Source organism: Staphylococcus felis, from assembly GCF_003012915.1.
GTDB lineage: Bacteria > Bacillota > Bacilli > Staphylococcales > Staphylococcaceae > Staphylococcus > Staphylococcus felis.
Map to the genome: position 1 here is coordinate 1 of NZ_CP027770.1, position 57,671 is coordinate 57,671.

Below are 57,671 nucleotides of genomic sequence, written 5' to 3' on the forward strand. Positions count from 1 at the left end.
CTCTATCAGTACGTTAGTACTGTGTTTTATCGGAATTAACGTTGACATATTGTCATTCAGTTTTCAATGTTCATAAATTAAAATGGAGCGGGTGATGGGAATCGAACCCACAACATCAGCTTGGAAGGCTGAGGTTTTGCCATTAAACTACACCCGCGTAGATGTATCATTAATATGATATATTAAGATTGTGTTGATGCGGCCGAGAGGACTTGAACCTCCACGGGATTTCTCCCACTAGGCCCTCAACCTAGCGCGTCTGCCATTCCGCCACGACCGCTCGGATGTTTTACAACGTTATTTATTATATACTGTGTATTAAGCCTTGTCAACATAAAATTAATCTTTTTTTAATGTTTGTAATCAATCATTAATCTATTATTTTTGCGACGTATTTAAGATTACTATAATCATCTAAATATGTCAACACTTTTATATATGTTATTAATTGCTTTGAGCTGACTTTTATCATTTTAAAATGTGTCTATTAAAATGTCAATAGTTATTACTATAAATGATATTACTAAGTAGTGTTCTTAAACACGATAATCAATATTCCCAAAGACTGCCATACTAAAACAACGGCTCTCCTGAGAACACTTATTGACTCAGAAAAGCCGTCCCTATGAAATATCATTTTCACATCAAGCTCAAATCACTTTTATTTAGAAGAAAATCTAAATGTAAACACACCTTTCAGTTGCTTCTTGACGATTAAACTCTAGTCATATCAAAACATTATTGTGCTTAAATTCTATTGTCTAATTCAATTAAAGTGATTTTAAATTTGTTTTAATTGCCCTTTACATTTACCACATCTCATTGTATTTAGATTAACTTTGCGAATTCGAAAATAATCTTGTTTACAGTTTTGACATTTGTAATGATATTGTACACGCTCTTCATATGGCTGGATGGGTTTACAAAATCTGGGCGCACCTACTTTTTGACTCAATCTTTTAAAATCTTGGTCTCGATGTTGATAGCCTTTCCCATTTAAGTGTAAAAAATAATGACATAACTCATGTTTAATGATATCCACTACTGCATCAAACCCGAAATATTCATATTGCTTCGGATTTATTTCAATATGATGTGTTTGAAGAAGATATCTCCCACCTGTTGAACGCAATCGATGGTTAAAATATATCTTATGTTTAAATACGTCATTGAAGTCCGTTATAGCGATTTGCTCAGCCAATGCTTGTAACTTTTGATTATTCATTTGGCGGAATCATTGTTAAAGCGACTTTCTCTTTTTGTTCATCGATATCATAAATCCACACTTCAACAATATCTCCTACACTGACAATGTCTAAAGGATGCTTCACAAATTGTTTGGATAACTTTGAAATATGTACAAGCCCATCTTGTTTGACACCAATGTCTACAAATGCTCCAAAATCAACTACATTACGAACTGTGCCATTTAGTTTCATTCCTTTTGTTAAATCTTCAATCGACAATACATCTGATTTTAATTCTGGTGTTTGATATTCGTCTCTCGGATCTCGATTGGGGGACATGAGTGCTTTGATGATATCTTCTAATGTAGGTACCCCTATTTCTAGAAGTGTTGCATATTTTTCTTTTGTCACGGCGCCAAGTTTATCATTAGATGCTTGTGTGCCAAGTGTGTCGATTTGAATTTCAAGCATTTGCAGTAACTTGTACGCTGCTTCGTAACTTTCTGGGTGTATTGCAGTGTTATCTAATGGCTCAACTCCATCTATAATACGCATAAAGCCTATACTTTGTTCAAAGGTCTTCGCACCAAGTCTTTTCACTTTTTTGATTTCCGAATGATGTTTAAACATACCTAATTCTTCCCTATGTTTGACAATGTTATCTGCAATTTGTTTAGTCAAACCTGATACATGTTGTAAGAGTGTGCTTGAAGCTGTATTCACATTTACCCCTACTTGGTTAACAGCGGTTTCAACTACAAAATCTAAAGCATGACTTAATGATTTTTGGTTAACATCATGTTGATACTGACCAACCCCTATCGATTTAGGGTCAATTTTCACTAATTCGCTCAATGGATCTTGTACTCGTCTCCCAATCGAAACAGCGCTTCTCTCTTCAACTTGAAAGTCAGGGAATTCGTCGCGCGCGATTTCAGAAGCAGAATAAACCGATGCTCCCGCTTCATTTACAATGATATATTGTGCTTCTAACTGATGTTTTTTAATCATATTTGCTACAAACTGTTCTGTTTCTCTACTCGCTGTTCCATTTCCAATAGCTATTAATTGAATATCATAACGTTTAACGATTTCCACAAATATTCGTTCGGCATCTGCTTTTTTCGATTGTGGCGGATGCGGGTAAATCACTGATTTAGTGATAAATGATCCCATTTCATTCATTACTGCTAATTTACATCCTGTACGATAAGCTGGATCCACTCCTAAAACTTTCTTATCTTTCAAAGGAGATTGCAAGAGTAAACTCTTTAAATTTTCGCTAAAAATTGCGATGGCTTGTGTTTCTGCTTTGTCTGTTAAGTCATTGCGTATTTCTCGTTCAATAGATGGGAAAATTAATCGTTTCATAGCGTCTTCAATCGCACTTTTCACAATTTGTGATAATTCATGAGTACCTTTCAGTTCTTTTTTAATCATTGGGGCTATTAAATAATCTCTATCTGCATCTAGCTTGACTGAAATCACCTTTTCTTTTTCACCGCGATTCATAGCTAATATGCGATGATTCGCAATTCTTTTTATCGGTTCTTGATAGTCATAGTACATCTGATATACTTGCTTTTCATCTTCTGCTTTTTTTCTTTTTTGTGTTATTATCAAACCACTTTTAGCTGTATCGATTAAGACTTTTTTTCTATAATTTGGGTTATCTGCAATAATTTCAGCAATAATATCTTGCGCCCCTTGAATAGCCTCTTCAACTGTTGAAATTTCATCATTTATGTATTGTTCAGCTTTTTGCTGTAAAGGTTCTGAAGGTTCTTGGTGATATATCCACGTTGCTAATGGTTCAAGCCCCTTTCTCTTTGCTTCTGTCGCGCGTGTTTTTTTCTTTTGTTTAAATGGTCGATATAAATCTTCTACACGTTGCAACTTAGTTTGTTTAAGGATATCTTTTTTTAAGTCTTCTGTGAGCAATCCTTGTTGTGCTATATTTTGAATGACTTCATCTTTTCTTTTTTGGAGGTTTTCCATATAGTGATATTCATCATAAATTGTTTTTATCTCGACTTCATCAAGCCCACCTGTCATTTCTTTACGATATCTCGCAATAAATGGTACTGTATTTTTTTCTTCTAATAGTTTTAACACTACTTCTATTTGTTTTTGACTATAACTATATTTTTGTTGTATCGCTTGAACAAGTGATAATTCCACAGTCGTCACCGCTTTCTAATTGTAATCCTTATTTATTTTAACACTGTTTATTTTTTTCGCCTATTGAAGTCTATATCACCTTGCTAATCTATGCATTCAAAAAAGATGCCCCTTTCAAAAGTTCACTTTGAAAAGAGCATCATTTATTATTGTCGAGCAGCATCTTGTAATTTCTGAATGGCTGTTCGTTGTAATCGAGACACATGCATTTGGCTTAAACCAATTCGTTCTCCAGTTTCTTTTTGACTCAAACCTTCAATAAACGTACATTGAATAATTTCACGTTCCCTATCAGATAGAATCGGTAAAATACGCTCTAAAATCATACGCTTTTCTGTCAAATCATAATTGTCATCTTGGGTCCCCATAATATCGAGTAACGTAACAGTCGAACCGTCTTTGTCAGCTTCAATCGAATGATCTACACTTAATGCATTATAACTTTGCCCCATCTCCATCGCTTCTAATACATCTTCATCAGAAACTTCTAATCTGTCAGCAATTTCTCGAATAGAAGGCGATCTTTCAAGTTCATTTGTTAATTCGTCACTTACTTTTTTGATTCGTGGTCCAATTTCTTTGATACGTCTTGGAACATGAACACTCCATGTTTTATCTCGTAAATACCGTTTTATTTCACCAATTACTGTAGGTACTAAAAAAGCTTCAAATTTTCGATCAAATGATAAATCAAAGCGATTAATTGCACCTATTAACCCTACCATACCAACTTGCACCAAATCTTCGTGGTGTGATTGTCCTTTTGAATACTTATAGGCTAGTGATTCGATTAGCTTCTCATAATGCTTAACTAATTGTTCTTGAGCATGTTCATCTTGATGGTTTTGATGTTGTTGAATCCATTCATTAATTTGTTCAGGTGAAACGGTTTTAACTGATTTCTGCTCTTTCGTCATTGTTTCGCACCTGCTCTTTTCTGATATACTTAATCATACTAATCGTAACGCCAGTATCCTTATCCACAGTGACTTCATCCATAAGTGATTCAATTAGGAATAATCCTAATCCGCCTTCTCTTAGAAAATCAACATTTTCATCATCTTGATAAGGACCTAATTGTGCTTTTGTTTCTTGGTAATCAAAACTTTCACCCTGATCAGATACAGTGATTTTAATATAATCTGCAAATATTTCAAATACAATATTAATGAAACCTTTTATTTCTTTATTCTTATATGCATGTTTCACTGCGTTTGTTACTGCTTCGCTAACTGCAATTTTAGCATCTTCTATATCATCATATGTTGCATTTGATTGTGTGAATACACCCGACAGCGTCAATCGGATTAAGCTAACGTATTCAGCCGATGCAGGAACTCGCATTTCAATAAAATCGTTTGGTTGTGCCATCATTACTCAACCTCCGTTCCTTCATTAACATGCATCAAATCACTTAATCCCGTAATTTCAAACAAACGTTTAATACGATCATTAGCACCAAGGATGTAAAGCTCTTTTTGATGTTGGTTCAGCGCTTTTAATGTTCCTACAAATAACCCTAATCCAGTTGAATCCATATATTTTAAGTTCTTTAAGTCAACATATATATCGCGTTGACCATCTTGTCTCATTGGAACGAGTACGCTTTCAAGTTCAGGAACAGTTGCAACGTCTAACTCTCCTTCAACCTTGACTTCATAGCGCGACTCTAATTCTTTAGTATCTATATTAAGGTTCATGATTAGTTCCACTCCTACATTTATTCTCTACTGCAAACATTTACCCTTTTTACGCATAGTTAATCTGATTTTATAAATTAATGTACTCTTTTTATGACTAAAATTGTTAAATCATCACGCTTACATTTTTTTTGAAGTCTCAAAAGCTCTTCGTATAATAATTGAACAATATCTTGTGGATGCAGATGTTTGTATGCTGTAATAAAATTAAATAAGTACTCTTTATTAATAAATTCCCCATTTTGATCTCGTATCTCTGTAACGCCATCTGTGAAAATGATAATCATGTCATTAATATGAATTTGAAACTCTTGCTGTTGATAACGCATATGCGGACTTACACCGAGTACACGCCCTCTTACTTTGATTTCTTCAAATTCATTTGTTTCAGCTCTAAATATGTAACCTGGTTCATGTCCCGCTGAACTACAGTACAAAATATGATTGAGTTCTTCATATAGTCCATAAAACATTGTCACAAACATGTTTTGATTAACGTTTTTTTCTACAACTCGATTTAACCGCTTGAGTCCGTCATTTGGGAGTTGAGAATGACCATAAGAATCCATTCCAAACTTAATCATACTCATTGCTAATGCAGCAGGTATCCCTTTTCCGATAACATCCGCAACTGCAAAACTCATGGTTCCGTCTTTATGATCGATTAAGTTAAAATAGTCACCACTTACTTGATGAGCTGCAACTGAAATAACGCCAATTTGAATACTATCAAATTGAGGAATATCTGCTTTTAACATCGTCTGTTGCAACTGAGATGCAACATCCATTTCCTTTTCGTGCACTTCCATACGATCAACAAGCTTTTGATAATCTGCATATTTATAACCAAATTGCTTAATGACTGCTTCAAGCCATTCCATACTAAGCTGTATTTGTTCTGAAGTTAAAGGATACTGTTGTAAATACTTTTTATGTATACGTACGATTGTTTCAGGTGGTAATGTTTCAGAACTATCTATTTTGGGAAAGGTATCTATAAGTTGAGAGATACTGTTTGTATTTTGACTGTCTAATAGCTGATTCAAATTTTTAAAATACAATGGTTCTATTTCTTTAGACATTTAGTGAACCTCCTTTTTTTGATTACAAGGAAAAGAGTAGAACTTCAAAAAATTAAAACATGCTACCACTATTTTGAAACCATTCACTTTACTTTCAAAATGTAGGTTTTGTCCAATTTCTTTTTAATTCCACCAAAAAAAGAATGGCTAAGTTTCTAAAGAGCATGTGACAAGTACTTTTAGAAACTAGCCACTATTATCACAAATCTAGCAAAACTATTAACCATTCTTTAGGCTTTTTGTGCCTTAGTCTTTTTTAGACTGATTCATATGCAATCCTAAGCTGATACCAAGAGCATTATTGACTTCCTTCATCTTCTCATCTGATAAATATGTCAATTTCTCCTTCAGCCTCTTTTTATCTACTGTTCTAATTTGTTCTAACAGGATAACAGAATCTTTGTCTAACTTATATTTCTGTTTTTCAATTTCAACATGAGTGGGTATTTTAGCTTTATTAATCCTACCTGTTATAGCAGCAACTATAACTGTTGGACTGTATTTGTTTCCAGTATCATTTTGAATAATAACGACGGGTCTTACTCCCCCTTGTTCGGACCCTTGTACTGGAGAGAGATCTGCTAAATAAACGTCTCCTCGCTTCATCTAGTCATCCTTGCTATTCGTTAAGTGAGATTCGTTACAGTCACAAGCTTCACATTCTACTGAGTAGGCTTCGGTTGCTAGGGAGAGATTTAGGTCAGCCATTTGTACGTAACCTTCTTTTAAAGACTGTTCTAGATTATTTTTAAATCTTGTTTGATTGAATGTTGACATAAATAGGACCTCCAAATCAATACAACAGTATATTTCTCTAATTATCAATTATAATAACAAAATTCCCACCATTTAACCATACTATTTTAATAATTCATTAGATATTTCAATATTTTGCTTATAATGATAAACCCTCGGGATACGGCGCCCAAAATTGCACAGCACCTCATAACTAATTGTTTGCTGCTTCGACGCAATGGTTTCAAGAGACTGTGGATGATGTGATTGGGATTCTAAAATAATCACTTTGTCTCCTAATTTCGTTTCTTTAGGCACTCGAATCGCAGTTTGATCCATGCTTACACGCCCCACAACTTCACATTGTGTACCAGCAACATTCACTTTAGAGCCTTGCATATTTCTTAAATAACCATCAGCATAACCTATTGGAATTAAGGCAACATACATTTCCTCATCAGCAACGTAAGTTTCACTATAGCCAATGACTTCACCCTTGTTTACTTTCTTGACTTGTGTCACTTCACTAACTAATTGCGCAGAAGGCTTTAAGATGGCTTTAGTATTGTTTTCAACAAAAGCGGATGGATAATAACCATATAAAGCAATACCAGGTCTGAATGCATTACATAAGTCTGATTTAAAACGTAGCGTGCCCGCTGAATTTTGAATATGTACATAAGCAGGACGTTCTGCACTCTCGATTAATGATTCAAATCGTGCATACTGCTTTTTTGAGGTTTCATTATCTTCGTCCGCTGATGAAAAATGAGAAAATGCACCTTCAAAGACTAGATTAGGATGTTCATGAATCATATTGATCATATCCTGATATGTTTGTTCATCCTTAATCCCTAATCTATTCATACCTGTGTCTAATTTGATATGTAGCCAAACTGTTTTTTCGGAACTATCATCTATATGTTGAATTGTTTCCTCTAGCCACTCTTTTGAAGGTGCTGCGATTGCTACACGATGCTGTATTGCTTTGTTAATTGCATGAGGGGGAATGCTTGATAATATAAGGATTTTTTCTCTTATCCCATGCATTCTCAATTCAATCGCTTCATCTAAAGTTGCTACACAAAAAAACGACGCTCCTAATGTTTTCAGGTGATTGGCAATCATAATACTTCCCAATCCATATGAATTGGCTTTCACTACAGGCATCATCGTCTTGTTGGGATGCATTTCTTCTAATACTTTGTAATTGTTTGTGATTGCTTCTAAATCAACATTCAGTACTGTTGACCGAAAATATTTATCTGCCATCTCTACCACTCTCCTTGATCGGTCATTTTATCTTTAAAATACTATTTTATCACTTTTTATCTATCAAGCTGAGACATCGTGATTTTTACGTCATGAAAATGATAGATTGACTCCTAACTTCAGTAAATTAATCGTCTTGCTCTAAAATCACTTGACTGACAGCATAATGATCAGTATGTGAAATAGATACATGTACACGATATCCATCAAATACGATATACGGCTTGCCTTGGCTATCATTATCACAATGTATATCTTGAAAAGCGATACTTTTCCCTATTCCTGTCCCTAACGCTTTACTCAAAGCTTCTTTAACAGCAAAACGACCCGCTAAAAATTCAAGCCGTCGTCTCTGATTGGAAAAATTGATATATCGCGCGTACTCAGCCGGGGATAAAATACGTTTAGGTAGACGGGGTTGACGTTCTAATGATTGAGCCAAACGCGGGATTTCAACTAAATCAACACCTATTCCAATAATCATTGTAACTCCTCTTTTTGAACATCTTGATCTTCATATTCATATTTTTGTTGTGAATGTAATAAATCCACATTTTCCTCTGATAGATTACCATGTTTTTTGATCAATTTAATGATATGATTCGCATCATTTTTATTTAATAACGTCAATTGATGATTTCCCCCAGCAGTTGATAACGTCACTGTCACTAAATCATATTTTCGCATGAAAAAACCTTCCTCTAAATCTATATTCTGAATACGAAAAACAGGAATTTTCGTTTGCGTGATCCATAAAAAACCTTTTCGAATGACGACATTCTGCTGAGAATATTCATATCCAAATATACGATACTGGTACTTCGGCTTTAGCCAAACGCCAATCAATATATAAAGTACTAATACTATCGCTAATCCTAAAGCGATGTACCACAACCATTGACGTATATTTTCTGTGACGAAAATGCTTGCTATCAAAAGACCTACAACCATTAATCCCACAATACTTGCAACTATCATAGCGACAATTCTAATAACCTTTGGACCGTTAGGACTCATTTTCTTCATCTTGATAGTCACCTCCAATGTACCATTCGTGGTAATGCTTTACGTTATTTAAATTGACAAATTTAAGCCCTATTTTATCATGAGTTGCACCACTCGCAATCACAAAATCAAAATGAGCAAGTGCTGCACGTTTCATCAATGGATGGCTCATTTGTTTAAATCCAAGCACTTTATCTCGATTGATATAGCTCGTTTCAAAACTAAACAACTTCACTTTACGTACTATCACTTCCTCTTCTAACACGTTCATGCCACTTTTAAGGACTGCTAAAAGGCTATGAATCATGAATACAATAATGATAAACGTAATTGGTATCCAGACCCATTTGGCTAAATAATAATACACAACTCCACCTATTATTATCAGTGCTATACTTTGAATCCAAAAACGGCGATGAAAACCTCTCCATGGTAATCCTTTTTCAACACCAGTAAATAACATTGTTGGTACAAGCTCTCTTAAAATAGTAATCGCTTCATTTCTTTTTATGAATGGTAAAACCATTACATGACCTGAAACTGACTCATCTTCAACGTCTGTTTCCATATCGCTTGTAATGATAAACTTAAAAGAAGTATAACCAAATAATCGTTGAATAAATGATTGCTCTTCAACAACTGCCTGTATTTTTGAAATAGGTACTGTCACATGTCGTACACTTAATAATCCATATCGAATATTTAATAGCTCACCTTTTCGTCTTAGCGTATATCCGAAATAACGTATAAAATTAATCAGTACACCAACGATATAACTGATAATCAAAATAGTTATTACAACAAAGATTGTCGTATTAATTGCAGTTTGAAATAGGCTACCTAATCGATGACCAATAATATCCCATGGAATCACTTCATTGATTGAACCAAACAAAGGCCCAATTGTTAATAGTGCTACAAATATAGCCCCGCTTGTCATAGCCATCAATAATAAATTTCGCGTTGAAAGCTCATAAATAGTTTCATTTTGAGGCTCACTATATGTCATGCTACCAGGCTCTTCTGTTTGTTCAGATTCTTCTTTTTGATTGATCTCATTAGCGTTAAGTAATTCGCTTTTTAAACGTTCTAACTCTAAGCGAATGCGCTCACTTTGCTCTTTTGTAACAGTCTCTAAATCAATACCATCACTCGGCGTTTTGATGATCAATCTAACACCACCCACAATTTGATGAACGAGATTTTGCGTGGTATCTATTGATTGAATACGTCGAATGTTGAGTTCCTTGCGTTCATAATTAAATAATCCACTTGTAACGATAAAGTGATTGTCTTCAATCCAATATCTTGTTTTAAATACTTCAATGACTCTCTTAACAAAACCTATTAAAAAGAAAAACGTTACAATAGCCGGGGCAATATAATTTGATAATTTTGTGAAATCAAAGTCTTTCATTTGGAAAAATACAAATATAATGACTAAAAAGATATTTTGCTTGATAACATCAATAATGCCTGTGATATAAGAAATAGGATGTAATTTTTGAGGACTATACATCATCATCACCACCCTCAATACAATTCAAACAGTGTGTTTCAATGTGTTGCGCTTCTGTTAAAGAGATATGTGGAAGTTTAATTGAATGCCCAGCTGTAACCAAAGACACCACACATAGATTATGGCGACGAAGCAAAGGTCCTGTTGATCGCGTTAAAAATTGAATACGTTCAAATTTCATGACTTCAAACTTTCGAAACCATATATTTCGCTTAATTTCGATTCGATTGTTTACTATACGATACTGATTAAATGCATAATATATTTGTGGGTAAATAAAATGATATAAAATGCTAACTACTGTCATTAATGTGATAAGGTAAATCCATTCAAATCGCCAATTAAAGTAATACCATAAAAATGTCAATCCTCCTAAAATAAAAAGATCGATTAAAAAATGGATTAAGTGATATTGAAATAAATATCCACGTGTACATTTTGGACTTTTTTGAAACGTATGTGCCATTGAATTTCAGAACTCCTTTATAAAGTTAAGGTTAATTATATCATAAATAAGCACTATACAAACACTCCTCTAAGGTCGAATCGCCTTATTTCTATCGCTACTGTTTATTCGTATTCGATATCCTTAAATACAGTCATTTCGAAAACCAAAACAATATAAAAAGGCTAAGATATATCCCTAAATGGACTATCCTAACCTTTTGACTATGATGCAGCAATTTGAATGAAAATCTCAAAATCATTCAAATTTCTGTTACGTATCATTATTATTATTTTTGGTGGTCAGCAAACGTACGCCCTTTTTTGACTTTAACATCACGTTTACCTTTATTATTTCCTTTTTTGTTGAAACCTGACTTGTGATTTCTTGACGATTTCGAATGACGCTTATTGCCACTTCCTTTTCGTGCACCTTTTTGAGAACGCGTTTTACGTGCAAGAGGCTTTTCGAAAGTTAATTGTACTTCTACATCATCATTAGACTCAACAAGCTCTTGTAGTAATGCAGTGACAAGATCTTCTTGGTTGTATCGTTCTAAAAGTTGTTTAGCGATATTTTCAATACGCGGCTCTTTATCAACTGCTATCCAGTTTTCAACTTTATTTTTAATTTCTTCTTCACGCGCTTTAAGGACCTCTTTACGATAAGGAGGGCGTAATGAGCGCATTTGTCTGCGATTTGTTTCTTCAATTTGTCGAATATAATCCATTTCAATTGGATTCACAAATGTCACAGCGATACCATGTTTTCCTGCACGGCCTGTACGACCGATACGGTGTGTATAACTCTCCGTATCTTGTGGAATATCAAAGTTATAAACATGGCTAACACCCGAAATGTCTAAACCACGAGCAGCAACATCTGTCGCAACTAATATATCTAATTGATCATTTTTAAACTTTTTAAGTACCTCTAAGCGTTTAGCTTGAGTAATATCACCGTGTAAACCTTCTGCTTTGTAACCTTTAGACAATAAAGCACTTGTCAGCTCATCAACGCGTCGTTTCGTACGTCCAAATACAATCGCAAGTTCAGGTTGATGTACATCTAAGAAGTTAGTAAAAGTTTCAAATTTCTCTAATTCTTTAACAATCGTGTAAAATTCATCAATTTGAGGATCAGAGATTTCATTATTCATTGTTTTAATAATTTTAGGGGATTTCATGAATTTTTGAACAAGCTCTTGAATTGCTTTTGGCATTGTAGCAGAAAATAACATCGTATGACGACCTTCAGCAGGTATCTTACTCATGATAAATCTCATATCATCAATGAAGCCCATATTCATCATTTCATCAGCTTCATCAAGAATTAAAGTCTCAATATCTTGAGTTTTTAATGTACGACGATTAATGTGATCGATTACACGTCCTGGCGTACCGACAACAATTTGAGGACCTTTTTTAAGTGATTTAATTTGGCGGTCTATCGGCATTCCACCAAACACAGTAACAATTTGAACTTTTTGGCCTCGGCTAAATTCACGTAATTGTTCTGCTACTTGCATTGCAAGTTCACGTGTCGGAGCTAAAATAAGTGCGCGTACACCTTGTTTGTCTTTTACCTTTTCAACTAATGGTATACCAAATGCGCCTGTTTTCCCCGTTCCTGTTTGCGCTTGGCCGAGTATATCTACATTGTTGAGTGCGTATGGAATACTGTCCTTTTGTATGGGTGTCGGTTCAGTAAATCCCATAGCTTCTAGAGTTTCAGCTGTTTTTTTAGAAACTCCTAAATCAATAAATTTTTGCAAAGTCATTCTCCTTTATTATACGTAATTCTATTTTGTTTATGTCAAATAAGTTTAATCTAACTTCTACATATTACCACCTAAGCTATAATATCGCAATAAACGAAGTATATATTCATGTTTTTCATATATATACAGCTAGATTTTATTAAGAGAAGATTAACTACAAAAACGCTTAGACTTCATATGTTTTTCAAGAAAGAATGCATTATCACTAAAATACAGAAAAATAGAGGAAGCACTTTATTTAGTCCCTCCCCTACCTTTCTATAATTTAAATATACGCTAGCATTGAATTAGTGCTTCTACAACTTCTTCAAGTCGCATACCTCTTGACCCTTTGACTAATACGATATCTCTCTGTTGTAGTATTGATGAAATGTAACGTATCATTTTATCTTTACTGTCAAAATGAATAGCTTCATCCACAAACTTTTTCCCTTTTTCATGTATATCCATGGAGGCTTCACCAAATGTATATAGCAAATCTATCCCTTTATCATTGATATATTTACCTACAGAAGCATGCATCATTTTTGATTGTTCGCCGAGCTCAAGCACATCACCTAAGATTAAAATCTTACGTCCATTCATTGTTGATAAAGTGTCAATCGCTGCCTTCATACTCGTTGGACTTGCATTATATGCATCGTTAATAACGGTTGCACCACTTTTAGACACAAACTTTTCCATTCGCATCCCTGTAAGTTGTAACTGTTGGAGCTGATTGTGAATGACTGAATTTGGAACATTTAACATTTGCGCAATTGTGATAGCGATGGCTGCATTACGCATATTATGTTCACCTAAAACAGGTATTGTAAAACGCGCTTTTCGGTTAATTTCAAAAGTAATCCCTGCTTCACTATGTTCAAGAATGCGGCATGCCACATCATTACCTTTACTTAATCCGATACTTATTGTACGAGATGCATCCATTGTTGCTATATGTGGCTTCAGTAATGGTTCATCACCATCATATAGTAATCGTCCCTGTGCTTTTAAACCTTTAACAATTTCAAATTTGGCTTGAGCAATTCCTTCGCGAGAACCTAAGTCTTGCATATGTGATTCACCAATATTAGTAATCACAGCGTAATCAGGTTGTGCAATTTTAGATAATAATTCAATCTCATGAAAACCTGACATTCCCATTTCAAGTATAGCGATTTCTGTATCTTTATCTAACTCTAATATTGTTAAAGGCATTCCTATTTCGTTATTATAGTTGCCTCTTGTTTTTTTGACCTTATAATGAGCCGATAATGTATTTTCAATCATATCTTTTGTTGTTGTTTTACCATTCGAGCCTGTGACAGCAATAACTGTTGGTGCAACATATTGTAAATATTTTTGGGCCAATTGTTGTAATGCAATCAGTGTATCTTTAACAAAAATCACTGGTCCATTTGATGGAGGTGGCACGTTACTCTTTTCTTCAAACAACACTGCACCAGCTCCATCCGATAACGCTTGCTCACAAAAACGATGACCATCAACACGCTCACCCTTAAAAGGAATGAATAATTGACCTTTTTCGATATGTCTTGAATCAATCGTTGCGCCTGAAATATGATAATCTAAAAATTTTTGATCAATTCGGCAGTCCTCAATCCATTGTGAGAGTTGTTTTAGTGTGATCTGAATCATAATCCTACCCTCTTGTTTTAATCAATTTTATATTTGTTTTTCTGTTTGTCGGCATGACGTTCTTTTGCAAGTTCAATCAGCTTTGTAATCAATTCAGCATATGAAACACCCATGTTTTCCCACAATTTTGGATACATGCTAAACTCTGTAAATCCAGGCATCGCGTTTGTTTCGTTAATATAAATTTGTTGATCTTCTGTCACAAAGAAGTCTGCACGTAATAAACCTGAACAATCCGTCGCTTTGAAAGCCTCAATGGCCATATCTCTCAAAGTCATTTGAACATTTTGATCTAAATCAGCAGGGATTGCTAGCTTGACTTTTCCATCTTTATATTTAGATTTGTAATCATAAAATGCAACATCTTTAACGACTTCACCTGGCCATGTTGTTTCCGGATAGTCATTACCTAACACAGCAACCTCGATTTCACGTGCATTAACGCCTTGTTCAATTACAAGTTTTCGGTCAAATTGAAATGCTTCTTCTATCCCTTTAATCAATGACGCTTCATCTTCACATTTACTAATTCCAACACTTGATCCAAGATTGGCTGGTTTTACAAAAACAGGAAATTCCAACTTGTCATTTACAAGTTTTAAAATATTATGCTGATACTTTTCATATTCACTTCTTAAGAAACTAACATATGGCAATTGTGGTAAACCACGGTGTGCAAATAATTGTTTCATAACAAGTTTATCCATAGAACTTGAAGCAGCAAGTACACCGTTACCGACATACGGTAAATCAAGAACTTCAAATAATCCTTGAATTGTGCCATCTTCACCATTAGGCCCATGTAACAATGGGAAAACAGCATCATATTTCGTGCCTAAACTAGATGATGTTAACATTGATGAGATTTCCCCTTCGTCTACATCAGCCAATGTTAAGTCACTAATTTCTGTAATGATTTCGCTAATATTTTCTTTTTTCTTCCATGCACCATCATTAGTAATATAGATGATATCTACACAATACTTATTTTTATCGATTGCATTTAACACATTCTGAGCAGTTAAGATAGAAACATCATGTTCGGCGCTTTTACCACCATAAATGATACATAATCCTTCTTTTGACATAAGTCCGCCTCCAAATTTTTTTCTAAACTACATTTTACCATGTTAGCCATTTATAATGCATTTATTTTTATGATGTTGTTAGCAATTTCGTTACAACTTATGTAAAATCAGTATATAATGAAACAGAGCAAAAAATTTTTATAATAAAGGAGATTGACATGGCTTCTTCACGTCAACAAACTCAAAAGTCCTTTTTTCGCCGTTTAGATTGGCGACTTCTAACATTAATTGCTACATTATGCTTAATGAGTATTTTAACCATTCATTCAGCGATGAGCGGTGGTCAATATAGCGCTGACTTTAGTATCAGACAAGGGTTATACTATGTTTTTGGTGCTATAATCGCATTTATGATTATGGTTTTTTCACCTAAAAAAATCCGCAAATATACACATATTGTATATATTATTTTCAATGTATTACTTTTAGGTTTATTAGTATTGCCCGAATCATCTATTACACCTATTATCAATGGTGCTAAAAGTTGGTATCGATTAGGACCTATTAGTATTCAGCCTTCAGAATTTATGAAAATCATTATTATATTAGCATTAGCCAATGTGGTAGCACGGCACAATCGATTCACTTTTAATAAATCTTTTGAGACAGATTTAAAACTTATTTTTAAAATGATTATTGTTACTTTACTTCCAATGGCTTTTATCTTATTACAAAATGATTTAGGAACAACGCTTGTCTTTTTAGCGATTATTGCTGGCGTTTTGATCGTAAGTGGCATCACTTGGAAAATTTTGGTTCCGTTATTTGGCAGTGCCATTGTAGTAGGAACAAGTATTATTCTATCAATTCTTTTCAAACCAGAAATTTTAGAAAATATTGCTGGCATTAAGACTTATCAATTAGGTCGTGTCAATTCTTGGCTTGACCCATACACATACAGTTCCGGAGATGGTTTCCATTTGACTGAATCACTGAAAGCAATTGGATCTGGACAACTCGTAGGAAAAGGATTTAATAATGGTGAAGTTTACATACCTGAAAACCACACTGACTTTATTTTTTCTGTAGTCGGTGAAGAATTTGGATTTTTAGGGGCTGTCGTTTTATTGATTGTATTTTTGTTATTACTCTTACATTTAATGCGTTTGGCATTAATAGAAGAAGACTTATTTAACAAGACATTTATTGTAGGTTATATCAGTTTATTACTTTTTCATATCGTTCAAAATATCGGTATGACTATTCAGTTATTACCAATCACCGGTATTCCTCTTCCATTTATTAGTTATGGTGGAAGCTCTATTTGGAGCTTAATGACTGGAATAGGTGTTATCCTAAGTATTTATTATCATAAAACACAACGTTATCAAACCCCATCCGATCACTTGAAATAAGTATCAAAAAAGGTTAAGACTACACACTTGTATCAAAAACACATATAAACATGTTCTAAATGCAAGGCTTGTCTTAACCTTTTTATATTATATCGCTATTTTCAATCATTTCATTCATCATTCTTTGTAGGCTCTACTTTAACTTTTCTGTTGCGGGTTTGGCATTAGGAAGTGACCGCATAATATCCAATCGAGATTTTGTTTTTTTAACTTTAACACCGATTGATGATAACATTTGGACCACATTCTGGAGCTTATCATTTTGCTTTGCCATATGATCACCTCGTATTTGTCAATCTACTTCCTTTATCTTACCCCAATTATTCACACTTTACTATACCAAATCGTAAATTTTTAATATTTTATTTTTGTATAGAATTCAAACGTAATGCATTTAATACGACTGAAACCGAACTAAATGCCATTGCAGTCCCCGCAAGCCATGGTGCTAAAAAGCCACTGGCTGCAATAGGAATGCCAATTAAATTGTAGATAAATGCAAAAAATAGGTTTTGCTTGATATTACGAATCGTAAGCCTGCTTAACTTTAATGCTTCTGGTATATATTTTAATTGATTTTTTACTAGAGCAATATCTGATGATTCTAATGCAATATCAGAACCTGATCCCATTGCAACACCTATATTACTTTGCATTAGTGCTGGCGCATCATTTACACCATCACCAATCATCATGACTGTTTTCCCCTGTGATTGTAACGCTTTTATCGTATGTGCCTTCTCTTCTGGTTTCACACCAGCTATCACACGTTGTATTCCTAATTGATTAGCTATAGCCTGAGCTGTATTTTCGCTATCACCACTTAATAAAATTAATTCATAATTTTGTTTTAAAGATTCAACCGTTGATTTTGCATCTTCTTTTGGTTCATCTCGCAAGCCAAATATCGTCATCAATTGACCGTCTACTACAACACCTACGACAGTAGCACCTTGTTCTTCAATATTTTGAACTATCGAGTGAATATCTTCTGATAGTTGGGCTATTGGTTCTAAAAATGATATAGAACCAATGTGAATATGAGCTCCATCTATTCGACCTGAAATACCATTACCAGTATGTGTTTGATACTGTTCAATTGACAGTGTTTTAACGCCTTCATAGTAATCGATTAATGCATGCGACAACGGATGCTCAGATTGCTGTTCAAGGCTTTTTACGTAACGCGGTACATTCGAATCATCACTAAGAATGTGTTCAATCATGACTTTAGGTCGTCCATTTGTTAAAGTTCCAGTTTTATCAAATACTATAGTATCCGTTTGTTTCGTTTGTTCTAAAGCTTCTGCTGATTTGAATAGTATCCCCGTCTTAGCAGCACGTCCCGATCCAACCATTATCGATGTAGGGGTCGCCAATCCTAAGGCACATGGACATGCTATAACAATAACAGCTATAAAGATTTCTAAAGATTGACTAAGTTGCTGTGGTGTTATGAACATATACCAAATTAAAAATGCCAAAATAGCTATACCAACAACTGCAGGGACAAATACATTAGATATTTGATCTGCCAAACGTTGAATGTGAGGCTTTTCATTTTGGGCATCTTCAACTACTTTAATAATTTGATTTAAAACCAAATCTTCTCCAACATGTGTAACACGCATTTTGATAAAGTTAGTTTGATTCAAGGTACTACCAATTACTCGATCTCCTACACTTTTTTCTACAGGTATACTTTCTCCTGTGATAAGTGACTCATCAATTGTCGTATCCCCTTCAATAATTTCACCATCTAAAGGAATGTGTTGCCCACTTCGAATCAGGACCGTATCGCCTACTCGGACTTGATCAATTGCAATTTGTTCAATTTTTCCATTGCGTTCAACTTCTGCATCTTTGACTTGTAATGCGGCTAGTTTTTCTATCGCATCACTCGCATGACCTTTAGCACGTTTTTCAAAATATTTTCCTAATAAAATTAACGTAATAAGTACTGCACTCGTCTCGAAATATAACGGAATTGAATGATGTGACATATGACCATGTATTATCATTAAATAAATACTATAAAAATATGCTGTCGAAGTCCCCATAGCTACTAAAACATCCATATTGGCACTTTTATGGATTAATGACTTATATGCCCCGATATAAAATTGCGCTCCTAAAACAAATTGAATTGGCGTCGCTAATAGTAACTGAAACCAGGGATTCATAAGCAATTTTGGAACAGGTACAAAACTTAGAAAGTCAAAATGTGCAAACATTGTATATAACAATGGCAACGCTAAAACAAATGCAATTATAAATTTATACTTTTGTCTTTTTAATTCATTTGATTGTCGTTGTCTAGTTTCTTGTTGGCTTTCTAAAGGATGCGCTTCAAAACCTATTTTAGAAATTCGTTCAAAGATAGCATCTCTTGTAATGCGGTCAGGATCATAAGTAACAGTACCTTTTTCCATTACCAAATTGACACTGACTTCTTCAATGCCAGATTCACGATTTAACACACGCTCAATACGAGCAGAACATGCAGCACAAGTCATACCAGATATTTTAAATGTTTCTTTTGTCATGATTATCGCTCCTATACCTATAAGGGGTATATTTTGTTTTAAAAAGAAAACGGGATTCAGATAAAAATGATAGCACCCTTTCATTGATAATCTTTACTCCCGCGTTCTATACAATTGCTAAAAATGAGTTTATTAAGATTTTACGTCATAACCTGCATCATAAATACGTTGCTTAACATCTTGTAACGCGCTATCATCACGCAGTTCAACATTTACTTTATCATCATTTGGGAACGCTTCAACTGAAAGCACATCTTTATTTTCACTCACCGCTTCTTCAACTGCAACTTTACAATGATTACAACTCATGCCTTCTACTAAAATTGTATGTTTTTCCATATTAATATCCTCCTTTGAATGAATTGATAACAGGAAAACCTGCATCATAGATTTCTTTTTCTAACGTGTTAAGATTTGCTGGTGTTTCATATTCTAGGTTGACACATTGCTGATTGATATCAATTTGAACATCCAATACCCCAATCATAGAAGATAAACGTTTTTCTAAAGCTTCTTTATCATTTTCTGTATGAATGTTCGAGACTTGCACATAACTTTGATACATAGTGAAACTCCTTTAGTCTTTCATTAATTTCTGGAACGTCACAAGTAATTCTTCCATAGCTTCTTGTTCAGAACCATTTTCAATTTTATGCATAATACAACCTTTCATGTGATAATCTAATAATTTTGTCGCTACGCTATTTAAAGCAGATCGTGTTGCTCTAATTTGCGTTAAAACATCATCACAATAGACATCTTCATCTATCATACGATTGATGGCACGTACTTGTCCTTCAATGCGATTCAAACGCGACTTTAAATTACGCTTTATCGAATCAGAATGATGTGCTTGTTCAGTCATATTAAAACTCCTTAATACTCATTTAGTTATTTTTTATAATATACCCTATATAGGTATATGTCAATAAGCAAGCCTCCCCTATCTATAGAAAAAATGATACAATATCTAAAGAAATATTGAGGGAGGCTCATTCATGTTAGATATGCTACTTTCGTATCAACTTGATGCGAATACTATTATGAATTACATCTTTATCGCTGCATTCTTATTAAACCTTGTATTCGTTTTTACAATTATTTTTATGGAACGACGAAGTGCTGGTTCAATTTGGGCATGGATTTTAGTCCTTGGTCTGATGCCACTTATAGGGTTTATTGTATATTTATTATTTGGACGTCAAATTCAGCGAAAATCCATATTCAAACTAGACGATAAAGATCGAATTGGCTTAGAACGTATCGTTAATCAACAGCTCAGTTTACTCAAAAAGGGTGAATTCGGACGTGATAATCCACATATTCAAAACTATAGTAACCTTATTCAAATGTTGTTATACAATAATGCGGCCTTCTATACTAATAACAATGATATCGATCTCTTAACAGACGGCCACACTAAATTCGAACAACTTAAGAAAGATATTAGAGAAGCTCAAAGTTACATACATATTCAATATTATATTTTTAGAAATGACCAACTTGGCGAAAGTATATTAGAGCTCCTAGAACAAAAACTTGACGAAGGTTTAGAAGTTAAAATGCTGTATGATGACATGGGATCACGTTCATTGACTTTACGAGATTTTAAACTATTTAAAGAAAAAGGCGGTAAAGTTGAAGCATTTTTCCCTTCAAAATTACCATTAATCAACCTAAGAATGAATAATCGCAATCATCGAAAAATCGTTGTCATTGATGGTGTGATCGGATATGTAGGCGGTTTCAATGTCGGTAAAGAATATTTAGGACTATCAAAAAAGTTCGGATATTGGAGAGATACGCACTTACGTATAACAGGGGAAGCGGTTAATGCACTTCAGTTAAGATTTATTTTGGATTGGAATTCTCAAGCACATCGAGATAATATCGAATATCATGATAAGTATTTTCCAGATAACACTTCTGGTAAATCTGGAAATATAGGTGTTCAAATCGCATCGAGTGGACCTGATGAATCTTGGGAGCAAATTAAATACGGTTATTTAAAAATGATATCAATGGCCAAAAAAGATATTTTTATTCAAACGCCATACTTTGTGCCTGATGAAGCTTTTATGGATGCCCTTAAAATTGCAGCTTTAGGCGGAATCAATGTCAATATTATGATTCCATGCAAACCAGATCACCCTTTTGTTTATTGGGCAACTTATAAAAACGTTGCAAGCTTGTTAGAAGCAGGCGCAAAAGTATACCTTTATGATAATGGTTTTTTACATGCTAAAACATTAACTATTGATGATGAAATCACAAGTGTAGGAACAACCAATATGGATCATAGAAGTTTTACACTTAATTTTGAAGTAAATGCGTTTGTATATAATGAACATTTAGCCAAAAAGGTACGTCAAAGCTTTGAAAATGACCTAAAAGTTTGTACAGAACTCACGATTGAAAAATATCAAGCTAGAGGCTTATGGATCAAGTTTAAGGAGTCAATAAGTCAACTCCTCTCACCTATTTTATAAGAAAGGACCGTCAATATGTCTCAAAAAAATCAACTCCGCGCCGCCCGAGAATTAATGCAAAATGTTCACCAACATGATAAAACAGGTCATGATAGTGCTCACATTGATCGTGTCTTACAACTCGCCTTAACCATTGCAGAGGACTATCCAGAGGCTAATCTTTTTGTCATTCAAATGGCAACTTTATTGCATGATACAGTAGATGATAAATTAAAAGAATATGCAATTTCTCTTAAACAACTACAATCTTTTTTAAAAGAAATTGCCGTAAGTGACGATGAGCAAGACGCGATTATTTATGTCATTACACATATCAGTTTTCGAAAAAGAAAAGATGTAAACGCTTTGAAAACAATCGAATCCAAAATTGTACAAGACGCGGATCGTTTAGATGCACTAGGTGCAATCGGACTAGCCCGCACATTTCAATTTAGCGGTTATTTTAAAGAAGCGATGTGGACAGGACACCATTCTTATGAAGAACTGATGGCATTTAGCGATTTCTCAACCTTACCTGCCTCTGCTATAAAACATTGCTTTGAAAAATTACTTCAGCTCAAAGATTTGATGAATACTGAAAAAGGAAAAGAAATAGCACAACAGCGTCATACATTCGTGGAGTCATTTTTAAAACAATTCTTTAATGAATGGCAATCTCAATAAATCTAAAAAATATATTTCAAATTCCTTTTACACTTACAACCTCATCAGGCTTTGAGTGGATATCACGTCCATTGTATGTTACGTGCATACCTTTTACGCATTATATATTTTATATCTACAAATAAAGCATGGCTTTCAACTCAATGAAAGCCATGCTTTTTAATTTACTATTTTTTCTTTTTCTTTGAAACGACTTGTGTGTTTTTACCCGTTTTAGGATTTTTCTCTGCTTCTAATTTAGCAAGCAATGGTGCAACTTCTTCTTGGGCTTTTTTGCTATAGACTTTATTTGCAATATAAGTTTGGATAACAAGAAAAGCAGCAGAAACTGACCAATATAAACCAAGTGCTGCGGCAGAACTATAAGAAATCCAAATAATCATAATTGGCGATATAATCATCATCATATAACCCATTTGACGCTGTTCTTGAGGCATATTTGATAATGATACAAAAGCTTGGAAGAAATATAGCACACCGGCAATAATTGTAATCCATATATCAGGTTTATCAAGTTGAAACCATAAGAAATCTGAGTACTTTGTAATGCCGCCACCTGATGGATACTTCAATACAAAATATAACCCCATAATAATAGGCATTTGTAATATGAGCGGTAAACAACCAAGCATTGTCGCTGCTGGATTTAAGTTGTACTTTTTGTACACTTTCATCATTTCTTGATTTGCAGCCATTTTATCTTCTGGAGTACGCGCACGTTTAACTTTTTCTTGCGCTTCAGTAATTTCAGGTTTAGCAATTTTCATTTTTTCGCGCATCATATGCATGTTTTTATAGTTGGATAACATAAATGGTAACAATACAATACGAACTACTAAAACGATAATAATAATCGCTAAACCATAGTTATTATCTAAGTGATTTCCTAACCAGTGTATCAAATTGTCCATTGGTTGAACAAATGTATTATAAAAGAATCCATTTCTGTTTTCGGATTTACTATAATCACAACCGGCTAGTAAGAGCACGACACCGACAAGCATCGTAAGTAGCGCTTTGTTCTTCATTTTCCCACCTCAAAATATTATTCACATAAGTGACATTTTATCATACAAATGTATGATGGGGAAACATTATCAAGATTATTTATACATTTATTTAAAATTTTTTAGATAACGTGACACAGACTCTTCAATATTTTGACTATGTGTGATAGAAGAAATGGTAGCGATACCGTCTGCACCATTTTTGATAAGTGGGGCTACATTTTCCTCTGTAATGCCACCTATTGCTACTATAGGAATTGTCTCATCATATTCCCTCATACGTCTGATAAGGTCAATCCCTCCTGGTTGTTTGGCATCAGCCTTTGAACTGGTTGCATAGATAGGACCTACACCGATATAATCAACATGCGTCAAATCTGATTGATCGTATTCTTGAAAATCTCTAACACTTAATCCGATAATTTTATCATTAAGTTTATGATAAAAACTATCTATTTTTTCGTCATCTTGACCAACATGAATACCATCTGCATCTATTTCAATTGCAAGTTCAACATCATCATTGACAATAAAAGGTACATGATAAGAATGACATAAATTTTTTAATTTAACTGCTTCTTCTTTTTTGGCTTGTCCACTTAAAGAGGAAGGACCTTTTTCTCTGAATTGAAACATCGTAATACCGGCTTCTAAAGCTTCTTTCAAAATAGACTCTAAAGAACCTTTTTTTACATCTTGCGTCCCTGCAATAAAATAAACATTGAGTAATGCACGATTAAACTGCATTTTTACTTCACTTCTCTCTTTTTAATCTCAATCTGATATGATTCAGCCGTTACTTGATTTAACTCATCTAATAAATGTGTCAAAAATGTACCTGGCAAATCCGCACCTTCTGATAATTCTGCATGTTCTGCTGCTATGTTATAAAAGGAAACAGCTTCTTCAAGTTGTATAATGGACGGGTCGGTTTCCCCTAATAAAAAGCTTGCAACAACTGCACCTAACAAACAACCTGCTCCTGTTATTTTAGTGAGTAAAGGCGTCCCATTTGATAGTTCAAGAATGGTTCCATTCTGAGCAATAATATCCTTCTCACCTGTCATCACAATTGCTGTATTTAAAAGCTCGTGCGCTTTTTTAGCAATATCAATTACATTGAGATTGGTTTGGCTATCAGTTCCTTTCATTGTTGCTTGATCATCTATTAGCGCAAGAATTTCAGAAGCATTCCCTTTAATAACTGTTACATCTACCTCTTTTAAAAATCGTTTGCAATATGCTTTTCTAAATTGTGAAGCTCCAACTGCAACAGGGTCAAAAACGACAGGTACACTAGCTTTATTTGCAGACTTTGCTATTTTTAACATAGCTTCTCCACTCTCAACAGTCAAAGTTCCTATATTAATTAATAATGCACTCGTAACTTCAAAGAAATCATCTGCTTCTTCCGGTGCTTCACTCATTGCAGGACTTGCACCTAAACTAAGTAAACCATTTGCCGTAAAATTTTTTACGACATCATTGGTATAACAAACAACTAATGGTTGTGTTTCTCTTACTTTAGCTAAATAATTCATCTTAATCCCATCCATTCAATTGTTGGTATGCAAAGTGATTAACTGGACCTCTGCCACGTCCAAACTCAGGTGTATGTTGTATAGCTAGCGATATAAACGATTTTGCTTTAGCGACTGCATCATAAATAGATTTACCTTTTGCAAGTTCAGCAGTCACCACAGCAGAAAATGTGCATCCTGTTCCATGCGTATGTTGTGTATGATAGCGCTCATTTTTAAATTCATAGTGACCCTCAGTTGTAAATAAATAATCAATAGCATCACCTTCAAGATGCCCCCCTTTAATCACTACACCTTTTGCGCCAATTTCATTAATGAAAAATCGTCCTGCTTGATGAATACGCTCAACACTGTCTAATTTAAACTGGACAATCTCTTCTGCTTCTGGAACGTTTGGAGTTGCAACGTCAGCATATGGTAATAAAGTAGTCTTTAATTGATTGCGAACTTGTTGATCCATAAGTGAATCTCCACTTTTGGCAATCATAACAGGATCAATAACGTATGGCACTTTAATTTTCTTTAAATATGATTCGATTAATGCCATCATTTCTGTAGTAGGTATCATACCTGTTTTAAGAGCATGAGGCATTTCATCATTAAATACACTTTCTAATTGTTCTTCTAACCATGACGTATCTAAATTATGAATATGTTGAACGCCCATAGAATTTTGCGCCAGTACACTTGTAATTGCTGCCATGCCGTAGACACCACATGCATGAAAAGATTTTAAATCAGCCATTACACCTGCACCCCCGCTAGGGTCAGTACCAGCAATCGTTAATGCAATATTAGGTTTATTCATTACCTTCTCCTCCAAACTGCCATTCTTCTTTTGAAAAAGCCATTTCAAAAAAGTTTCGCTCATGTACTGTACTTTGTAAAAAATTTCGCTTTAAGATGTCTTGATTTTGTTGATTAAATTTTTCAGCATACTGATTCAACCATTGATCTATATGATTCATCAGTTCATCCATTTCAGTTGCATAAAAATCAAACCATGCTTTAAGTGGATTCTCCTCTGCTACATCACCTTCAATTATCGCACGTTTGCCAATTTGCTGATATACATATGGACAGGGCGCCATTGCGGATAATGTGTAAGCAATGTTATCAAACGCATACGCATTATAATACATATGTTTAATGTAATGATCTGCGGTTGGATACCATTCTCCAGTCGAAATAATATCGTTATAATCTTCACCTACATAGTCAGACAATATATGGTGCGCTTTGACTTCACCTGAAGAGGCAAACTGAATTTGTTCCGTTAGATACTGAATCTCTTCTTTCGTATTTACTTTTGGAATCAATAATGCATAAATCTTTGCAAATTCATTTAAGTAACGTGCATCAGCACGAAGATAATGCTTTATTGAAGAAGATGATGCATTACCTTTTAGTAAAGATTGAATGAAAGAATCATTATATATAGCATCTATAATAGGTTGTGCTTCTATTTTTAAAGTTTTACTAAAATCCATATTCACGACTCCTTTGTTATAAAAAAAGACTACGTTATCCATCGTAGCCTAAATCACATACTGATATTGAATATGAAATATGCTACTTCCCTACGCTGGATTTATCCATATCAGGTTCAAAGAGTTTAGCAACACTTGCTTCTCAGCCACAACTTGGCTCCCCTAGTAGTCTTTATTACCTTGATTTAATTTAAATCTATCAAAAATTGATGGGAATATCAAATTAACAAGTGTTCACAACATATGTATCATGGACTGAGAATGAGACAAGACATATAGAAAACACTTGTAATTGCCATTCAAAATTGACAATTTTAGGACTATGACACAGGTATATTAGCAGCAAACATTGATGATTCTACAGCTGATTTAATCTATTGCTTCTGCTTAACCTTTAACCACATGTACCTATTTCTTAACTTTCAATAACCACTAACTCATTGAAGTCTTCATGTCATTGAAAGGCAATTTTAAAATCATATTCTCTTATATGCTCGCCTCATTTCAAATCCATAGTGAGAAATTTGAAAATGCAAATATCGCTTAGACTATTGGGAGGATTATTTGTAAATACTAAGAGAAAGGAATAAAGTTTACTAATGTACAAAACTTTAAACGCAACCAGTCTTAATGTCTAAAGCATATACTTTAAAAATGATGAAAACAACGTTTTATGATATAGGCAGGATATAAATAAATTATTTTCGTAGGGTACTTTTTTGGAAGTTATTATTTTATAAAATGTTCACAAAGAATAAAGGTTTGGTTATTTAAATGGTTCAGCTAATTGAGACTTTTATTAATAGGAATGGGAAGACTTTTTTAAATTCAAACATCGGCAAATCTTTTAAAGTTTTATAGAAGTTGATTGGGCTGATTTTTCAATTTGGGAAAGATTGAAAACATGTGTTACTAATAATTCAGTAGTGTACTTTTTTTGTTCGTAATGCTTATAAAATCTGGTTTGAATTTGGCCATCTATCATTAAAACATCACCAATAGTTACAGTTTCATTTAGTTTTGTAGCTAGCTGTCCAAATGCTTTACAATTTATATAATCGTAAATAGGTTTATTGGTGCGACTACGATAATCACGTTCTACTGAAACCGTGAAAATGATAAAGCACTTACCGTTGCTATCATAATATTTAAATGGTTTAATAATAGTGCCAACCGCATGAAATCGATTAATGTTGTTCACCTCCTTGTTGTGCTTATCGTATACTAAACAGTATCGATTTAGCAAAGTCCAGATATTAATTTTATGAGGGAGAAGATACTATAGAAATCAATCGTTACAAGAAATTTTTGTGTTTTTAAGTTATAATAGCTGTAGATTTGAATATTTCGTAAATTTTAAATTTTTTAGGGTGGTGGGGAGATGAAGACTTTTAAAGCAGTCCGTTTTCAAATTGTTTCAGATAATAGAAGTGTCACTGAGTATGAACTTTATGATGGTGTCATTATCAATAAAGAAAATAGTGGTACCGGCTGGCTATTAGAAATCGTGATATCTGATATACATAAAGAACAAATGGAAGCATATTTTGAAAATGAAACGCTTCTTGATATCCGCGTTGTCATCACGCGTCCATCAAATGATCCCGCATTATTTGATGCAACTATTAAACATATTACACAGCTTGAAGATGCTATCTCTATTGTATTTGAGTGTCATATTTATACATTGCGTCAAGTGTATGCCGAAAGTCTTTTAGAACAACTTGTAAATGAAGGATTAGAGGGAGAAGATTTAATTACAACTTTTAATCGCATGATGCAATCTAAACCACGCCTAAAAGATGAACGTCAATAAATAACAGGAAAAATAGACTGAGACATAATCCAAAACAAATAACGCTAAGATGATTTTTTATAAAATGTATCTTAGCGTTATTTGTATGATATAACTTCACTTTCCGAGGAGACAGCCTCAGAAGTCTCGTCATCAATACTTCGTGTATGTATGTCATGTACCACTGTTATACTTTAAAAAATAAGATATTTCGTATCATTTAATTAACAGGAAAAACTTCGAGATTTTTCGTACTTACTTACGAAAACCTCGAAGTTTTTCGATTACTGATATATCAGACTCTATATCATTTTATGCTTTTGGGTCTTGTAGTGCAAATGTCAATTCGCATGAACAAGCTACTTGCCCCTCAACAGTAGCCTTAGCCGTACCTTTTCCAATTGGCCCTTTTATTTTTGTGATTTCAACCTCTAATCTTAAAGTATCACCTGGGACAACTTGTCTTTTAAACCGACATTTATCGATACCAGCAAATAAGGCTAGTTTGCCTTTATTTTCCTCACTATTAAGCATTGCAACTGCACCTGTTTGTGCAAGTGCCTCTGTAATTAATACGCCCGGCATTACGGCATAATCAGGAAAGTGTCCTTGAAAAAAGGGTTCATTCCCAGATACTTGTTTTATACCTACACAACGTTGTCCCGGTTCATATTCAATCACTTTATCGATTAATAAAAAAGGTTGACGATGTGGTATGATTTTTTTTATTTCGTTATAGTCAAAAATAGTATCCATGAATTATGATCCTCCTATTAAGTTATAAAGATGTTGCCAAAACTTTAAATCAAATGCATTCAATATATTATCGTGATTAATGATAAATCCAATCAAAATACCAATCATAACCACTAATATACAGAGCACAAAGAAAAGTATTACTTTCACACTGAAAAAATTGAACAACGGATTAAGCCCTTTGCTTCTCATTTTCTTTCATTCTTTCAATATGAGCACCTAATGTTTTTAGTTTACCATGGAAATTAACATATCCACGATCTAGGTGTTTCAGTTCAGTTACAGTCGTTTCACCTTCTGCTACAAGTCCTGCTAAAATTAATGCTGCGGCAGCTCTTAAATCTGTCGCTTTGACTTCTGCACCTTGCAACTGACTACGACCTTCAATTTTGGCACTTCGACCTTCAACTGAGATATTTGCATTCATGCGATTAAACTCACCTACATGCATAAAACGATTTTCAAAAACTGTTTCTGTTATCACTTTATGGCCTTCTGCTGTTAGTAATAACGCCATCATTTGTGACTGCATATCAGTAGGAAAACCAGGGTGCGGCAACGTTTTAATATCAACTGGATTTAGCTTCTCAGGTGCTGTTACACGTATACCTTCATCTTTAAATTCAAGTTGAACGCCCATTTCTTCAAGCTTGTAAACAAGGCTCGTCATATGTTCTTTAATTGCACCTTTAACGAATACATCACCTCTTGTAATCGCTGCAGCAATCATTAAAGTACCTGCTTCAATACGGTCCGGTATGATTGAATGCTCTGTACCTGTTAATGCATCTACACCATTTATGATAATTGTGTCGGTACCTGCGCCTTTGATATCGCCACCCATTTCATTAATATAATTAGCTAAATCTACAATTTCAGGTTCTCTTGCAACATTTTCAATCACCGTTCTACCTTTTGCTAAAGATGCCGCCATAATAATATTTTGTGTCGCACCTACACTTGGAAAATCTAAATGAATATCATTTCCTACTAATCCTTGAGGAGCTTCCGCGTATATGAATCCAGCTTCTTGATGAATTTCAGCACCTAATGCTTCAAAACCTTTTAAATGCTGCTCTATCGGTCTTGATCCTATAGCACATCCACCTGGCAACGCTACTTTAGCTCGACCTAATCTTGCAAGTAATGGACCCATTACAAGAATACTTGCACGCATTTTACTTACGTACTCATATGGTGCTTCTTCACTTAAATCACGAGTGGCATCTACAGTGACTGATTGTTCTTTTTCATTATATTTAATTTTCGCATTTAAAACACACAGTACATTATTGATTGTTTCAACGTCACTTAATGCTGGGACATTCATTAGCACACTTTTTTGTTTACTCGCTAATAGAGACGCTGTAATAATTGGTAAAACCGCATTTTTTGCACCTTCTACCTTTACTTCACCTTTGAGTTGGTTTCCACCTTGAACTACAATTTTATCCATCTTTCATAATCCTCCACTTTTATACCACAAAGACTAAAACGACGTACTTTTCTATTTCTATAACACAGATAATTAAATTAAAACACGAATTTTATCTCAATTTATTTTTAGACATATCGACTAGTTATTCGGACGACTCTTATGTCATTATTTAATATTTAGTTAAATAGATATTTAATCTGCGTCGAAAAATATAATAAATCCACTAGAAAATTGCTCACTGATGTACCGATTAATACTGCACTAAAAATCATTATTATTTGCACTTGCATCTGGTACCCTTTTTTAAATAATTGCTCTAGACGAATCGCATGAAGTGCCCAATACGCGATGCATATACAAACTACATGCAATATTAGATGTACAACTGCGAATTGACCTAAATAATCCATGCCATTTATAGTCCTTTCTAATGGTAATCTTTCTTTAATTTTACATGATTTTGATTTCAAATCCTACTAATAGTGATTTATACTAAACTAATTCATATGAATTTGACTTAAAATTCTCTAAGGTGCATAACTTACATCATACCTTTTTTCGAGCTTGATGTATAGAATATTTTTGATAAGTACGCTAAATTATCCCTTAAATTTTGATAAGATGTGTCGTTCTGTTGAGAAGTCTTCAATTGAGACGCTGTTTATCGTCTGCGGAAAAGTTATTATAAATCCAAATGTCATCACCCTTTATAGCTTTTAAATGAAGCAACCAAAAAAAGATGAAAATGTTATTCCAAAATAAATAGCGCTAAGATGATTTTTAATAAAAATGCGTCTTAGCACTTCCTTTTATGATATGACTTCGCTTTCTAAGGGGACAGCCTCAGCCTCTTTATTATTTATATTTAGCTACTTCAATTCGATTCTCTGCACGCTTTAATGCACGTGAGGCACGCTTATGATCTGTGTCATCAGCATCATCATCTAAATAGAAAGTTGCACGTTCTTTAGCTGACTTGGCACGCTCTAAATCAATATCCTCTGCAGATTCAGCAGCTTGAACAAGAATATTGACTTTCTCTTGACGTACTTCAGCAAACCCTTCAGTTACAGCTATATAGTCCGATTTACCATCTTTAGTCACTTTAATATGACCGATTTTCAATGGTGCAACCGTCGGAATGTGACCATACATCACACCCATTTCGCCTGCTGTAGTTTGTAAGACAACGATTTCTACATCGTCCTCTTTGTAAACAGAACCATTAGGAGTGACGATATCTAAGGTTAATGTTTTCATTATCCATGCCTCCTAATTTGAATTAAACTTCAACACCCATGTCTTTAGCTTTTTCGATAACATCATCAATACCACCAACTAGACGGAAAGCATCTTCTGGGATGTGGTCATATTTACCTTCCAAAATGGCTTTAAAGTCTTGTACAGTTTGTTTAACAGGCACATATGAACCTTTTTGACCTGTAAATTGTTCTGCAACATGGAAGTTTTGTGATAAGAAGAATTGAATACGACGTGCACGTTCAACAGTTTTCTTATCTTCATCAGATAACTCATCCATACCTAAGATAGCAATGATATCTTGTAATTCACGATACTTTTGTAACGTAGATTGCACTTGTCGAGCAACTTCGTAATGTTCTTGACCAACGATTGTTGGTTCAAGTGCACGTGATGTTGATGCTAAAGGATCCACAGCTGGATAGATACCCATTTCACTTAATTTACGTTCTAAGTTCGTTGTTGCATCTAAGTGAGCAAATGCTGTAGCTGGTGCTGGGTCAGTATAGTCATCGGCTGGAACGAATACAGCTTGAATAGATGTAACTGAACCTTTATTTGTTGATGTAATACGTTCTTGTAATTGACCCATTTCAGTTGCTAGTGTTGGTTGGTAACCAACGGCAGATGGCATACGCCCTAATAACGCAGATACCTCTGAACCAGCTTGTGTGAAACGGAAAATATTGTCGATGAAAAGTAACACGTCTTGACCTTGTTCATCACGGAAATATTCTGCCATTGTTAAACCTGAAAGTGCTACACGCATACGTGCACCAGGAGGCTCATTCATTTGACCGAATACCATCGCAGTTTTTGCGATAACGCCACTATCTTTCATTTCATAATAAAGGTCGTTACCTTCACGAGTACGTTCACCTACACCTGCAAACACAGAAATACCACCATGCTCTTGTGCAATGTTATTAATCAATTCTTGGATTAATACTGTTTTACCTACTCCGGCACCGCCAAATAGACCGATTTTTCCACCTTTAATATAAGGCGCAAGTAAGTCTACAACTTTAATACCTGTTTCTAATATTTCAACTTCTGTTGATAATTCATCAAATTGTGGTGCTTGTCTGTGAATAGGGTCACGACGAACAGAAGCGTCAATTTCACCATCTAAGTCAATATGATCCCCTAATACATTAAATACACGTCCTAATGTTGCATCACCTACAGGCACACTAATTGGCGCTCCTGTATCTTTGACCTCTGCACCACGTTTAATTCCATCTGTTGAATCCATTGCAATTGTACGAACTAAGTCATCACCTAAATGAAGTGCGACTTCTAAAGTAAGACTTTCAGTTTCGCCGTCTCTAGGCACTTCAATTGTAAGTGCGTTATTAATGTTAGGAATATTATGCTCATCAAAACGCACATCAATTACTGGTCCCATGACCTGAGTTACACGGCCTAATCCCATGTCTTTTCCTCCTTTTAATCAAATTATTCTAATGCTGCTGAACCACCAACAATTTCGGTAATTTGTTGTGTAATGGCTGCTTGGCGCGCACGGTTAAATTGTAATGATAAATCATCAATCATTTCAGTAGCATTGTCAGATGCATTCTTCATTGCATTCATACGTGAAGCATGCTCACTTGCTTTAGCGTCTAAAATAATACCATAAATCAAACTTTCAATATATTGTGGTAATAAAACCTCAAGTATTGATTCTTTATCTGGCTCAAATTCATAAGAAGACATTGCGCTATGTCCTAAACTTGAATCTTCAGGTGATAATGGTAAAAGTTTTTTACTAACTGGTTTATTTTCTATAACACTGACATAATGACTATAGTATACGTTAAGTTCATCTATTTCCTCTTCTACAAACAAATCAATCGCACGTTTGCCGATTGACTGAACAGCCTTAAATGCAGGTTGATCAGGAATGTCTGTCAATGAGTTCGTCACTTCATAACCACGCGCTCTTAAAAATGATGCACCGATTTGTCCTAAAACAATAATGCGATATTCATCAGCACTTTGGTGTCTTTTTTCAATATCTCTAATCATTTTTTTAAGCACATTTGCGCTATAAGCACCTGCTAAACCTCGATCACTCGTTACAACCATATAACCAACACGTTTAACTGGACGCTCTACAAGCATCGGATGTGAAGAAGTAGTATTCGAGCCGGCAATAGCAGTGATGACATCTTCCATTTTTTCCATATAGGGTCTAAATGTTTTAGTGTTTTTTTCTGCTTTACGCAATTTAGAATTAGATACCATATTCATAGCACTCGTAATTTGTTTCATCTTTTTAGTTGATGATATACGAGAATCTATTTCCTTTAGTGAAGCCATTATCTCACCACCTTATCTATTTTAATTATCAATTATTCAGTGACTTTGAAGCCTTTTTTGAATTCGTTAATAGCAGATTCAAATTTTTCATCAGCTGGCAATCCACCTGTTTCACGGATTTCTGTGAAAATATCATTTGCATTGACTTTAACCCATTCAATAATTTCAGCTTCAAATCTTGTAATATCTTCTACTGGGATATCATCTAAGTAACCACGTGTTAATGCATAGATAATTAAAACTTGATGTTCAACTGGTAATGGCTTATTTTGATCCTGTTTTAATACTTCTACTGTACGTTTACCGCGTTCTAATTTACGTGAAGTCGCTTCATCCAAGTCAGATCCGAATTGAGCAAATGATTCTAATTCACGATATGACGCTAAGTCCAGACGTAAAGTACCGGCAACTTTTTTCATCGCTTTAATTTGAGCAGAACCCCCAACACGAGAAACTGACAAACCAGCGTTAATTGCTGGACGAATACCCGAGAAGAATAAGTCAGATTGTAAGAAAATTTGGCCATCAGTGATTGAGATAACGTTTGTCGGAACGTATGCTGAAATGTCACCTGCTTGCGTTTCAACAAATGGTAGCGCAGTAATCGAACCGCCACCTAGTTCATCATTTAATTTTGCAGCACGTTCTAATAAGCGACTATGTAGGTAGAACACGTCACCTGGGTATGCTTCACGGCCTGGTGGACGACGTAATAATAATGATAATTCACGATAAGCTGCAGCTTGTTTTGTTAAATCATCATAAACAACTAAAACGTGTTTGCCGTCAAACATAAACTCTTCTGCCATTGATACACCAGCATATGGTGCAATGTAAAGCATCGGTGCTGGTTGTGCTGCTGATGCAGAAACAACAATTGTATAATCTAATGCACCTGCTTGACGTAACTTTTCAACTTGAGCACGTACTGTTGATTCTTTTTGACCAATTGCAACGTAGACACAAATCATATCTTGATCTTTTTGATTCAAAATTGTGTCAATGGCTACAGTTGTTTTACCCGTTTGACGGTCACCGATAATTAACTCACGTTGACCTCTACCAATTGGTACTAATGCATCTATCGCTTTGATACCAGTTTGTAATGGTTCGTCAACTGACTTACGTGCCATTACACCTGTTGCTTTTTTCTCAATTGGACGTGTTTTTGTTGTATGGATTGGGCCTTGACCATCGATTGGTTGGCCTAATGGGTTCACAACTCGACCTATTAAAGCTTCTCCGACTGGTACTTCCATGATACGACCAGTTCGTTTCACCTCATCGCCTTCTTTAATGTCATCGAAAGGTCCTAAGATTACGACACCTACATTCGTTTCTTCTAAGTTTTGTGCCAATCCTAGAACACCATTATGGAATTCTAATAATTCTCCAGCCATTACATCATTTAATCCGTGAACTAATGCAATACCGTCACCAATTTGAATAACTGTACCAACATCTGTTACAGACATTTCAGACTCATAGTTTTCGATTTGTGAACGAAGTAATGCACTAATTTCTTCAGCTTTTATGGCCATCTATGTCACTCCTCTTTATCATCGTAATTAATGTGCTCGATTAAACTTTCTAACGAGCTGATTTAAATCATTTTGGATACTACCATCATAAACTTTTGTACCGATTTTTACGCGTATACCACCAATAAGTGCCTCATTTACATTGGGATGTAAAATTAAGTCTTTCAAGCCGATACGATTGATTAAAGCTTCTTTAACTTGAATTAATTCATCTTCAGTTAGCGGTTGCGCCATTTCAAGGTATGCTTCTGCTAAGCCGTGATGCATATTATAACTCTCTTTAAACGCTTCGTATATTTCATCAATTAATCGGAAATTGCGATGTCCTGCGACAACTTTTAATGTATTAAATAAAAACGGATTAACACCTTTAAAGACCTTATCAACTAATTTATGACGATCATTAATTGTCACTTTAGGCTCATGATCAATTTGTTTAAGATAATTCATTTGATCTTCAAGTGCAGCATAGACTTCTGTAAAATCTGTGTACACTTCTTCTACCACATTATGTTTGGTAGAGACTTCAAAAAGTGCTTGGGCATATTTACGAGCAACATCAGCCATTACTTATCCCCTACCTCTTTAATGTACTTCTCTACTAATGCTTTTTGGTCTTGTTCAGAGATTTCTTTACGCAATACTTTAGATGCAATCAGTACAGAAAGCTCAGATACTTGGTTATTAATTTCAGCTAATGCACGCTCTTTTTCACTTTTAATTTCACTTTGCGCTGTTTCAATCATGCCATTTGCACGTTGATTTGCTTCATGAATAATTTCTTCTTGCTGACGACGTGCTTGAATTTTAGCATCTTCAATAATTTTATGAACTTCTTCTTGTGTTTCTTTTAATTTTTGTCTATTTTCTTCTTCTAATCGTTGCGCATTCAGTTTTGCGTGTTCAGCTTCGTCAATGTCGCTGTTAATTGAACGCTCACGATCATCCATGACTTTTTTTAGTGGTCCCCACGCGAACTTTCTAAGTAGTAGTAGTAGAATGATAAAAGTAGCCATTGTTACGACGATATCCCCTATATTTACACCACTACCAGCCGCAAAGGTAAATAAGTTAGCAGTCACTTTGTTGTACACTCCTTTCAATCATTTCATCTTTATAACTTAATATAATGGAGTTACATTGATTCACATTGTACTCCCGTGAAAATAACTAAAGATTGAAAAGCCAATCATCGCTTTATTAAAATTCAGTCATCTCATTTAAAAACAGTATAATGATTATAAAGGGACAGGATAAACGCTTATCCCGACCCTTCGACAATTGTCAGTTCTATGTAAAATGAACAGCCAATGCCTCATTCAATTACAACATTTGCTTTAGATTGATAAATCTAAACTACATAAATAATACGATAAATGTGATAACTACACCGATGATAGGAAGTGCTTCAACTAAACCGATACCAATAAACATGATTGACATTAATTGTGTACGAGCTTCTGGTTGACGTGCTACACCTTCAACTGTTCTAGAAACAATAAGACCGTTACCAATACCTGCCCCAAGAGCTGATAAACCTATTGCGATTGCTGCTGCGATTAAATTCATTTATAAATCCTCCTAGTAATTTTTAAATTAATTTTATAATTAATGGTCAGACACTTTATGTGACATATAAACCATTGTTAACATAATGAAAATATAGGCCTGGATTGAACCTACAAAGATTGAGAAACCTTGCCAGATGATTAAACCTGGAACACCAATTATCCAGCCAAATAATGTATGCGTTGTTACCCCTGCTAATAAACCAATCAATATCTCACCTGCATAAATGTTACCGTATAAACGTAGTCCTAACGTTAATGTTGATGCAAATTCCTCAAATATATTGATTGGAAGCAAGGCAACATATGGCTTTGCAAAACCTTTCATATAGTTTTTGCCACCGCGCATCTTAACACCATAATAATGTGTCAAAATAATCATTAATGTTGCTAAAGTTAACGTGACATGTGCATCGGCAGTTGGAGATTTCCACCATAAATAATGATGGTTTACAAACTGTAGTGGTAAACCTAACATATTGGCTACGAAGATAAATAATATCAGGGTAACTGCTAAAAAGTGAAATTGCCCACCTTTCGACCAAGCCATATTACTTTCAATAATACCTCTAACGAAGTCAAAAACCCATTCGATAAAATTTTGAGCGCCTTTAGGTCTTTTTTGGAGATTACGAGTACATAAGACTGCAATAATAAATACAATTATAGATGTAATCAATACCATCATAATAGTAGATAAGTTAAAATTGATATCTACTCCAAGAAAGTGCCAAGTTACAATGGGATGTTTATGATCCATTTTTCAATTTCACCTCTTTTCATATTGTACTACCATTATAATTAAACCGTTAGGCTTGTTTAATTATAGGACGAAACACAATAAATAAATACGAAATTAACAATCCTATAAGTATGCCAATAATATGTATATTCTCTCGGAACAATAACCAAATAACACAACATATTATCGCAACGAGGTATCTCCAACTATTACCTGTTGAGATATGACTTGTTGTTTTATTCAGAGACCGCCATAAGTAGTACTCAAATATACAAGTATTAATGATTGAGCCTATAGCACCCACAATTAAACCGAATACCAACGTACTTGGTTTGACATAATATAGAATTATAAGTCCGATTAAAATAACACTATAATATGTTAAAAACGGCTGAAACAAGCTACAAAAGCGATTCATGATAGAAACCTCTTTTCTGTGTCGCACACATTTGTGAAAACCGTTCCACACATACAACTTTCATGATAATATAGGGGCAAAAATGTGTCAATTATGCATTGAGAAGCTATGTGATTTGCTTACTCAATTGTCACAATTTAGACACATTTAACCCTTACTTTCTATTTCACCTTAAAAGGCTCTGGTTTATTTTGTGTTAATCCATAGTAATATTTGATATTTTCACAAATACGCTCTGACGCAAGGCCATCACCGTATGGATTTTGAGCGATGCTCATTCGCTCATATTCTGATTGATTCATGAGCAATTCTTTTGTATGTTGGTAAACATCTTCTTCTTCTGTACCTATTAATTTCAAAGTACCTGCTTCGACACCTTCTGGACGTTCTGTCGTATCTCTCAATACTAAAACAGGCTTCCCTAATGAAGGTGCTTCTTCTTGCACACCACCTGAATCTGTCAAGATAAGATGCGCTTGTGCTGCAAAATTATGGAAATCGATAACCTCAAGTGGTTCTATTAATTCAATACGTTCATGATTGTTCAAATATTGATAAGCGATTTCCCGTACTTTTGGGTTTTTATGCATTGGATACACAATGACTACATCATCGACTTCATCGACAATGCGACGTACAGCTTTAAAAATATGTTCCATCGGCTTTCCAATATTTTCACGTCGATGCGCTGTTAATAGAATAATTCGTTTATCTTTATGACGTTTAATAATGTCTGACTCGTAATCTTTATTAACTGTTGTACGCATTGCGTCAATAGCGGTATTACCCGTTACCACAACTGATTCTGTTGATTTATTTTCATTCAGTAAGTTTTGTTGCGCTTGAGTTGTCGGAGCAAAATGTAAGTCTGCCATGACTCCTGTCATTTGTCGATTGATTTCTTCAGGGAATGGTGAATATTTGTTCCATGTTCTTAAACCAGCTTCTACATGACCAATCCGAATCTCATTATAAAAAGCGGCCAAACTGCCAGCAAATGTTGTCGTTGTATCACCGTGAACTAAAATCATATCTGGCTGCGCTTCTTTAATGACATCTTCCAATCCCATTAAAACTCTAGAAGTTACTTCTGACAAAGTTTGACCTCTTTTCATAACATTAAGGTCATAATCAGGTTCGATGTTAAACGTTTCAAGGACTGAATCTAACATTTCACGATGTTGTGCAGTGACCACAACAATAGGTTCAAGTTGATCATCTTTTTTGAGTTGTAGTACAAGTGGCGCCATTTTTATCGCTTCAGGTCTTGTACCAAATATCGTCATAATCCTTTTCATTATCATTTAACTCCTTGTTTGAGAATTATTTTGTACCAAACAATCGATCTCCAGCATCACCAAGACCTGGAATGATATATGCATTTTCATCTAAACGCTCATCAAGTGCTGCAATGTAGATATCTACATCATCGTGTGCCTTTTGTAACTTTTCTACACCTTCTGGCGCGGCAATAAGACACATAAATCGAATATGGTTCGCGCCTCTTTTTTTCAATGAATTAATGGCTTCAATCGCAGACGATCCTGTTGCTAACATTGGGTCTACGACGATGATTTCACGCTCTTCAATATCTTGAGGTAACTTCACGAAATATTCAACCGCTTCAAGAGTCTTAGGGTCGCGATATAGTCCAACATGACCAATACGTGCTGCTGGTACTAAGTTTAATATTCCCGTCGTCATTCCTAAGCCTGCTCGTAAAATAGGAACAAATGCTAATTTTTTCCCTGATAGACGCTTAGCAATCGCTTTTGTTACAGGTGTTTCAATTTCTACATCTTGTAACTCTAAATTTCGTGTTACTTCATACGCCATTAACATACCGACTTCATCGACAAGCTCACGAAAAGCTTTAGTTCCAGTATTAACGTCACGAATGTAACTCAGTTTGTGTTGTATTAAGGGATGATCTAATACATGTACATTTCCCATGATAATGCCTCCGTTTGTACTAATTATGATATAAAGGGTACTTATCTGTTAAATTTCTAACGCGTATTTTAGCTTCTTCAATCACTTTTTCATCTTTGTGATTTTTAAGAACATCACTCATAATATGTGCAACCTCTTCAAACGCCTTTTCATCAAAGCCACGTGTTGTTGCAGCCGGTGTTCCTAAACGAATACCGCTAGTGACAAAAGGTTTTTCTTGATCGAACGGAATTGTATTTTTATTACATGTGATACCGACTTCATCTAGAGTTTCTTCTGCAACTTTGCCTGTAATACCTACTGAGTTTTTAACATCTACAGCTACAAGATGATTATCCGTTCCACCTGAAACAATGCGGAAGCCATTTTTTTGTAACGTTTCTGCTAATACTTTGGCATTTTTGATAACTTGTTGCTGATATGTTTTAAATTCTGGTTCTAAGGCCTCACCGAATGCAACTGCTTTACCCGCAATAACATGCTCTAAAGGTCCGCCTTGAATGCCAGGGAAAATGGTTTTATCAATGTCTTTTTGATATTCAGATTTACATAAAATCATACCACCGCGCGGGCCACGTAACGTTTTGTGCGTTGTCGTCGTTACAAAATCAGCATACTCTACTGGGTTTTGGTGTAATCCAGCTGCTACAAGTCCAGCAATATGCGCCATATCAACCATTAGTTTCGCGCCAACTTCATCTGCAATCTCTTTAAACTTTTTAAAGTCAATTTCTCTAGAATACGCAGAAGCACCAGCAACAATTAACTTAGGTTGGTGTTCTTTTGCAAGCTTTCTGATTTCATCATAGTCAATACGCTCTTCTTCTTTAGTAACACCATATTCGACAAAGTTGTAGAATTTACCACTAAAGTTGACTGGTGAACCATGTGTCAAATGCCCTCCATGACTTAAGTTCATCCCAAGGACCGTATCACCATGCTCAAGCGCAACTAAATAAACTGCCATATTTGCTTGAGAGCCAGAGTGCGGCTGTACATTAACATGTTCTGCATTAAAGATTTCTTTTGCTCGTTCAATCGCTAACGTTTCAGTTTGATCTACAAATTGGCACCCACCATAATAACGACGCCCAGGATAACCTTCTGCATACTTATTTGTCATGACTGAACCTTGTGCTTCCATTACCGCTTCAGATACAAAGTTTTCTGATGCAATCAATTCGATGTTGTTGTTTTGACGTTTAAATTCACTTTGAATCGCTTCAAAAACAGCTTTATCCTTTTTTTCAATATAAGACATAGACTTTTCCCTCTTTTCCTTTAAAGTTAATATTTCGCACGTTCTCCGCCAATTTTCTTAGGACGTGTTGTTGCCACAGTTACATTTGCTTCTCCGATGTGCTTAACTGAAGTACGTACAGGTACAGCGACATGCTTCAAGTGCATACCTATTAAGGTTTGACCGATGTCAATGCCTTTTTGAGCTTTAATATATTCAATCACTATTGGATCTTGCATATGTTGAAATGCATAGGTCGACAATGATCCTCCAGCATGAACATCAGGCACAACCGATACTTCCTCCATGCAATATGGATCAAAGTCCTTACGTTCGATCGTAATTGCACGATTGATATGCTCACAACCTTGAAAAGCGAAGCGAACACCCGTCTCCTCTTGAACTTGAACAAGTGCTTCAAATATCTCTCTAGCGGTTTCGAGTGATCCTTCAGTACCAATACGATGGCCATTAATTTCTGATGTTGAACAGCCTATGACACAAACTTCTCCTTGCTGAAAAAATGATTGAGATTTAAGTTCATTTAATAACGCTTTCAAACCTTTCATTTAACCCCTCCTCACGAGCATGCACCACAATATCACACTGACATTTTAACGATGTGCCGAAGACAATCATAACGCGCTTAGACGAAACACCAGATTAAATCAAAATCACGCTATGATTCGTTTTTAAGCTTAAAGATTTAAGCTTATTCAATTTGTAAAATGCGCTGAAACTCTATTAAAGAACTCAAAACATGCTAGATGATTTCATTATAACGCATTTTTTTCTTCACATATACTGATTACTGTATTTATACTTCAGGAATTTGATCTTTTAACTTTAAGACTAAATCTTTAAGTTGCTTAAATGTTTCTTCGTACACAGCTATGCTTCCACCAAATGGGTCTTTAACATACCCGTTTGAACCAACAAAACTTGTTAAAGTTTGAACATTCACGTCATTTCCATAAATAGAACGAATCAAATGCGTATGATCAGGCGTCATTGTTAATATGATATCCGCATTGACATCCTTCTCCGTCAAGGGTTCTGAATGTTCTTTTTGAGGATAGCCATTTTGACGAAGCAAGCGTTGTGTATTTTGTGCTAGCGGTTGTTGCTGATGTGCCATAATGCCACGAGACGCTATATCGTGCTCTGGCATTACACTTTTAGCAATTCCTTCTGCCATTGGGCTTCGACACGTATTACCCGTACATACAAAAATAATCCTCACAATAACTCATCCTTTACAAATTGATGGTTTGTTGCTTTGATCATGCGATTGACCAGTGCTTCAGCTTCATTTGACTCCAGATACCCATAAATATACGCCATATTAATACTTGGAAGTTGATCTAATCGATGTAAAGCATCGTATAGGTTATGATTCGCAGTTGTAATATCATCCGTTGTTTCACTCAAAATGATAGTAGGACTCTCTTTAGGGAGAAAGTGTTCCAAACTTTTCGGAATAATAAATGCGACATTCGACCAGTCTTCATGTGCCCCTAGATAGATGGGACCATTGATTTGCTGAATCATTTTAAGGGGTGTGTCCGGTGCGTAATGCTTGTACTTCATTCCTGGTGCAATGGGTTTATCAGTAAACGTTATCTCATTTTCGTCAATAGAGTCTGGCAATATTTCATTTAACATTGTACGCGTAATAGTACCGGGTCTTGCTATTTTAAATGGATAAGATGTACAGTCTAATACAGTACTCTCGAGGCCTGCCTCACTTTGAGACGATTGTATAATGCCATCTACTCGACCATTCAAATCTTGATATACGTGATCAAATGTTGTCGGGGATGGTCGACCACTTAAATTGGCACTTGGCGCCGCAATAGGTTTATTCAATACTTTAAGTAATGTCCGAGCAACTGGATGGCTTGGCATTCTGACAGCAATTGTATCCAGTCCGCCCGTTACACTATCACATAAATATCCTTTTTTTAAAGGGAGGATAAACGTAATAGGTCCTGGCCAAAATGCTTCCATTAACTTAATTGTTGATTCTGTCATTTCCGCTACGAATGCATCTAGCTGTTCAGTTTCATATATATGAACGATGAGCGGGTTGTCAGATGGTCGACCTTTAGCTTTATAAATATTTTGAACTGCCTGATCATCACAGGCGTTAGCACCAAGACCATATACTGTTTCTGTAGGTAGTACCACGAGCCCCCCTTTCTCATAGGTAGAGATAATCTCATCGAGTTTTGGATATGATTCAAAATGTGTATGATAATCACGTACATCCCATATTTTTGTACTTTTCACAAAGTGACACCTCTTTTCAGTTAATATTTTACTTCAAATTAAAAAGTTATGCACAGCTCAAACCGTACATAACTTTATCCATTTTATTCATGAGTCCAAATAAAACTGAGTATGCGTTCATTTCCATTAATATCACGATGCACCTCTGGAAATAAATGAGGATAATACGTTAAAAGTTTTTCTTTTAACTGTTTTCCTTGTTGATAACCTATTTCCATAACAACAGGTGCTCCATCATTTAACACTTTTGGAATATCTTGGAATAATTGTTCGTATAGTGCATAACCACCCTGATCTGCAAACAACGCGACATGTGGTTCATATTGAATGACACTTTGATCCATTGCTTTCAGTTCATCGTACCCAATATAAGGCGGGTTAGAAATCAGTCCATCCAAATATATGTTCTGATTAATAAAGGGCTTCAAGCCATCACCTAACAAAAAGTGAATATTTGATTGGTGTGTTGTAGCATTATCTCTAGCCATATTCAGCGCTTCATTTGAAATATCAGAAGCATACACCTTGAGCTGTGGTCGCTCATTTTTAACAGTAATGGCGATTACACCCGTTCCTGTTCCTATATCCGCTATCTTCCCATTGCTTGGAATTAAATTTAGAAACCGCTCGACAACTTCTTCTGTTTCTGGTCTTGGGATAAGAACATGTTCATTCACTTTAAATGATTTACCCCAAAATGTCGCTTTCCCAACAATATATTGAACAGGCACATGATTTTTTAATGCCATTAATCCTTCATCTAAATAGCATAAAATCTCTTTAGGAATAAACTGATTTTGATTCAAAATCAAGTCCATTCGATTCCACCCTAATATGTCCATAACCAACCATTCAACACTTTGGATGTCTTGTGTATACTCTGATAATTGTACTCGAGCATCACGTATCCATTCGTTATAGTTCACCATTGTTGAGTTCTTTCAATTTTTCAGTTTGCTCATGCATTGTCAGTGCATCAATCACTTCATCTAGTTTTCCTTCAATAATTTGGTCTAACTTTTGAAGCGTTAAACCGATACGGTGATCTGTCACTCGACTTTGAGGATAGTTATATGTTCGAATACGTTCTGAACGATCACCTGATCCAACAGCTGACTTACGTTGTGCAGCATACTTTTGTTGTTCTTCTTGAACTTTCATATCATATAAACGTGCTTTTAAGACTTTCATCGCCTTTTCACGGTTTTGTATTTGAGATTTTTCAGAAGATGTTGCAATAACACCTGTCGGTAAATGAGTAATACGAACAGCTGAGTCTGTTGTATTGACGTGTTGTCCACCTGCTCCACTTGAGCGATACGTATCAATTTTTAAATCTTCGTTACGAATTTCAATTTCAACATCTTCAACTTCCGGTAATACTGCAACTGTAGCTGTTGAAGTGTGAATACGCCCTCCTGATTCAGTTTCAGGTACACGTTGAACACGATGCGCACCATTTTCAAATTTTAATTTACTATATGCCCCATCACCTGAAACTGAGAAGCTGATTTCTTTATAACCACCATGATCACTTTCAGTTACTTCAACAATTTCAGTTTTAAAATGATGTGATTCTGCAAACTTTGAATACATTCGGAATAAATCACCCGCAAAAATAGCCGCTTCATCCCCACCTGCTGCTGCGCGAATCTCAACAATAACATCTTTTTCATCATTAGGGTCTTTCGGAATCAGCAAGACTTTTAATTGTTCTTCAAGTTCGGGTATTTGTGCTTTGAGTGCACTTGATTCTTCTTTAAGCATTTCAATTTCATCACTATCTTTTGTTTCACTTAACATCAGTTCGATTTCTTCTGTGTCTTCTTTAACTTGTTTGTAATGACGGTAGACATCGACAGTCTTTTGTAACTCTGCTTGTTCTTTTGAATACTTTCTCAATTTATCTGTGTCACTGACGACATCAGGATCACTTAATAATTCATTTAACTGTTCATATCTTTCTTCTACGATATCTAATTGATCAAACATTAATTTAAGTCCTCCTCTTCTGTTTCAGATGGTGCTACAACGTGATGTGCACGGCATCTTGGCTCATAGCTTTCATTTGCCCCTACTAAAATGGTAGGATCATTCAATTTTGCTGGTTTTCCATCAATTAAACGTTGCGTTCGACTTGATGAAGCCCCGCACACTGCACAAACTGCTTGAAGCTTTGTAATGTGCTCACTCACAGCAAGCATCTCCGGAACTGGGTGAAACGGTTCGCCTCTGAAATCCATATCCAAGCCTGCCGTAATCACACGATACCCCTTTTCTGCTAATTGTTCCGCAATATGTACAATATCTTTATCAAAAAATTGAATTTCATCAATCCCAATAATGTCTACACCTTTCAAGTCATAATCAAATATTTCGCTTGCAGACATAATCGTTATCGCTTCAATGGCATTACCATTATGAGATACAACTTTTTCTTTTTGATATCTATCATCAATAGTCGGCTTAAACACAACTACTTTTTGTTTAGCATATATACCTCTACGCAGTCGTCGAATCAATTCTTCAGACTTTCCGCTAAACATACTTCCAGTGATACATTCTATCCAACCTGAATGGTACGCTTCATACATAATTATTTCCACCTTTTTCTTTCAAAACAAAATCAATTCATTATATCATATTTTTAAGTACGTTATAGTGATTCAAATAAAAAGGATTGTGCTTTTTAAAATCAAAAATGATATTGTTTTAACAAAAAAAGCACCCCCAAATGAATGGGAATGCTTGAATCGTCATTAGTTGTTTGATTTGAGACCAAACTTTTTGTTGAAACGTTCCACACGTCCGTCTGCTGCTGCGAACTTTTGACGACCAGTGTAGAATGGGTGTGAATCAGAAGAGATATCTAAACGAATAACTGGGTACTCGTTACCATCTTCCCACTCCATAGTTTCACTTGTTTGTTTTGTAGAACCGCTTAAGAATTTGTAGTTAGTCGTTGTATCTAAAAAGATGACTTTGCGGTATTCAGGATGGATTCCTTGTTTCATTATTTTCAGCTCCTTTGCCCTGAACCATCTGGAACAGAGTTATTTGTGAGTACTTACCCAATACTTAAACATTATATATGGTGAAAAGTTAAAAAGCAACCCTACTTTAGGAATTGTTCAAATTTAAATAATAGGTTTCCCTGTCTTTGTGCTGTCAATAGCACGTTTTTGCAGCTCTGCAAAAAATGCTTCATTCGTTTTAGTCCGTTTGATTGCACGTATAAAACGTTCGGCAAAGTCCGGTGAGTTTGAAAGCATATTGCGTAATTGCCATAAGCTATCCAATTCTTGTTTAGAAATCAACATTTCCTCTTTACGTGTAGAGCTACGATTGATATCAATAGCTGGGAAAATACGTCTTTCTGACAAACGACGATCTAAATGTAACTCCATATTCCCAGTTCCTTTGAATTCCTCATAAATCATGTCATCCATTCTAGAACCAGTATCTACCAATGCTGTGGCTAATATTGTTAGACTGCCACCCGCTTCAATATTACGTGCTGCACCAAAGAAGCGTTTAGGACCGTGTAACGAAGCAGGGTCTAACCCTCCTGATAAAGTTCGACCACTTGGGGGAATGACTAAATTGTACGCTCTCGCTAATCGTGTAATTGAATCCATTAAAATAATAACGTCTTCTCCTATTTCGACTAAACGTTTCGCACGCTCTAATAAAAGTTCTGATACTTTAACATGATGTTTAGGATGTTCGTCAAATGTTGAGTGTACAACTTCTGCCTCTTCAACTGAACGTTCCAAATCAGTTACTTCTTCAGGTCTTTCTCCAACTAATAATATAAATAGTTTAGCCTCTGGTTTATTTTTTACAATTGCATTTGCGATTTCTTTAAGTAAAGTGGTCTTTCCTGCTTTAGGTGGCGCAACGATCAATCCACGTTGACCTAGGCCGATTGGGGTAATTAAGTCCATCACTCGTGTTGAGTATTGATGAGGTTCAGTTTCAAGCTTAATACGTTCATCTGGATATAATGGCGTTAATGCTTGAAAGTGCGGTCGCTTTTTGACTTCTTCTGCATTGTGATCATTCACAAAGTCGACTTGCAGTAATCCATAATATTTTTCATTTTCTTTCGGCTTTCGGACTTTTCCTGTTACTTTATCTCCGAGCTTGATTTCAAATCGTCTAATTTGGCTTGCTGATATATAAATATCCTTTTCACCTTTTGAGAAATTGACAGTTCGCAAAAAGCCGTATCCGTCTTGTTGAATATCGTCTAAGATACCTTCCATATAGTAATTGCCATCTTTTTCCATTTGAGCTTCCATAATGGCAAGAACCAGTTCCTTCTTATTCAATTTACTGTAGTTGATGACTTTTAAATCTTTAGCTTTTTGTGTCAAAGCTTTTGTGGTATAATTTTTATACAGTTCATGAAAGGACTCATACTGGGGTGAGGTTCTCTCTCGTGTAGTCATATTTAAACACTCATTTCGTATTATTTTCTATAATCATAAAGCATCTAGCAATACGATATCAAGAATACTATAGCAAAATTTAACATTAAAGACAAAACTTGTATTGAAGAATTAAAATTCAATATCCTTCTTTATTCGGTTATCATTTCACCTCAATATACATAAATAGAATTCCAAATTAAAAATGATATAAATCGTATGAAATGGTTCGAAATATTGCCTAAACTAATTTTAACAGCGGCGTTTTTAATAAATGAATTGGGTAACTGGCTTTAATTTCTGATTTACATCATTTCTAAAACCAGCTACCCAAAATGATATTAAACAATTTATTCAATCGTTAATTTAAAACTATTGGTAGTATCCAGCGATAGATTTAACTTCTAAAAATTCTTCGATACCATAGTCGCCCCATTCTCTACCTAATCCAGATTGTTTATAACCACCAAATGGCAAATCAGGTGCGCGACCTGCTTCATTAATTTCAACCGTACCCGCTTCAATAGAACGTGCGACATGTGTTAATGTGTCTTTATCCTTACCGTATACATATCCAGCGAGTCCATATTTTGTATCGTTTGCAATTTCAATAGCTTCATCAAGATCTTTATAGGTGATGACAGACATCACAGGGCCAAAAATTTCTTCTTGTGCAATTGTCATTTTATTATGGACATTTGCAAAAATAGTCGGTTGTGCAAAGTATCCTTTTTCGAGTCCTTTTGGCTTACCGAGACCACCATAATATAATTCAGCACCTTCATCAATGCCTTTTTGGATATAATCTTGAACTTGTTTAAATTGCTTTTCACTCACAATCGGTCCCATTTGTGTTTCTTTGCTTTGTGGGTCACCCACTTTGACTTCTTGCATCGTAGTTTTGGCTTTTTCTAAAAATGTATCTTTCATCGATTCAGGAATAATCGTTCGCGTTCCTGCTGTACAGACTTGCCCCGTATTATTAACCACTTTGCCAACTGCCGCTTTTGCCGCCTCTTCAATATCAGCATCATCTAGAATAATATATGGTGATTTACCACCAAGTTCAAGTGAAACCTTTTTAAAATCTTTGCTGGCTTTTTCCATAATTTTTGAACCTGTACCACCTGAACCTGTAAACGACATCATACGTATATCTGGATGTTCGCTAAGTGGATTTCCAACACCTTCACCATCACCATTAACAAGGTTAAATACACCTTTTGGCACACCTACCTTATCAAAAATTTCAGCTAAAATAATCGCTGCAAATGGTGTCATTTCAGAAGGCTTTAAAACAACCGGGCTTCCTGCTGCAAAGGCAGCTGCTAATTTAAGAGATGTTTGATTTGTCGGGAAGTTCCAAGGTGTAATTAATCCTGCAACACCTATTGCTTCCTTTACAATTAAGTGATCTCCACGTCTTTCTTCAAATTGAAAATCATCTAGCGCATCATATGCAGCTTGAAAATGGTTCAGTCCCATTTGATAATGGACATCTTCTGATTTTTGGATAGGTGATCCAAGTTCTAATGTCATCGCTTCAATTAAATCTTCTTTGCGATTTTTGTATTCTTCAACTATTCGACCTAGAAGTGCTTGACGTTCTTTAACAGGCATATGACGAAACTCTAAATAGACTTTTCGTGCTGCTTCAACAGCTTTGTTCACATCTTCTTCGTTGCCTTTAGCTATACGACCAAATACTTCTTCAGTCGCTGGATTGATAACATCGATAGTTTCGCCACTAGCACTATCAATCCATTCTCCATTGATATACTGCTTGATTTGCTCTCTCATGAACTAACACTCCTCTATTTATGTGTTTATATATTTTAATTAACCGTTAAGTACATAGGATAAACCTTGTTCATATGACACTCAATCATTTCAACTTGTAAGGAATTTATCTTCTCACAAAAATAAGGCTAGAACACATCGTTCCAGCCCAAAAATTCACAATAAAATGATATATAATCTAAGATGCCTCAATGCTTAACTTGATTGAGGATTTTCAGTTAATTCAACATGTTCATGCGCCCAATCTTCTAACGGTTTTAAAGCTATAGCCAAATCTTTGCCTTTTTCGGTCAAATGGTAACAAACAGAAGGAGGATTTTGAGAAATAACTTCTTTAGTCAAAAGTCCCGCTTCAGCAAGTTCTGCAACCTTCAGAGACAATGCGCGATTCGTGATTGGCTTTAAGTCTCTTTTCATTTCAGAAAAATGTGCTTTATGTTCAGGACATGTTGAAAGATAATGCATGATTAACCCATTCCAACTACGTCCTAGTATTTTAAATGTTTCTTCCAAATATGGGCATACTTCCATAGTTATCACCTCTCTTATTAGTACGATGTGATAACAAAATTCATGACTAGGCATTCATTGTTTCAGTCCATATCTCTGCGCCTAATTGCTTTAATGTCTGTACAATATCTGTATATCCTCTGTAAATGTGCCTTACATTAAAAATTGTCGTCACACCATCCGCAATTAATCCAGCTACAATTAAACATGCGCCTGCTCTCAAGTCACTCGCATATACATCCGCACCTTTTAATGTTGACGGTTTAATCGTTGCAGTACCTCTATCTGAGTCGATAGAAGCATTCATATTTTGTAATTCTTTAACGTGCTTGAATCGTTCTGGATAAATCGTATCTGTCACAAAACTTGGCCCATCTGCTAAAAATAATAATGGTGTTATAGGTTGTTGTAGATCTGTTGCAAAACCTGGATACACAAGTGTTTTGATATCTACACTATTATACTGATTACGTGATTTAACAATCATATAATCGTCTCCCACTTCGATACCAACACCGAGTTCTTTTAGTTTTACAGTAAGGGGTTCAACATGTTTTGGAATAATATTATTAATTACTACACACTCACCACTTGCAGCTGCAATACACATATATGTGCCCGCTTCAATTCTATCAGGTATGATTGCATGACGACTTCCATGCAATCGTTCTACTCCAGTAATTTTGATTGAACTTGTCCCTGCACCTGAAACTTTAGCACCCATACTATTTAAAAAATTGGCTACATCAACGACCTCAGGCTCTTTAGCAGCATTTTCAATCATCGTTTGTCCTTCTGCTAAGCTAGCAGCCAACATAATATTGATAGTCGCACCTACACTCACAATGTCAAGGTAGATATTCGCCCCTATCAACTTGTCAGCTTCTAGTTTCATCGTGTGTCCATCTGTTTCATCGACCTTAGCACCAAGCGCTTTGAACCCTTTTAAATGCTGATCTATCGGTCTTGGTCCTAATGGGCATCCCCCAGGCAGTCCAATAACACACTTCTTAAAGCGACCTAACATTGCGCCCATCATATAATAGGATGCACGCAAAGATTCCACTTTATGATTAGGCAACACCATATTTTTAATATCTGTCGGGTCTACAGAAAGCGTCGTCCCATCTAATGAAGTAGTTATATTTAAATCCTCTAATAAACTAACAAGTGTCTCAACGTCTGAAATTTTAGGTAACCCCTCTAAAGTGACTGGCCCTGTAGACATCAGTGAAGCAGGTATAATCGCAACAGAACTATTTTTAGCACCACTGATGTCAACTTTGCCATTTAAAAGTCGCCCACCTTTAATTTTAATTACTTCTTGTGCCATGTTATTGAACTCCTTTTCCCTTGCACGTTTCTCGATAAAATACCACATTAAAAGCATTATAAAGTAAAATTTTAAAAAATGCAAAGTTACCGTTTTTAACTTCTTTATTTTTGACACTTATTATTATAATTATTTTATATATGTCATTTTATAAATTTTTAGAACTAAATAAAAGTAATGAATAATGGAATAAAACTATTATTACGCCGTAAAAACCGGTGAGAAAACATCGACGTGACAAAAGAGTACTATATCACACTATTTTTTGAGGATTTGATAGGTTTATGATATGTGTATGTATTGATTATACATGCTCATTTTACTATTTAAAAGAATCCTAGATATAATTTCTAGCCAAAATAGAGAATAAGTCTGGGCCATAAATATCTCAGTAATCGAAAAACTTCGAGACTTGCGTAAGCATTTACAAAAAATCTCGAAGCTTTTCCTTGACATAAGTTCTTATTTTTTAAAGCATAATCGTGAATGATTACATACATAAGCGAACTATTGATGACGAGACTCCTGAGGAACCAGGACTAGCTAAAGATTACAGACTGAAGCTGCCCTCTCGGAAAGCGAAGTCATATCATACAAAATTTTATCATAAAAAGAAGCGCTAAGACGCATTTGTATTAAAAAGCATCTTAACGCTATTTATTTTGGGATTGATGTCCCACACTCAACATTTCAATCGTTGATAATCTCCTATCATGCTGTTGTCAAATCAAGTTTCACAAGATATGACACTCAATCACATATCTCAACTTAACCTTTAATGTTATCTGCTTTGTTAGAAGTACCAAACTCTTTAATTTTACCAATTACTGTTTCTTTAATCACTTCACGTGCTGGTCCAAGATATTTACGTGGATCATAGACTTCTTTGTCAGCTTCTAATACTTCACGCACACGTTTTGCAGAAGCAATTTGGTTTTCAGTATTCACATTGATTTTAGCTGTACCAAATGAAATGGCTTTTTGAATATCATGTGTTGGAATACCTGTACCACCATGTAACACAAGTGGTAAACCTGTTGATGCACCAATTTCTTCCATTTCTTTAAAGCCTAGGTTAGGTTCGCCTTTGTATGGACCATGTACTGATCCTAATGCTGGCGCAAGTGTATCAATACCTGTTTCTTTTACTAATTGTTGACATTCGATTGGATCAGCATAGATAACGCCATCTGCAACAACATCATCTTCTTGACCACCAACAGTTCCAAGTTCAGCTTCAACAGATACGCCACGTTCGTGAGCGTATTCAACCACTTTAGACGTAATTTTTACATTGTCTTCGAATGATTCGTGTGAAGCATCAATCATAACTGATGTAAATCCAGCATCAATAGCTTCTTTACATTTTTCAAAACTTGAACCATGATCTAAGTGAATTGCTACAGGAACTGTAATTTGATAATCATGTAATAAACCTTCCACCATTTTTACAATAGTATAAAATCCACCCATGTAACGTGCAGCACCTTCTGAAACACCTAAAATAACAGGCGCATTTTCTTCTTGTGAAGCTTGAAGAATCGCTTGTGTGAATTCTAAATTGTTAAGATTGTATTGACCTACTGCATAACCATTTTCTTTTGCGTCGATTAACATTTCTTTCATAGATACTAAAGGCATGAAAGTTCCTCCTATGGTGCATAATGCACAAATATTTATACCTGAATTATACCAAAACCTAATGCATTTTGCATGACTAAATTGCTTCATTTGAAAGAAATTGTGAAAAAAATCGCAATTTTAAATATGAAAGCGGATGCATCTATTGACACTTTGCTGTCGTTGATTATTATTTTTGAATCTAATACAATAAATTGCGAACCTTTCCTATTTCGAGTGAATTAAAATAAAGGAGTTTTGATAATGTCAAAAATGTTAACCACTCAACTGACTGGCGTTTTTCATCGCTTAGAATCACAATCTCTTGATATCCAAATGGCCGCACAAAGCTTAATCCAAGCTATCGGGGGTGAAGGCCATATTTATGTTAAAGGCTATGGCGACTTAAAACACTTTGAAAATTATATAGTTGAGAGTTCTGAACGACTCAAATCTAGTCAGACTTTGGATAGTTTACACTCATTTGATCAACTTGATAGCACAGATCGTATTTTGTTATTTAGCCCTTACTTTGACGAAGCTATTCAGCAAGATTTAACACAACTTTTGAATGATGATCGTGACGTTGTCGTCATAACAAACAAATCTAAAGACACAACATTACCTGATCACCTTGTGCATTTTGTAGATCTTTCAACCCCTCGTCCCATCGTTTATACAGAAGATTTTGACAAAGTGGTCACACCTCACATCATCTCAATGGGGTACATTTATTATGAAATTTATACGCAAATGGTCGAAATGATTACAGACTTAGAATTATAAAAAAAGAAGTGAAGTTACGCCATCTTTAATGGCTCTAAACTTCACTTCTTCCATATTAATCAGCCCATACATTATTGATTTTGGTGTTTGACTGCTGCTTCTATAAATGACTTAAAAATGGGCTGCGGACGATTAGGTCGAGATAAAAATTCAGGATGGAATTGACATGCTATAAAAAATGGATGCTCTTTTATTTCAACCATTTCAACTAATCGACCGTCCGGACTTGTTCCGGAGAAAATCATGCCTGCTTCTTCTAATTTTTCGCGGTAATTGTTATTAAATTCATAACGATGACGATGACGTTCCTCAATTTCAGATTTACCATAAATTTTTTCAGCTAATGTGCCTGCTTGAATTGCACATGGATATAAACCTAAACGTAATGTGCCACCTAAATCTTCAATGTCTTTTTGTTCAGGTAATAAATCAATGACAGGGAATGGTGTATTCGGATCTAACTCAGCTGAGTGTGCATCATGAAGACCAACAACATGACGCGCATATTCAACAGTAGCTAATTGCATGCCTAAACAAATACCGAAAAACGGGATTTGCTGTTCACGTGCATATTTAATTGCAGAAATTTTTCCTTCACTTGCACGGAATCCAAAACCACCTGGCACTAAAATACCGTCTACGTCAATTAAATATTCAGCTGCATTCTCATCCGTCACTTCACTTGAATCAATCCAGCGAATATCAATATCTTTCATAAATTGATAACCCGCATGCTTTAATGACTCAGCAACCGACAAATAAGCATCTTGTAATGACACATATTTACCTACTAAAGCGATTGTCACTTTACCTTCTAAATTATTGACGATATTGAGTAAATGGTTCCATTCATCGAGCTGTGCATCACGTTCAACTTCTAATCCTAAGCGCTCAATGACAATATCATCCATACCTTGACGACTTAATTGTAATGGAATTTCATATAATGATTCCGCATCACGACATTCAATTACACCTTTTTTATCAATATCACAGAACAACGCAATTTTGTCTTTTAAGTCTTGTCCCATTTCATATTCAGTACGAACAACGATTAAATCAGGTTGAATCCCAAGACCTCTCAACTCTTTAACACTATGTTGCGTTGGCTTTGTTTTCATCTCTCCAGCAGCTTTAATATATGGTAACAGTGTACAGTGCACATACATCACATTTTCGCGACCTAAATCGCTGCGAATTTGACGAATCGCTTCGATAAACGGCAATGATTCTATGTCCCCAGTTGTACCACCTATTTCAGTGATAACAACATCAGCATTAGTACTTTCTCCTGCCAAAAGTAAACGCGACTTGATTTCATTTGTAATATGTGGAATAACTTGAACTGTCCCGCCTAAATAGTCACCGCGACGCTCTTTTTGAAGGACATGCGAGTAGACTTTACCTGCTGTTACATTTGAGTACTTGTTGAGATTAATATCAATAAAACGCTCATAATGTCCCAAATCTAAATCTGTTTCTGCACCATCATCTGTCACAAAGACCTCACCATGTTGATACGGACTCATTGTACCTGGGTCAACATTTAAATAAGGGTCAAATTTTTGGATTGTTACTTTTAAACCTCGATCTTTTAATAAACGTCCGAGCGAAGCGGCTGTAATTCCTTTTCCTAGGGATGATACAACGCCACCTGTTACAAAAATAAATTTAGTCATTTAAAATAATGCCTCCTCAACTCAATAATAAAAACTGTAGTTCAATTTATGTAGGGGTAATTGACAAGTTCATAAGGAAATGAATTACACTATAAAATAAAAAATGTTCCCTCTCACAATGTTTATATTGTAAGGGGAACGTTAACGTCAAACTGATTTATCAGCTTATTTATTTTCACTTAAGACATATATTTTGCCTTAGACGTACGCTTTCATTTATTCGTCCTTATTTATAAGGAGCCCGAATAAAATTCTATCACGTTGACATAAAAAGTCAATAAACTTTAGAACGATTTGTAAAAATTGTAGTTTAGTCCTACTTTAGAACGCTTCTTCCTCAGTTTCTTCTTCGTCTTCTATTTCGTCGTCTTCATCATACTCACCTTCGTAAGTCTCATCAATTTCTTCTTCATCATCTTCAACAACTAAGTCAGATTCTTCAATTTCATCTTCAACGCGCTCATCTTCTGGATCTTCTAAGCTTTCTTGATCATCAGTACGATTAGGAATATTATCGTCGCCTTCCATATCGTCTTCACCTAATAATGTTAGGTTTTTGTCTTCTTCATCGTCTTCATCCAAAATGTCGAATTTTTGGATAGTCGGTGCTATTTTTTCTTCTATATCATCGACTGAATACCAATCGCGAAGGCCCCAGACATTATCCCCTACACTTAAAAAGCGACCATCAGTATTAAGGTCTGTGTAGAATTGAACGATACGGTTTTCAATCTCGTCATTTTCATACTGACCTAAACGTTTGAATTCATCAATAATGTCATAGAGGTTCATCGTTTTATTTTCTTCTTTTAATAGCGTGTAGGCCATATTAATAAATGATTTTTCATCTACCATTTCTTTTGTGTAATCTTGTAATTTCATCAGCACATCTTCCTTTCAAGATTGACTTATAGTTTATATTCGGTTCATTTAGTAAGAGGATTAATAAAGTATAACAAAAATAGATTATATATGACTGTTTCATATTTCGCAATGAAAGTTTATGAATTAACATGTTGCTATATTAACATCTTAATCATATCCAATAAGATAATCCTATCACTTATATATACGAAACGCTATGACTATATATTTAATAGTAATGATGATGTTAAAATCAAGTATTTAATTAACCGAACCATACTTATAAACCATAAAAGCCCTTGAAACGTTTCACTACAGTTATTTAAGACTTCTAACTTATGAACTGCACCTTCAATACCATTTGCTTAGTAGTTAATATACTTTTCAAATGAAACAAAGTCGTCATTACTGAGGGTCTCAACAAAGTTACTTTTTTCAAACAATGGTTTTAATCGATGTCTAGGACCAAATAAAGTAACTTCGATAACTTTAATGCCATCAAGACTTTTACGCACATAAGTCGCCAATTGTCTTAGTGCATTTTGTGCAATACCTGTATCTCGATATTGATCATATACGTACAACGCTCGTA

At 35.1% G+C, this 57,671-nt stretch carries 62 protein-coding genes, 2 tRNA genes, 1 pseudogene and 1 riboswitch (1 of these 66 running past the window's edge); of the genes and pseudogenes, 5 read left to right on the forward strand and 60 right to left on the reverse strand.

Going from position 1 to position 57,671, the window contains the following annotated elements; genetic code table 11:
- Positions 1-83: 83 nt before the first annotated feature.
- From C7J90_RS00005 to C7J90_RS00090, 18 genes and pseudogenes are all read right to left on the reverse strand, one after another.
- Positions 84-157 (reverse strand) — tRNA-Gly (locus C7J90_RS00005).
- A 40-nt stretch (positions 158-197) separates the two neighbouring features.
- Positions 198-280 (reverse strand) — tRNA-Leu (locus C7J90_RS00010).
- 501 nt (positions 281-781) lie between these two features.
- On the reverse strand, positions 782-1,225 hold the full coding sequence (locus C7J90_RS00015; protein WP_103207257.1) for a SprT family protein: 444 nt from the start codon (positions 1,223-1,225) through the stop codon (positions 782-784).
- Positions 1,218-3,368, reverse strand: coding sequence for a Tex family protein (locus tag C7J90_RS00020; RefSeq protein ID WP_103207259.1), 2,151 nt, complete (start codon positions 3,366-3,368; stop codon positions 1,218-1,220). The genes C7J90_RS00015 and C7J90_RS00020 overlap by 8 nt, the downstream gene beginning before the upstream one ends.
- Before the next feature lie 146 nt (positions 3,369-3,514).
- Positions 3,515-4,285 carry an RNA polymerase sigma factor SigB gene (sigB, locus tag C7J90_RS00025; RefSeq protein ID WP_103207260.1) on the reverse strand — a complete coding sequence of 257 codons (771 nt, stop codon included), beginning with the start codon at positions 4,283-4,285 and terminating at the stop codon, positions 3,515-3,517.
- A complete protein-coding gene (gene rsbW, locus C7J90_RS00030; RefSeq protein ID WP_103207378.1) occupies positions 4,260-4,739 on the reverse strand; it encodes an anti-sigma B factor RsbW in 480 nt (159 codons plus the stop codon). Before rsbW ends, sigB begins: the two co-directional genes overlap by 26 nt.
- A 2-nt stretch (positions 4,740-4,741) precedes the next feature.
- Entirely contained in the window at positions 4,742-5,068 is a 327-nt protein-coding gene (locus C7J90_RS00035) for an anti-sigma factor antagonist (RefSeq protein ID WP_103207262.1), read from the reverse strand.
- Positions 5,069-5,145: 77 nt separating this feature from the next.
- Positions 5,146-5,925 (reverse strand): annotated as a pseudogene (locus tag C7J90_RS00040) (PP2C family protein-serine/threonine phosphatase); the annotation flags it as partial.
- 471 nt (positions 5,926-6,396) lie between these two features.
- Positions 6,397-6,756: a type II toxin-antitoxin system PemK/MazF family toxin gene (locus C7J90_RS00045; RefSeq protein WP_103207265.1), complete on the reverse strand. Its 360-nt coding sequence runs from the start codon at positions 6,754-6,756 to the stop codon at positions 6,397-6,399.
- Entirely contained in the window at positions 6,757-6,927 is a 171-nt protein-coding gene (mazE, locus tag C7J90_RS00050; RefSeq protein ID WP_103207266.1) for a type II toxin-antitoxin system antitoxin MazE, read from the reverse strand. It abuts the gene before it with no gap.
- Between the two features lie 81 nt (positions 6,928-7,008).
- Entirely contained in the window at positions 7,009-8,157 is a 1,149-nt protein-coding gene (gene alr, locus C7J90_RS00055; protein WP_103207268.1) for an alanine racemase, read from the reverse strand.
- A 127-nt stretch (positions 8,158-8,284) separates the two neighbouring features.
- A complete protein-coding gene (gene acpS / locus C7J90_RS00060) occupies positions 8,285-8,641 on the reverse strand; it encodes a holo-ACP synthase (RefSeq protein ID WP_103207269.1) in 357 nt (118 codons plus the stop codon).
- On the reverse strand, positions 8,638-9,183 hold the full coding sequence (locus C7J90_RS00065; protein WP_103207271.1) for a PH domain-containing protein: 546 nt from the start codon (positions 9,181-9,183) through the stop codon (positions 8,638-8,640). The genes acpS and C7J90_RS00065 overlap by 4 nt, the downstream gene beginning before the upstream one ends.
- Complete coding sequence (locus tag C7J90_RS00070) at positions 9,164-10,681, reverse strand: PH domain-containing protein (protein WP_103207272.1); 1,518 nt, start codon at positions 10,679-10,681, stop codon at positions 9,164-9,166. Before C7J90_RS00070 ends, C7J90_RS00065 begins: the two co-directional genes overlap by 20 nt.
- Complete coding sequence (locus C7J90_RS00075; protein ID WP_103207274.1) at positions 10,674-11,147, reverse strand: PH domain-containing protein; 474 nt, start codon at positions 11,145-11,147, stop codon at positions 10,674-10,676. The genes C7J90_RS00070 and C7J90_RS00075 overlap by 8 nt, the downstream gene beginning before the upstream one ends.
- A gap of 268 nt (positions 11,148-11,415) precedes the next feature.
- Positions 11,416-12,900 (reverse strand): degradosome RNA helicase CshA, encoded by a 1,485-nt coding sequence (gene cshA, locus C7J90_RS00080; RefSeq protein WP_103207275.1) that lies wholly within the window; start codon positions 12,898-12,900, stop codon positions 11,416-11,418.
- 282 nt (positions 12,901-13,182) lie between these two features.
- On the reverse strand, positions 13,183-14,547 hold the full coding sequence (locus tag C7J90_RS00085) for a UDP-N-acetylmuramoyl-tripeptide--D-alanyl-D-alanine ligase (protein WP_103207277.1): 1,365 nt from the start codon (positions 14,545-14,547) through the stop codon (positions 13,183-13,185).
- Positions 14,548-14,564: 17 nt separating this feature from the next.
- A complete protein-coding gene (locus C7J90_RS00090) occupies positions 14,565-15,635 on the reverse strand; it encodes a D-alanine--D-alanine ligase (protein ID WP_103207278.1) in 1,071 nt (356 codons plus the stop codon).
- A 158-nt stretch (positions 15,636-15,793) separates the two neighbouring features.
- Here C7J90_RS00090 and C7J90_RS00095 point away from each other — a divergent pair, with 158 nt between their 5' ends.
- The gene (locus tag C7J90_RS00095) at positions 15,794-16,990 is read left to right on the forward strand and encodes an FtsW/RodA/SpoVE family cell cycle protein (RefSeq protein ID WP_103207280.1); all 1,197 of its coding nucleotides are present in this window, start codon (positions 15,794-15,796) and stop codon (positions 16,988-16,990) included.
- Positions 16,991-17,123: 133 nt separating this feature from the next.
- Here C7J90_RS00095 and C7J90_RS11955 read toward each other — a convergent pair whose 3' ends face one another.
- From C7J90_RS11955 to csoR, 5 genes are all read right to left on the reverse strand, one after another.
- On the reverse strand, positions 17,124-17,264 hold the full coding sequence (locus C7J90_RS11955) for an Lmo0850 family protein (protein ID WP_167388982.1): 141 nt from the start codon (positions 17,262-17,264) through the stop codon (positions 17,124-17,126).
- A gap of 88 nt (positions 17,265-17,352) precedes the next feature.
- A complete protein-coding gene (locus C7J90_RS00100) occupies positions 17,353-19,536 on the reverse strand; it encodes a heavy metal translocating P-type ATPase (RefSeq protein WP_232618814.1) in 2,184 nt (727 codons plus the stop codon).
- A gap of 132 nt (positions 19,537-19,668) precedes the next feature.
- Complete coding sequence (locus C7J90_RS00105) at positions 19,669-19,875, reverse strand: heavy-metal-associated domain-containing protein (protein WP_103207281.1); 207 nt, start codon at positions 19,873-19,875, stop codon at positions 19,669-19,671.
- 1 nt (position 19,876) lies between these two features.
- Entirely contained in the window at positions 19,877-20,101 is a 225-nt protein-coding gene (csoZ, locus tag C7J90_RS00110; RefSeq protein WP_103207283.1) for a putative copper chaperone CsoZ, read from the reverse strand.
- Positions 20,102-20,113: 12 nt separating this feature from the next.
- A complete protein-coding gene (gene csoR / locus C7J90_RS00115; RefSeq protein WP_103207284.1) occupies positions 20,114-20,401 on the reverse strand; it encodes a copper-sensing transcriptional repressor CsoR in 288 nt (95 codons plus the stop codon).
- 133 nt (positions 20,402-20,534) lie between these two features.
- On the opposite strand from csoR, the gene cls reads away from it, so the two are divergent.
- Both cls and C7J90_RS00125 read left to right on the forward strand, forming a co-directional pair.
- Positions 20,535-22,025 carry a cardiolipin synthase gene (cls, locus tag C7J90_RS00120; protein WP_103207286.1) on the forward strand — a complete coding sequence of 497 codons (1,491 nt, stop codon included), beginning with the start codon at positions 20,535-20,537 and terminating at the stop codon, positions 22,023-22,025.
- A gap of 15 nt (positions 22,026-22,040) precedes the next feature.
- The gene (locus tag C7J90_RS00125) at positions 22,041-22,688 is read left to right on the forward strand and encodes an HD domain-containing protein (protein ID WP_103207287.1); all 648 of its coding nucleotides are present in this window, start codon (positions 22,041-22,043) and stop codon (positions 22,686-22,688) included.
- A gap of 167 nt (positions 22,689-22,855) precedes the next feature.
- Here C7J90_RS00125 and yidC read toward each other — a convergent pair whose 3' ends face one another.
- The 6 genes from yidC to C7J90_RS00155 form a co-directional block, all read right to left on the reverse strand.
- Positions 22,856-23,716: a membrane protein insertase YidC gene (gene yidC / locus C7J90_RS00130; protein ID WP_103207289.1), complete on the reverse strand. Its 861-nt coding sequence runs from the start codon at positions 23,714-23,716 to the stop codon at positions 22,856-22,858.
- Positions 23,717-23,803: 87 nt separating this feature from the next.
- Positions 23,804-24,442 (reverse strand): thiamine phosphate synthase, encoded by a 639-nt coding sequence (thiE, locus tag C7J90_RS00135; protein WP_103207290.1) that lies wholly within the window; start codon positions 24,440-24,442, stop codon positions 23,804-23,806.
- 2 nt (positions 24,443-24,444) lie between these two features.
- Positions 24,445-25,236: a hydroxyethylthiazole kinase gene (gene thiM, locus C7J90_RS00140; RefSeq protein ID WP_103207292.1), complete on the reverse strand. Its 792-nt coding sequence runs from the start codon at positions 25,234-25,236 to the stop codon at positions 24,445-24,447.
- A 1-nt stretch (position 25,237) separates the two neighbouring features.
- Positions 25,238-26,044 (reverse strand): bifunctional hydroxymethylpyrimidine kinase/phosphomethylpyrimidine kinase, encoded by an 807-nt coding sequence (gene thiD / locus C7J90_RS00145; protein ID WP_103207293.1) that lies wholly within the window; start codon positions 26,042-26,044, stop codon positions 25,238-25,240.
- Complete coding sequence (gene tenA, locus C7J90_RS00150) at positions 26,037-26,726, reverse strand: thiaminase II (RefSeq protein ID WP_103207295.1); 690 nt, start codon at positions 26,724-26,726, stop codon at positions 26,037-26,039. The genes thiD and tenA overlap by 8 nt, the downstream gene beginning before the upstream one ends.
- Positions 26,727-26,796: 70 nt before the next feature.
- Positions 26,797-26,900, reverse strand: a riboswitch (TPP riboswitch).
- A gap of 673 nt (positions 26,901-27,573) precedes the next feature.
- On the reverse strand, positions 27,574-27,927 hold the full coding sequence (locus tag C7J90_RS00155) for a single-stranded DNA-binding protein (RefSeq protein WP_103207296.1): 354 nt from the start codon (positions 27,925-27,927) through the stop codon (positions 27,574-27,576).
- Between the two features lie 180 nt (positions 27,928-28,107).
- On the opposite strand from C7J90_RS00155, the gene C7J90_RS00160 reads away from it, so the two are divergent.
- Positions 28,108-28,542 carry a YwpF-like family protein gene (locus tag C7J90_RS00160; RefSeq protein WP_103207298.1) on the forward strand — a complete coding sequence of 145 codons (435 nt, stop codon included), beginning with the start codon at positions 28,108-28,110 and terminating at the stop codon, positions 28,540-28,542.
- A 291-nt stretch (positions 28,543-28,833) separates the two neighbouring features.
- Here the strand turns inward: C7J90_RS00160 and fabZ are convergent, their stop codons facing one another.
- The 28 genes from fabZ to fdaB all read right to left on the reverse strand — a co-directional run bounded on the left by fabZ (position 28,834) and on the right by fdaB (position 53,771).
- Complete coding sequence (fabZ, locus tag C7J90_RS00165; RefSeq protein ID WP_103207299.1) at positions 28,834-29,277, reverse strand: 3-hydroxyacyl-ACP dehydratase FabZ; 444 nt, start codon at positions 29,275-29,277, stop codon at positions 28,834-28,836.
- A gap of 3 nt (positions 29,278-29,280) precedes the next feature.
- On the reverse strand, positions 29,281-29,445 hold the full coding sequence (locus tag C7J90_RS00170) for a DNA-directed RNA polymerase subunit beta (protein WP_244905078.1): 165 nt from the start codon (positions 29,443-29,445) through the stop codon (positions 29,281-29,283).
- Positions 29,446-29,449: 4 nt separating this feature from the next.
- Positions 29,450-30,733 (reverse strand): UDP-N-acetylglucosamine 1-carboxyvinyltransferase, encoded by a 1,284-nt coding sequence (gene murA / locus C7J90_RS00175; RefSeq protein ID WP_103207303.1) that lies wholly within the window; start codon positions 30,731-30,733, stop codon positions 29,450-29,452.
- Between the two features lie 158 nt (positions 30,734-30,891).
- Positions 30,892-31,125: a DUF1146 family protein gene (locus C7J90_RS00180; protein WP_103207305.1), complete on the reverse strand. Its 234-nt coding sequence runs from the start codon at positions 31,123-31,125 to the stop codon at positions 30,892-30,894.
- A gap of 445 nt (positions 31,126-31,570) precedes the next feature.
- Positions 31,571-31,975 (reverse strand): F0F1 ATP synthase subunit epsilon, encoded by a 405-nt coding sequence (locus C7J90_RS00185; protein WP_103207306.1) that lies wholly within the window; start codon positions 31,973-31,975, stop codon positions 31,571-31,573.
- A 22-nt stretch (positions 31,976-31,997) separates the two neighbouring features.
- A complete protein-coding gene (atpD, locus tag C7J90_RS00190; protein ID WP_103207308.1) occupies positions 31,998-33,410 on the reverse strand; it encodes a F0F1 ATP synthase subunit beta in 1,413 nt (470 codons plus the stop codon).
- A 23-nt stretch (positions 33,411-33,433) separates the two neighbouring features.
- Positions 33,434-34,300, reverse strand: a complete 867-nt coding sequence (gene atpG / locus C7J90_RS00195) for an ATP synthase F1 subunit gamma (protein WP_103207309.1) — start codon at positions 34,298-34,300, stop codon at positions 33,434-33,436.
- A gap of 32 nt (positions 34,301-34,332) precedes the next feature.
- Positions 34,333-35,841, reverse strand: coding sequence for a F0F1 ATP synthase subunit alpha (gene atpA, locus C7J90_RS00200; protein WP_103207311.1), 1,509 nt, complete (start codon positions 35,839-35,841; stop codon positions 34,333-34,335).
- A gap of 27 nt (positions 35,842-35,868) precedes the next feature.
- Positions 35,869-36,408, reverse strand: coding sequence for a F0F1 ATP synthase subunit delta (locus tag C7J90_RS00205; protein ID WP_103207313.1), 540 nt, complete (start codon positions 36,406-36,408; stop codon positions 35,869-35,871).
- Complete coding sequence (locus C7J90_RS00210; protein ID WP_103207314.1) at positions 36,408-36,923, reverse strand: F0F1 ATP synthase subunit B; 516 nt, start codon at positions 36,921-36,923, stop codon at positions 36,408-36,410. Before C7J90_RS00210 ends, C7J90_RS00205 begins: the two co-directional genes overlap by 1 nt.
- A gap of 274 nt (positions 36,924-37,197) precedes the next feature.
- The gene (gene atpE, locus C7J90_RS00215) at positions 37,198-37,410 is read right to left on the reverse strand and encodes a F0F1 ATP synthase subunit C (RefSeq protein WP_103207316.1); all 213 of its coding nucleotides are present in this window, start codon (positions 37,408-37,410) and stop codon (positions 37,198-37,200) included.
- A 39-nt stretch (positions 37,411-37,449) separates the two neighbouring features.
- Positions 37,450-38,169, reverse strand: coding sequence for a F0F1 ATP synthase subunit A (gene atpB, locus C7J90_RS00220; protein WP_103207317.1), 720 nt, complete (start codon positions 38,167-38,169; stop codon positions 37,450-37,452).
- Positions 38,170-38,218: 49 nt separating this feature from the next.
- A complete protein-coding gene (locus C7J90_RS00225) occupies positions 38,219-38,569 on the reverse strand; it encodes an ATP synthase subunit I (RefSeq protein WP_103207319.1) in 351 nt (116 codons plus the stop codon).
- 161 nt (positions 38,570-38,730) lie between these two features.
- Entirely contained in the window at positions 38,731-39,867 is a 1,137-nt protein-coding gene (gene wecB, locus C7J90_RS00230; RefSeq protein WP_103207320.1) for a non-hydrolyzing UDP-N-acetylglucosamine 2-epimerase, read from the reverse strand.
- Positions 39,868-39,892: 25 nt separating this feature from the next.
- The gene (upp, locus tag C7J90_RS00235; RefSeq protein ID WP_103207322.1) at positions 39,893-40,522 is read right to left on the reverse strand and encodes a uracil phosphoribosyltransferase; all 630 of its coding nucleotides are present in this window, start codon (positions 40,520-40,522) and stop codon (positions 39,893-39,895) included.
- A gap of 19 nt (positions 40,523-40,541) precedes the next feature.
- A complete protein-coding gene (gene glyA, locus C7J90_RS00240; protein ID WP_103207323.1) occupies positions 40,542-41,783 on the reverse strand; it encodes a serine hydroxymethyltransferase in 1,242 nt (413 codons plus the stop codon).
- Positions 41,784-41,809: 26 nt separating this feature from the next.
- A complete protein-coding gene (locus C7J90_RS00245) occupies positions 41,810-42,331 on the reverse strand; it encodes a TIGR01440 family protein (protein WP_103207325.1) in 522 nt (173 codons plus the stop codon).
- Between the two features lie 248 nt (positions 42,332-42,579).
- On the reverse strand, positions 42,580-43,005 hold the full coding sequence (locus C7J90_RS00250) for a low molecular weight protein arginine phosphatase (protein WP_103207326.1): 426 nt from the start codon (positions 43,003-43,005) through the stop codon (positions 42,580-42,582).
- Complete coding sequence (locus C7J90_RS00255; RefSeq protein WP_103207328.1) at positions 43,002-44,054, reverse strand: L-threonylcarbamoyladenylate synthase; 1,053 nt, start codon at positions 44,052-44,054, stop codon at positions 43,002-43,004. The genes C7J90_RS00250 and C7J90_RS00255 overlap by 4 nt, the downstream gene beginning before the upstream one ends.
- A gap of 83 nt (positions 44,055-44,137) precedes the next feature.
- Positions 44,138-44,983, reverse strand: a complete 846-nt coding sequence (gene prmC / locus C7J90_RS00260) for a peptide chain release factor N(5)-glutamine methyltransferase (RefSeq protein WP_232618809.1) — start codon at positions 44,981-44,983, stop codon at positions 44,138-44,140.
- Positions 44,970-46,046, reverse strand: a complete 1,077-nt coding sequence (gene prfA / locus C7J90_RS00265) for a peptide chain release factor 1 (RefSeq protein ID WP_103207329.1) — start codon at positions 46,044-46,046, stop codon at positions 44,970-44,972. Before prfA ends, prmC begins: the two co-directional genes overlap by 14 nt.
- On the reverse strand, positions 46,046-46,648 hold the full coding sequence (locus C7J90_RS00270; RefSeq protein ID WP_103207331.1) for a thymidine kinase: 603 nt from the start codon (positions 46,646-46,648) through the stop codon (positions 46,046-46,048). Before C7J90_RS00270 ends, prfA begins: the two co-directional genes overlap by 1 nt.
- A gap of 165 nt (positions 46,649-46,813) precedes the next feature.
- Positions 46,814-47,068 carry a type B 50S ribosomal protein L31 gene (locus C7J90_RS00275; protein ID WP_103207333.1) on the reverse strand — a complete coding sequence of 85 codons (255 nt, stop codon included), beginning with the start codon at positions 47,066-47,068 and terminating at the stop codon, positions 46,814-46,816.
- Between the two features lie 123 nt (positions 47,069-47,191).
- Positions 47,192-48,508, reverse strand: coding sequence for a transcription termination factor Rho (rho, locus tag C7J90_RS00280; RefSeq protein WP_103207335.1), 1,317 nt, complete (start codon positions 48,506-48,508; stop codon positions 47,192-47,194).
- Between the two features lie 351 nt (positions 48,509-48,859).
- Positions 48,860-50,287 carry an aldehyde dehydrogenase family protein gene (locus tag C7J90_RS00285; RefSeq protein ID WP_103207336.1) on the reverse strand — a complete coding sequence of 476 codons (1,428 nt, stop codon included), beginning with the start codon at positions 50,285-50,287 and terminating at the stop codon, positions 48,860-48,862.
- 195 nt (positions 50,288-50,482) lie between these two features.
- Positions 50,483-50,818 carry a winged helix-turn-helix transcriptional regulator gene (locus C7J90_RS00290; protein WP_103207338.1) on the reverse strand — a complete coding sequence of 112 codons (336 nt, stop codon included), beginning with the start codon at positions 50,816-50,818 and terminating at the stop codon, positions 50,483-50,485.
- Positions 50,819-50,864: 46 nt separating this feature from the next.
- Positions 50,865-52,130 carry a UDP-N-acetylglucosamine 1-carboxyvinyltransferase gene (locus C7J90_RS00295; RefSeq protein WP_103207339.1) on the reverse strand — a complete coding sequence of 422 codons (1,266 nt, stop codon included), beginning with the start codon at positions 52,128-52,130 and terminating at the stop codon, positions 50,865-50,867.
- Positions 52,131-52,898: 768 nt separating this feature from the next.
- Complete coding sequence (fdaB, locus tag C7J90_RS00300; protein ID WP_103207341.1) at positions 52,899-53,771, reverse strand: class IIb fructose-bisphosphate aldolase FdaB; 873 nt, start codon at positions 53,769-53,771, stop codon at positions 52,899-52,901.
- Positions 53,772-54,014: 243 nt separating this feature from the next.
- Between fdaB and C7J90_RS00305 the strand changes: the two genes are divergently transcribed.
- Entirely contained in the window at positions 54,015-54,536 is a 522-nt protein-coding gene (locus C7J90_RS00305) for a DUF2529 family protein (protein ID WP_103207343.1), read from the forward strand.
- A 71-nt stretch (positions 54,537-54,607) separates the two neighbouring features.
- Here the strand turns inward: C7J90_RS00305 and C7J90_RS00310 are convergent, their stop codons facing one another.
- The 3 genes from C7J90_RS00310 to C7J90_RS00320 form a co-directional block, all read right to left on the reverse strand.
- Positions 54,608-56,215: a CTP synthase gene (locus tag C7J90_RS00310; protein ID WP_103207345.1), complete on the reverse strand. Its 1,608-nt coding sequence runs from the start codon at positions 56,213-56,215 to the stop codon at positions 54,608-54,610.
- 321 nt (positions 56,216-56,536) lie between these two features.
- Entirely contained in the window at positions 56,537-57,097 is a 561-nt protein-coding gene (rpoE, locus tag C7J90_RS00315) for a DNA-directed RNA polymerase subunit delta (RefSeq protein WP_103207346.1), read from the reverse strand.
- Between the two features lie 347 nt (positions 57,098-57,444).
- A protein-coding gene (locus C7J90_RS00320; RefSeq protein ID WP_103207383.1) for a GNAT family N-acetyltransferase crosses the window boundary here: on the reverse strand, positions 57,445-57,671 show its end. Its footprint extends 634 nt past the window's final position; the window shows 227 of its 861 coding nt (coding positions 635-861); its start codon lies off the right edge, out of view; the stop codon is at positions 57,445-57,447.

Bases quoted from the DNA above. Each gene is read 5' to 3' on its own strand.
- C7J90_RS00015 (WP_103207257.1), bottom strand. From the start codon at position 1,225: ATGAATAATCAAAAGTTACAAGCATTGGCTGAGCAAATCGCTATAACG.
- sigB (WP_103207260.1), bottom strand. From the start codon at position 4,285: ATGACGAAAGAGCAGAAATCAGTTAAAACCGTTTCACCTGAACAAATT.
- rsbW (WP_103207378.1), bottom strand. From the start codon at position 4,739: ATGGCACAACCAAACGATTTTATTGAAATGCGAGTTCCTGCATCGGCT.
- C7J90_RS00035 (WP_103207262.1), bottom strand. From the start codon at position 5,068: ATGAACCTTAATATAGATACTAAAGAATTAGAGTCGCGCTATGAAGTC.
- C7J90_RS00045 (WP_103207265.1), bottom strand. From the start codon at position 6,756: ATGAAGCGAGGAGACGTTTATTTAGCAGATCTCTCTCCAGTACAAGGG.
- mazE (WP_103207266.1), bottom strand. From the start codon at position 6,927: ATGTCAACATTCAATCAAACAAGATTTAAAAATAATCTAGAACAGTCT.
- alr (WP_103207268.1), bottom strand. From the start codon at position 8,157: ATGGCAGATAAATATTTTCGGTCAACAGTACTGAATGTTGATTTAGAA.
- acpS (WP_103207269.1), bottom strand. From the start codon at position 8,641: ATGATTATTGGAATAGGTGTTGATTTAGTTGAAATCCCGCGTTTGGCT.
- C7J90_RS00065 (WP_103207271.1), bottom strand. From the start codon at position 9,183: ATGAAGAAAATGAGTCCTAACGGTCCAAAGGTTATTAGAATTGTCGCT.
- C7J90_RS00070 (WP_103207272.1), bottom strand. From the start codon at position 10,681: ATGTATAGTCCTCAAAAATTACATCCTATTTCTTATATCACAGGCATT.
- C7J90_RS00075 (WP_103207274.1), bottom strand. From the start codon at position 11,147: ATGGCACATACGTTTCAAAAAAGTCCAAAATGTACACGTGGATATTTA.
- C7J90_RS00085 (WP_103207277.1), bottom strand. From the start codon at position 14,547: ATGATTCAGATCACACTAAAACAACTCTCACAATGGATTGAGGACTGC.
- C7J90_RS00090 (WP_103207278.1), bottom strand. From the start codon at position 15,635: ATGTCAAAAGAAGGATTATGTATCATTTATGGTGGTAAAAGCGCCGAA.
- C7J90_RS00095 (WP_103207280.1), top strand. From the start codon at position 15,794: ATGGCTTCTTCACGTCAACAAACTCAAAAGTCCTTTTTTCGCCGTTTA.
- C7J90_RS11955 (WP_167388982.1), bottom strand. From the start codon at position 17,264: ATGGCAAAGCAAAATGATAAGCTCCAGAATGTGGTCCAAATGTTATCA.
- C7J90_RS00100 (WP_232618814.1), bottom strand. From the start codon at position 19,536: ATGACAAAAGAAACATTTAAAATATCTGGTATGACTTGTGCTGCATGT.
- C7J90_RS00105 (WP_103207281.1), bottom strand. From the start codon at position 19,875: ATGGAAAAACATACAATTTTAGTAGAAGGCATGAGTTGTAATCATTGT.
- csoZ (WP_103207283.1), bottom strand. From the start codon at position 20,101: ATGTATCAAAGTTATGTGCAAGTCTCGAACATTCATACAGAAAATGAT.
- csoR (WP_103207284.1), bottom strand. From the start codon at position 20,401: ATGACTGAACAAGCACATCATTCTGATTCGATAAAGCGTAATTTAAAG.
- cls (WP_103207286.1), top strand. From the start codon at position 20,535: ATGTTAGATATGCTACTTTCGTATCAACTTGATGCGAATACTATTATG.
- C7J90_RS00125 (WP_103207287.1), top strand. From the start codon at position 22,041: ATGTCTCAAAAAAATCAACTCCGCGCCGCCCGAGAATTAATGCAAAAT.
- yidC (WP_103207289.1), bottom strand. From the start codon at position 23,716: ATGAAGAACAAAGCGCTACTTACGATGCTTGTCGGTGTCGTGCTCTTA.
- thiE (WP_103207290.1), bottom strand. From the start codon at position 24,442: ATGCAGTTTAATCGTGCATTACTCAATGTTTATTTTATTGCAGGGACG.
- thiM (WP_103207292.1), bottom strand. From the start codon at position 25,236: ATGAATTATTTAGCTAAAGTAAGAGAAACACAACCATTAGTTGTTTGT.
- thiD (WP_103207293.1), bottom strand. From the start codon at position 26,044: ATGAATAAACCTAATATTGCATTAACGATTGCTGGTACTGACCCTAGC.
- tenA (WP_103207295.1), bottom strand. From the start codon at position 26,726: ATGGATTTTAGTAAAACTTTAAAAATAGAAGCACAACCTATTATAGAT.
- C7J90_RS00160 (WP_103207298.1), top strand. From the start codon at position 28,108: ATGAAGACTTTTAAAGCAGTCCGTTTTCAAATTGTTTCAGATAATAGA.
- fabZ (WP_103207299.1), bottom strand. From the start codon at position 29,277: ATGGATACTATTTTTGACTATAACGAAATAAAAAAAATCATACCACAT.
- murA (WP_103207303.1), bottom strand. From the start codon at position 30,733: ATGGATAAAATTGTAGTTCAAGGTGGAAACCAACTCAAAGGTGAAGTA.
- C7J90_RS00180 (WP_103207305.1), bottom strand. From the start codon at position 31,125: ATGGATTATTTAGGTCAATTCGCAGTTGTACATCTAATATTGCATGTA.
- C7J90_RS00185 (WP_103207306.1), bottom strand. From the start codon at position 31,975: ATGAAAACATTAACCTTAGATATCGTCACTCCTAATGGTTCTGTTTAC.
- atpD (WP_103207308.1), bottom strand. From the start codon at position 33,410: ATGGGATTAGGCCGTGTAACTCAGGTCATGGGACCAGTAATTGATGTG.
- atpG (WP_103207309.1), bottom strand. From the start codon at position 34,300: ATGGCTTCACTAAAGGAAATAGATTCTCGTATATCATCAACTAAAAAG.
- atpA (WP_103207311.1), bottom strand. From the start codon at position 35,841: ATGGCCATAAAAGCTGAAGAAATTAGTGCATTACTTCGTTCACAAATC.
- C7J90_RS00205 (WP_103207313.1), bottom strand. From the start codon at position 36,408: ATGGCTGATGTTGCTCGTAAATATGCCCAAGCACTTTTTGAAGTCTCT.
- atpE (WP_103207316.1), bottom strand. From the start codon at position 37,410: ATGAATTTAATCGCAGCAGCAATCGCAATAGGTTTATCAGCTCTTGGG.
- atpB (WP_103207317.1), bottom strand. From the start codon at position 38,169: ATGGATCATAAACATCCCATTGTAACTTGGCACTTTCTTGGAGTAGAT.
- C7J90_RS00225 (WP_103207319.1), bottom strand. From the start codon at position 38,569: ATGAATCGCTTTTGTAGCTTGTTTCAGCCGTTTTTAACATATTATAGT.
- wecB (WP_103207320.1), bottom strand. From the start codon at position 39,867: ATGAAAAGGATTATGACGATATTTGGTACAAGACCTGAAGCGATAAAA.
- upp (WP_103207322.1), bottom strand. From the start codon at position 40,522: ATGGGAAATGTACATGTATTAGATCATCCCTTAATACAACACAAACTG.
- glyA (WP_103207323.1), bottom strand. From the start codon at position 41,783: ATGTCTTATATTGAAAAAAAGGATAAAGCTGTTTTTGAAGCGATTCAA.
- C7J90_RS00245 (WP_103207325.1), bottom strand. From the start codon at position 42,331: ATGAAAGGTTTGAAAGCGTTATTAAATGAACTTAAATCTCAATCATTT.
- prmC (WP_232618809.1), bottom strand. From the start codon at position 44,983: ATGGTGAACTATAACGAATGGATACGTGATGCTCGAGTACAATTATCA.
- prfA (WP_103207329.1), bottom strand. From the start codon at position 46,046: ATGTTTGATCAATTAGATATCGTAGAAGAAAGATATGAACAGTTAAAT.
- C7J90_RS00270 (WP_103207331.1), bottom strand. From the start codon at position 46,648: ATGTATGAAGCGTACCATTCAGGTTGGATAGAATGTATCACTGGAAGT.
- C7J90_RS00275 (WP_103207333.1), bottom strand. From the start codon at position 47,068: ATGAAACAAGGAATCCATCCTGAATACCGCAAAGTCATCTTTTTAGAT.
- rho (WP_103207335.1), bottom strand. From the start codon at position 48,508: ATGACTACACGAGAGAGAACCTCACCCCAGTATGAGTCCTTTCATGAA.
- C7J90_RS00285 (WP_103207336.1), bottom strand. From the start codon at position 50,287: ATGAGAGAGCAAATCAAGCAGTATATCAATGGAGAATGGATTGATAGT.
- C7J90_RS00290 (WP_103207338.1), bottom strand. From the start codon at position 50,818: ATGGAAGTATGCCCATATTTGGAAGAAACATTTAAAATACTAGGACGT.
- C7J90_RS00295 (WP_103207339.1), bottom strand. From the start codon at position 52,130: ATGGCACAAGAAGTAATTAAAATTAAAGGTGGGCGACTTTTAAATGGC.
- fdaB (WP_103207341.1), bottom strand. From the start codon at position 53,771: ATGCCTTTAGTATCTATGAAAGAAATGTTAATCGACGCAAAAGAAAAT.
- C7J90_RS00305 (WP_103207343.1), top strand. From the start codon at position 54,015: ATGTCAAAAATGTTAACCACTCAACTGACTGGCGTTTTTCATCGCTTA.
- C7J90_RS00310 (WP_103207345.1), bottom strand. From the start codon at position 56,215: ATGACTAAATTTATTTTTGTAACAGGTGGCGTTGTATCATCCCTAGGA.
- rpoE (WP_103207346.1), bottom strand. From the start codon at position 57,097: ATGAAATTACAAGATTACACAAAAGAAATGGTAGATGAAAAATCATTT.